The following is a 57,340-nucleotide window of genomic DNA, read 5'->3' on the forward strand; positions in this document are numbered from 1 at the left end:
GAACGGGATTTTGAAAGGAGAGTTATTGTTGCAAAGCCCGCAGGATTTGGCGCAAGCGCGGGAAATGGTGCGTGAGGCGGTGGATATTTACAACGTGGAGCGGCCGCATCATGCGTTGAAATACAGAACCCCCGATGCGGTACATAGGGGGTTCTGAGTAGAGAAATGCTAGTTGAAAATGTGTAAACCTATTTCAGGACTAGACAGCGAATGGCGGGTTTACTCCACCAGGCTCATGCCGGGGATCTGGCGCCAGTAGCCGTTGCAATCGCGATCCTGCTGCAGAACGAGGGGCTGATTGCCCTGCCGGTTGGCTTTGAAGCGGGCCAGCATCTCCAGCGTCTCCATCCCTTGCGGCGAAAGCCTGACCACATCTACCAGACCTTCCATACCAGCCAGCTCGTTACCCAGGTTGTAGCAGTAACCGGACTGGGTCTGGATCCCGTTGAGATTGAACACCCGCTGCCCCTCGCGGCTGTTGGCCAGTCGTCCGGTGGGGTAGTTGATGCAGGCGAGCTCGCAGTTGTCTTTCGGTTTGTCGAGGGATCGGGCGGTAAAGCAGCGCGCCGAGTAGGCGAGCGGCAGATGGCCGTAGGCAAACACCTCCACCTCAAATTGGTCGCGCAAGGAGCCCAGATCCTGATTGAGCTGGATCAGCCAGTCACGGGAGAGCTCCACCGGCATGACCCAGCGTTTCATCCCCTGTTTGAGCAGCATGCGCAGCACATCGGCGTTATAGGCGTTGATGGCGGGACCACAGACGAAGGGGATCCCTGCCTCCCAGGCGAGTTGCACCGTACCGAGATCGTTGGCTTCGACCATAAGATCGCCATTGTCGACCAGCCGCTTCACCTCCTTGAGCTCGGAGGGGGCGGAGATAAGGGCGAGGGTCGAGAGCACCACCTGCTTGCCGGAGCTGGCCACCTGACGGGCCAGCGCAATCCAGTCATCGACTTTGAGTTCGCGCCGCTTGCTGCAAACGGTCTCCCCCAGATAGATGATGTCGGCCTGACTGTCGGCAGCGGCATGGTAAAAGGATTCGGTATCGGCTTTGGGCCAGTAGAAGAGCAGAGGCCCGAGAGAAAATTGCATGGGTGGACTCCTTATTGCCACTGACGATGGTAGGCGCCGAGGGTAGTCTGGCTACCTTCGGAGACGCGGGCGAGCTGGGCATCCCACTCAGCTTTAACCTGATAGGCCTCGGGATTGGCCTGATAGGCATCGATGGCTGCACGCCAGACCCGGGTCACTTGCTCCACATAAGCGGGGCTGCGCTGGCGCCCTTCAATCTTGACCGACTGGATCCCGGTCTTGAACAGCTCGGGCAGGAGACCCAGGGTATTGAGACTGGTGGGCTCTTCCAGCGCGTGGTAGGTCTGGCCATCCACGTCGAAACGCCCCTTGCACAGGGTCGGGTAACCGGCATTTTCGCCCGGGCCATAGCGGTCGATCAGCACCTCGTTGAGCCGCGACTCGAGACCGTTCGGGGTCTCTTCCCAACGGACGAACTTGGCCGGTGAGCAGGCGCCGACGGTGTTGGGACTCTCGCCAGTCATGTAGGAGGAGAGATAGCAGCGCCCCTCGGCCATGATGCAGAGGCTGCCAAAGGCGAATACCTCAAGGCCAACATCGGTCTCGCGGGCAAGCTGCTTGACCTGATGCATGGAGAGCACCCGGGGCAGCACCACCCGTGTGACATTGAATTGCTGCTGATAGAAGCGAATGGCGGCGGCATTGGTGGCGCTGGCCTGCACCGAGACATGGAGTTCCATCTCGGGGTAGTGGCGGCTGGCATATTCCAGCACGGCGAGATCGGCGATGATTAACGCATCGGCGCCGAGGGCCACCCCGCGATCAACCGCCTGTTTCCATCGAGTATCGGCACCGGGATGGGCAAAGGTATTGATGGCAATATGCAGCTTGCGACCATGTTGATGCACATAATCTACCGCCTTCTCCAGTTTGCTGTCGGTAAAGTTGAGACCGGCAAAGTGGCGGGCATTGGTGTCATCCTTGAAACCGATATAAACGGCATCGGCCCCGTTATCCACGGCGGTTTTCAGTGCCGGCAAACTGCCTGCCGGACAGAGTAATTCCATTGGTACGCTCCGAGAGTGCATATGAAGGGCAAACGAGCCCTGATTGTATGCAGCCATGCACTCCCGCTTTTTGACCTGAGGCAGCTTTGTGTGGCTTTACCCTTCTTGAGGTAACCCTGCACAAGTTTGATTTCCAACAGGATCTTGCCACTCTCCCTGTGTTTGAATGCGCAAAAAAGGGAGTCTATCGTGTTTCAACAACTGCAACGTCGCCTGGTCGAACAGGCTCCGCGCTTCTTGCGCCATCCCCTCAAGCTTGTTCCCTTCAATCTGCAAAAGCAGCTGATGGAGAGTTTGCTGGCCCGGGTTTTCAAAGAGGCTATCGAAGATGGTGATTTCGAGTTTCTGGCAGACAAGTGGCTGAAAGTCGAAGTCTCTGATCTGGAGTTGTGCTGGTTTATCAGTGAGCAGAATGGCCAGCTGGTGGTGGCTCGCGAGTGTGACAAGGCCGATGTCTGCTTCAGCGGTACCGCCAACGACCTGATCCTGATTGCCGGTCGCAAAGAGGATCCGGATTCGCTCTTTTTCCAGCGCAAGCTGAAGATAGAAGGGGATACCGAACTGGGCCTTGAGGTGAAAAACCTGATGGACAGTCTGGATCTCGATGGCTTGCCAAGCCTGATGAAGTATCCCCTGATGGATCTGGCGACGTTTATCGAACGGGCCCGCACCGAGTCAGCGCAGGCTCCGGTGCAGACGGCGCCGGGCGGGATCCCGTCTTAAGTGGACAATCACCCCATGGGCATGGCGACGATAATGGTGCCGTGCCCAGAGGCAGCGACAGGCCCACAGACAGGGCACCAAGGCGATGAGTGCCGCAGGGGCGGGCAGCTGTGACATGGCCAGCCCCGCAGCCAGCCAGATAAAGGGTTGCGCTTCATACAGCCACTCCGGCTGTAGCCAGCGTTTGCTCGGAAAGATAATCAGATCGGTACGTCGGTAGCTGGAGCGCATCATCCAGGTCACCGCTCCGGCGATAAACAGCAAGGTGCCTGCAAACCAGAGCAGGGGCTGTTCACTCAACGTAATAATGGCAATGGCTGCCAGCAGGTAGAGGCTGGGCAATCTCTCATAGATAAAGGGAGGAAGCATGGCGTGGTGTCTCCTGTGCCGTTTATCGGATATCCATCAAGTTTAGCCCCCCCCTCTCACTTCCCTCATGCTGGTTTGTTATACAAACGGGTAGTTTTGTTCTGAAATGGCTCGGCTTTTACGGTGCCAACATCGTGTTCTCTTATGTTACAATTGCGCGCCATTTTTGACTGAAGATTGACTGGGCATGTTGGATCAGATTCGTATCGTTTTGGTAAACACCTCTCATACCGGCAACATGGGGTCTGCGGCACGCGCCATGAAGACCATGGGGTTGACCCAGCTGGTATTGGTTGATCCGCAAGCCTTGCCGGATGACAATGCCTTCGCCCTGGCGGCTGGTGCCAGCGATGTGCTTGCCAATGCCCGTATCGTCCCGACACTGGACGACGCGATCGCCGATTGTGGTCTGGTGATTGGCACCAGCGCCCGCTCGCGAACCCTGAGCTGGCCCATGCTCGATCCCCGTGAGGCCGGCGAAAAGTCGATAGTCGAGGGGATGCAGCACCCGGTCGCGCTGGTGTTTGGCCGTGAACGCACTGGTCTCACCAACGACGAATTGCAAAAGTGCCACTACCACGTGGCCATTCCGGCCAATCCTGATTACAGCTCTCTCAATCTGGCCATGGCGGTGCAGACTCTCTGCTACGAAGTGCGGATGCGCTGGCTGCAGGGGCAGGCCGCCGAGCCTGAAGACGAGATGGTCTATCCGAGTGCCGCCCAGCTGGAAGGGTTTTATCAGCACCTGGAACAAACCCTGATGAAGACCGGTTTTATTGCCGATGACCATCCGGGTCATGTGATGAGCAAGCTGCGTCGCCTGTTCAATCGGGCTCGGCCGGAAGCAGCTGAGCTCAACATTCTGCGCGGTATTCTGACCTCGGTGCAGAAAGCGCGCGTACCGGATTAATCCGACTGATTTACTCAACCATATACTTGACTGATTTGGTCGGGTATGTGACCATGTGCCCCATTAAATTGCTTCGCAAGACGGTAAGGCATATGAGACTGACTTCAAAAGGACGTTACGCTGTAACCGCCATGCTCGACGTGGCGCTGCATGCAGAGCAGGGGCCCGTCCCCCTTGCCGATATTTCCGAGCGCCAGGGCATCTCGTTGTCCTATCTCGAGCAGCTCTTTGCCCGCCTGCGCAAACATGGTCTGGTGAGCAGCGTGCGTGGCCCGGGGGGTGGTTATCGCCTCGGGTTGGCCCCAGGCGAGATTTCGGTTGGTCAGGTGATCACCGCGGTCGATGAGTCGGTCGATGCCACCAAGTGTCTTGGCAAGGGCGGTTGCCACGGCGGTACCCAGTGCTTGACTCACTCCCTGTGGCGCGACCTGAGTGAGCGGATCTCCAGCTTCCTCGGGGATATCACCCTGGCCGAGCTGGTACGCCAGGCCGATGTGCGCCGCATTGCCGGCAAGCAAGATGAACAAATGAAGACCGTGTTGTCCCTGGTTGATCGGGCAGAACACGGCGATGTGAGCTTGAAAGTCCAACTATAAACGTGCTTTCCACAGCGGGACTCTGTATGACCCGGACTGTGACGGAGAAAAACATGAAACTGCCTATTTACCTTGATTATTCGGCAACCTGTCCGGTGGACCCGCGTGTCGCAGAAAAAATGATGCAGTGTCTCACCATGGATGGCCTGTTCGGCAATCCGGCTTCCCGTTCTCACCGCTTTGGCTGGCAAGCCGAAGAGGCGGTGGATCTGGCCCGTAATCAAGTGGCAGATCTGATCGGTGCCGATCCCCGCGAGATCGTCTTCACTTCCGGTGCGACCGAATCCAATAACCTGGCCATCAAGGGTGTTGCCCACTTCTATGCCAGCAAGGGCAAGCACATCATCACCTCCAAGACCGAACACAAGGCGGTGCTCGATACCTGTCGCCAGCTGGAGCGTGAAGGGTTCGAGGTGACCTATCTTGAGCCGATGCCCAACGGCCTGTTCACTATCGAGATGATCGAGAATGCCATGCGTGATGACACCATCCTGGTCAGCATCATGCATGTGAACAACGAAATCGGCGTGGTTCAGAACATTGCCGCCATCGGCGATTTGTGCCGTTCCCGCAAGATCCTGCTGCACGTGGATGCCGTTCAGAGTGTGGGCAAGATCCCGGTAGATGTGGAAGCACTGAAAGTGGATCTGCTCTCTGTCTCTGCGCACAAGGTGTATGGTCCGAAAGGGATCGGTGCACTGTTTGTTCGCCGCAAACCCCGCGTTCGTCTGGAAGCCCAGATGCACGGTGGCGGCCACGAGCGCGGCATGCGTTCCGGTACTCTGCCGACCCACCAGATCGTCGGGATGGGCGAAGCTTTCCGCATCGCCAAAGAAGATATGGTGAGTGAAGGCGAGCGTATCTTGGCTCTGCGCCAGCGTTTGTGGAATGGCATCAAGGATATTGAAGCCGTCTACGTCAATGGCGATCTGGAGCAACGTGTTCCGGGCAACCTCAACGTCAGCTTTGCCTATGTGGAAGGGGAATCCCTCATCATGGCGCTGAAAGATTTGGCGGTCTCTTCCGGTTCGGCCTGTACCTCCGCCAGCCTGGAACCTTCCTATGTGCTGCGCGCACTGGGTCTGAACGACGAGCTGGCGCACAGCTCCATCCGTTTCAGTATGGGTCGCTTCACCACCGAGGAAGAGATTGACTACGCGGTCAAGCTTATTCGTGACTCCATCGGTCGTCTGCGCGAGATGTCCCCCCTGTGGGAGATGTACAAAGACGGCGTCGATCTGAACACGGTCGAATGGGCTCATCACTGATCTATCTGGTCAGTGAGCAACAGAATTAGCAGGAGTGAGATATGGCTTACAGTGAAAAAGTAATCGACCACTACGAGAATCCTCGCAACGTCGGTGGTTTCGACAAGAATGATCCCAGCGTTGCAACCGGCATGGTCGGTGCGCCCGCCTGTGGCGACGTGATGAAGCTGCAACTGAAGATCAGTGACGAAGGCATCATCGAAGATGCCAAGTTCAAGACCTACGGCTGCGGTTCCGCCATCGCCTCCAGCTCCCTGGTGACCGAATGGGTCAAGGGCAAGACCCTGGACGAAGCGGCTGGCATCAAGAACACAGATATCGCTGAAGAGTTGGCCCTGCCACCGGTGAAGATCCACTGCTCCATTCTGGCTGAGGACGCCATCAAGGCCGCCATCGCCGATTACAAGCAGAAGAAAGGTCTCTAAGCGCCGGAGAGCAGTATGGCTATTACCATGACAGATGCCGCCGCGGCACGGGTTTCCTCTTTTCTGGCTAACCGGGGCAAGGGCATTGGCCTGCGCCTCGGCGTCAAAACCACCGGCTGCTCCGGTCTGGCCTACGTGCTTGAGTTCGTTGATGAACTGACCGATGAGGATCAGGTGTTCGAGCAGCAGGGCGTCAAGATTATTGTCGATGCCAAGAGCCTGATCCATCTGGATGGCACTGAGCTGGATTTCGTCAAGGAGGGCCTCAACGAGGGCTTCCAGTTCAACAATCCCAACGCCAAAGGCGAGTGTGGTTGCGGCGAAAGCTTCAGTGTCTGAGATGTTTGACGTGAATGATCTTTCGTCTGTTGTTGAACAGGTCAGATATGTTTAGTTCAACAATACCTTCTCATGCGCCAAAGGCGAGTGTGGTTGCGGCGAAAGCTTCAGTGTCTGAGATGTTTGACGTCAATGATCCTTCGTCTGTGGTTGAGCGGGTTGTCGATGACCCGTTCAACCACATCTCGTTTGCCAGGGGCGAGTGAGGTTGTGACGAACGTTTCCAAGAGGTTTGCATGAATCATTTCGAGCTGTTTGGGCTGGTTGAAGGCTTCGAGCTCGATACCCGTCAGTTGGCTGATACCTACCGCCAGCTGCAAACCCAATTCCATCCTGATCGTTTTGCCACCGCCCCCGAACGGGAGCAGCTGGCTGCGGTGCAACGTGCCGCCCAGATCAACGAAGCATTCACCACCCTCAAGGCGCCGCTGCGCCGTGCCGAATATCTGCTCTCCCTGCGTGGCACCGATATCCGTGGTGAACAGCAGACTCTGCAAGATACCGCGTTTCTGATGCAGCAGCTGGAGTGGCGCGAGCGTCTGGCCGATCTGAAAGATGACGCCGACCCTGAGCGCGCCATCAAGGATTTTCGCAGCGAGATCAGGCATGATCACCAGATGTTGATGCAGCAGCTGACCGAGTCCCTTGCCGCCGGCAAAGATCTCGTTGCCGCTGATTGCGTTCGCAAACTCAAGTTTGTCGACAAGCTCCTTGAAGAGCTGGAACGATTCGAAGACTCGCTTCTCGAGTCTTGATCCTTTAACGCTGGAAGTTTCATTACCCATGGCATTACTGCAAATCGCCGAACCCGGCCAGAGCGCTGTTCCTCATCAGCACAAACGTGCCGTCGGCATCGATCTCGGCACCACCAACTCTCTCGTCGCTGCGGTTCGCAGTGGTCACGCCGATACCCTTTGCGATGAGCAAGGGCGCGACCTGCTCCCGTCAGTGGTGCACTATCAAAGCGACGCCATTCGAGTCGGGATTGATGCCAAGCGCGAAGCGGCGCTCGATCCTCACAACACCATCGTCTCGGTCAAACGGATGATGGGCAAGGCGCTGGCCGATATCGATACCCGCCAGCAGCCTTACCAGTTTGTTGCCGCCGACAATGGCATGCCGCAACTGCAAACCCGTCAGGGGCTGGTCAATCCGGTACAGGTCTCGGCCGAAATTCTCAAAAAGCTGGCCGAGCGTGGCGCCCAGACACTCGGGGGCGATCTCGATGGCGTGGTCATTACCGTGCCCGCCTATTTCGATGATGCCCAGCGTCAGGGCACCAAGGATGCGGCCCGTCTGGCCGGTCTGCACGTGCTGCGCCTGCTCAACGAGCCGACCGCGGCCGCGATCGCCTATGGCCTTGACTCCGGTCAGGAAGGGGTGATCGCGGTATACGATCTGGGGGGCGGCACCTTCGATATCTCCATCCTGCGTCTGCACCGCGGTGTGTTTGAAGTGATGGCGACCGGCGGCGATTCCGCCCTCGGCGGTGATGATTTTGATCACCTGCTGGCGGACTGGATCAAGGAGCAAGCGGGCTTCTCCGGCGAGCTGGATGCCCATCTGCAGCGCGAGCTGCTGGATGTGGCCGCTGCCGTCAAGCATGGTCTGACCGATGCCGAGCAGGTGGCGTGCACCTTTGCTGGCTGGCAGGGTTCAGTGAGCCGTAGCCAGTTTGATGAACTCATCACCCCGCTGGTGAAACGGACCTTGCTGGCCTGTCGCCGCGCCTTGCGCGATGCGGGCCTTGAGCAGGTGGAAGTGCTGGAAGTGGTGATGGTCGGTGGCTCCACCCGGGTGCCGCTGGTGCGTGAACTGGTGGGCGAGTTCTTCCAGCGGACGCCGTTGACCAGCATCGATCCGGATAAAGTGGTTGCCATCGGCGCCGCCATCCAGGCCGATATTCTGGTGGGCAACAAGCCTGATGCCGAGATGCTGCTGCTGGACGTTATCCCGCTATCGCTGGGTCTGGAGACCATGGGTGGCCTCGCCGAGAAAGTGATCCCGCGCAACACTACCATTCCGGTTGCCCGCGCCCAGGAGTTCACCACCTTCAAGGATGGTCAGACCGCCATGGCCATTCACGTGGTACAGGGGGAACGCGAGTTGGTGGCCGATTGCCGCTCCCTGGCCCGCTTTACCCTGACCGGTATTCCGCCGATGGCTGCCGGCGTCGCCCATATTCGCGTCACCTTCCAGGTGGATGCGGATGGTCTGCTCTCGGTCAGCGCCATGGAGAAATCCTCCGGCGTGCAGGCCGAGATCCAGGTCAAGCCCTCTTACGGGCTGGCGGAGCAGGATATCCTCAACATGCTGAGTGCCTCCATCGAGAATGCCCAGCAGGATATGGATGCCCGCATGCTGGCCGAGCAGCAGGTTGAAGCTGACCGTGTGGTCGAGAGTTTGAATGCCGCGCTGGCTGCCGATGGCGATGCCCTGCTCAATGCTGCCGAGCGTGCCGAGATTGATGCCGCCATCGCCCATCTGCTGACCATGCGCAACAGCGGCGCAACCCATCAAATCAAAGAAGCCATTGAGGCAGCCGATGCTGTCAGTGGTGAGTTTGCAGCCCGCCGGATGGACGCCTCCATCCGCAAGGTGCTGACCGGACAAAACGTCAACAAGGTGTAATATGCCAAAACTGATCATTCTTCCTCATCCCGTACTCTGTCCGGATGGCGCCGCCCTCGAGGGGCAAAGCGGCGAGACCATTCTGGATGTGGCGCTGCGCAACGGTATCGAAATCGAGCATGCCTGCGAGAAATCCTGTGCCTGCACTACCTGCCACTGCGTGGTGCGCGAGGGCTTTGACTCGCTCGAGCCAAGCGACGAGCTGGAAGACGACATGCTGGACAAGGCGTGGGGGCTGGAGCCGGAATCGCGCCTCAGCTGCCAGGCAAAACTGGCGGACGAGGATCTGGTGGTGGAACTGCCCAAGTACACCCTGAACCTTGCCTCTGAACGCCATTAATTACACATGAGTGAATTGCACGTGCAGCATCCTGTGGTGCTTCAGTGATATGGTGGAAGGCCGTGACCCTCGGGGGCACGGCCTTTTTTGTATTCGTTATTCTCTCTTTGCCAATAAGCTCTTTCCCATAAAGAGTGCTTATACATAGTGCCAGTAAAAAGGAAGCAAACACGATGGCTGACATGATGAAGGTAGCGTTATCCACCCAGGCTGCGGCCGCTTATTGGGGCGAGGGCGCCCAGCTCAGTTTTAATGGCGACGAGGCTCTGATCCATCTTGGTACCGCCGGTCAGCAGAAGGATGTTCTGCGCACCGTTCAGCGCGCCGCCCGTCGCCTCGAATCGAGCGGGATCAAGCGGGTGACGCTGGTCGGTGAAGGCTGGGATCTGGAGCGTCGCTACGCGTTCGCCCAGGGGTTCTACGCCGCCAAGGGATCGCGTGAACTGGATTTTGGCCAGCAGAGCGACGCGGAAGCCCGTGAACTGGATGCGCTGCTCAAGGCGGCTCGCTGGGTACGTGACATCACCAATGGCTGTCCGGAAGAGATCTACCCCATGAGTCTGGCGGAATCGGCCCTGTTGCTCATTCGTGGTCTGGCCGGGGATCAGGTTACAGCTCGCATCACCGCCGGTGAAGCGCTGCGCGAGTCCGGCCATATCGGGATCTGGTCGGTTGGCCGTGGCAGCGAGCGCGAGCCTGTGCTGCTGGAGCTCGACTATAACCCGACCGGGGATCGCAATGCACCCGTGGTGGCGGCGCTGGTGGGCAAGGGGATCACTTTTGATTCCGGTGGCTACTCCATGAAGTCCTCTGACAACATGCTGCCGATGAAGTCCGATATGGGCGGCGCGGCCATGGTGACCGGCGCGCTGGCGCTGGCTATCAGCCGCGGTCTGAACCAGCGGGTGAAGCTCATTCTCTGCTGCGCCGAGAACCTGGTCTCCGGCCACGCCTTCAAACTGGGCGACATCCTCACCTACAAGAATGGGGTTTCAGTCGAGATCCAGAACACCGATGCGGAAGGTCGTCTGGTGCTGGCCGATGGCCTGATGGCGGCCTCCGACAGCGGTGCGGCTTATATCCTTGACGCAGCCACCCTGACCGGCGCCGCCAAGATGGCGCTGGGGCGCGATTATAATGCGGTGTTTGCCCTCGATGAGACCGAACAGCAGCGTGCGCTGGCCGCCGCCAAGGTGGAAAACGAGCAGGCGTGGGCGCTGCCGCTGGAGCCCTGGCATGCCAGCCAGCTCACCTCGGCCTTTGCCGATCTGGGCAACGTCGCCTCGGCAGAAGGCACGGCCGGTGCCACCACGGCTGCTGCGTTCCTTTCCCGCTTCGTGCGTGATGAGGGCAAGGGTTGGGTACACCTGGATCTGGCAGCCTCTTATCAGAAATCGGGCAATGATCTCTGGGCGACCGGCGCCAAGGGGCACGGTCTGCGTACCATCGCCCGCTGGCTGCAGGAGGTGACCGCATGAATGTCTGGTTAAGTCGTGAATTTGCACCGGCCGAGTGGGGGGAGGGGGCGCTGCTCTCTCACCGTGCCGACGGCATGGTGATCCATCTGGTGACGGCCAATCCGCTGCTCGATATCCAGCAGGCGGCCCGTCGCCTCTGCCAGCAGGGGATCCAGAAAGTGACCCTGGCTGGTCACTGGGAGCGTGAACAGCAGTGGGCTTTTGCCCAAGGGCTACAAACCCCCAAGGCGGAGGTGCAACTGCAGTGGGCCATGTCCTCGGAAGAGGATAGAGAGGAGCTGGAAGCGCGTTGGCTCTGCGGCCGCTGGGTGCGCGAGATGACCAATGCCACCCCGGAGCAGTTGGGCCCGCTGGAGCTGGCGGTGGAAGCAGCCTCCTTTATTACCGAGCTGGCGCCGGACAAGGTGAGTCATCGCATTTTGAAAGGCGAAGCGCTGCAACAGGCGGGCTGGGTCGGCCTCTATCAGGTGGGCCGCGGCAGTGCGCGCGAACCGGTATTGCTGGAGCTCGACTTCAACCCGGGGCGTGACCCCAAGGCGCCGGTGGCGGCAGCGCTGGTGGGCAAGGGGATCACCTTTGACTCCGGCGGCTACTCCATGAAGAGCTCCGAGGGGATGCTCACCATGAAGTGCGACATGGGTGGTGCGGCGATTGTCACCGGTGCGCTGGCGCTGGCTATGCTGCGCGGGCTCGACAAGCGGGTGAAGCTGATCCTCTGTTGCGCCGAGAACCTGGTCTCCGGCCACGCCTACAAGCTGGGCGACATCCTCACCTACAAGAACGGCACCACGGTCGAGATTGTGAATACCGATGCCGAGGGGCGGCTGGTGCTGGCCGACGGCCTGCAACTGGCGAGCGAGTCCGGCGCACCGCTGATCATCGATGCCGCGACCCTGACCGGCGCAGCCGTGATGGCGCTGGGTGGGCGCTACAATGCTCTGTTCGGCCTCGATAAAGGGCTGGTAAGCCGGGCCATGACCTATGCCGATGCCGAGCATGAGCCTGCCTGGCCGCTGCCGCTGGAGCCCTGGCACCGCCAGCAGTGCCCCTCCCATTACGCCGACACGGCCAACAGCCGTCCGGTGAAGGGGGGCGGACCGGGTGGCGCCTCCAACGCGGCGGGTTTTCTCTCCCGTTTCGTTGCCAACGAAGGGATGGGGTGGCTGCATATCGATCTGGCAGCTTGCTTCAGTGACAACGGCGATGCCCTCTGGGCGCCGGGGGCCAATACCCTGGGGATGCGCACCATAGCGCGGGCCTTGCTGGCGGAAACCAAATAGGCGAGACAAGGCACCTTCGGGTGCCTTTTTCATGCTGTTCGAATTGTGAACAAAAGATGGGGTTTTGGCGGCTTAAGGTAACTATCGTGCGCAAGCGCACATATTTTCCGGCTCTGCTCGGTCAAGATGAGTGTGGATGTTGATTGCAAGGGAGTGATGTTTAATAAAAAGTTGCTTGTTTGTGTGTTTTTCCGGTTTTTGTTTACGTATAATCGCCAGCGAACATGGATTCTAACAATAAAACTCTGTAGTTAAGGAAAGATATCAATGGCCATCGAACGTACCTTTTCTATCGTTAAACCGGATGCTGTCAGCAAGAACCTGATCGGTGCCATCTATAGCCGTTTCGAAAGCGCAGGCTTGAAAGTGGTGGCATCCAAAATGCTGCACATGAGCAGTGAACAGGCTGCCGGTTTCTATGCCGAGCATCAGGGCAAGCCTTTTTATGACAATCTGGTCAGCTTCATGACCTCTGGCCCTGTCATGGTGCAGGTGCTGGAAGGGGAAGACGCCATCCGTCGCAATCGCGAGATCATGGGTGCGACCAACCCGAAAGAGGCGCTGGCTGGTACCTTGCGTGCCTGTTATGCCGAGAGCATCGATCGCAACGCAGTACATGGCTCCGATGCACCTGCATCCGCTGCCCGCGAAATTGCCTACTTCTTCTCTGACAACGAGATCTGCCCGCGCGGCTAATTTTTGTGGATGATGACCCAAGGGAGCCTCGGCTCCCTTTGTTGTTTTCGCCGTTTACGCAATATCCCTCTATTCTCCAGGTGGAAAGCCAGACCCATTATTTGTACAATGCCGCCCCCTGACGTCGTCAGCCAATAATTGATGAAGTGTTTGAACTGAGGCCATTGATGAGCGAAACAAAAATCAACCTGCTGGATCTTGATCGGGATGCCATGCGTGCCTTTTTCGTCGAACTGGGCGAGAAGCCATTCCGGGCAGATCAGGTCATGAAGTGGATCTATCACTTTGGGTGTGATGATTTCGATCAGATGACCAACGTCAACAAGGTGCTCAAAGAGCGCCTCAAGGCGATCGCCGAGATCAAGGCGCCCGAGATCAGCCGCGAGCAGCGCTCTGCCGATGGCACCATCAAGTGGGCCCTGCAGGTGGGTGATCAGGAGGTAGAGACCGTCTACATCCCGGAAGATGACCGCGCGACCCTCTGCGTCTCCTCTCAAGTTGGCTGTGCGCTGGAGTGCAAGTTCTGCTCCACGGCTCAACAAGGCTTCAACCGCAATCTGAAAGTCTCCGAGATCATCGGTCAGGTGTGGCGTGCGGCCCGTGTGGTCGGTGGCAAGCGTCCCATCACCAACGTGGTGATGATGGGGATGGGCGAGCCGCTGCTCAACCTCGCCAACGTGGTGCCTGCCATGCGTCTGATGATGGATGACTACGGCTTTGGCATCTCCAAGCGCCGGGTGACCATCTCCACCTCTGGCGTGGTACCTGCGCTGGACAAGCTGGGTGACCAGATCGACGTGGCGCTGGCTATCTCCCTGCACGCCCCGAACGACAAGTTGCGTTCAGAGATCATGCCGATCAACGACAAGTACAACATCGAGGAGTTCCTCGCCGGTGTCCGTCGTTACCTGGCCAAATCCAATGCCAACGGTGGTCGGGTGACCGTCGAGTATGTGCTGCTCGATCATATCAATGACGATATGCAGCATGCTCACGAGCTGGCCAAGGTGCTCAAGGACACTCCGAGCAAGATCAACCTGATCCCGTTCAACCCCTTCCCGGGCAACCCTTACGGCAAGCCGAGCAACAGCCGTATCGATCGCTTCTCCAAGGTGCTGATGGAGTACGGTTTCACCGTGATTGTCCGCAAGACCCGTGGTGATGACATCGATGCCGCCTGTGGTCAGCTGGTGGGTGACGTGATTGACCGTACCAAGCGAACTATCAAAAATCGGATGCAACAGGATGGGATTTCCGTCAAAATGGTTTAAATGCTAAGCCATTGTATAGACAGGGAATGGATACACGTACATTGATCGTAGTGGCAGCGCTCTGCGCGCTGCCAGGCTGTGTGACCGAGACCACTTACGCTGGCCAGAACTCGACCCAGCGTGAAGTGGGTCCTGACCTCAAGGCGGCTGCCCAAACCCGCCTCGACCTGGGTATCCAGTACCTGCGTCAGGGCAATGCCGAGCAGGCCAAGTTCAATCTTGACCGCGCCCTCCAGTATGACCCCTCCAACCCCCAGATCCAGATCGGCTTTGCCTACTTTTACCAGAAGGTAGGGGATTTCAAGGCGGCCGAGACCCATTACAAGAACGCCCTTGCCATGGATCCGTCCAATGCTGACGCAATGAACAACTATGGTGCCTTCCTCTGTGATCGCGGCAGGTATGCCGAGGCAGATCAGGCGTTCAACCAGGCTGTTATTCAGCCAGGCTACGTAAAAATTGCCGATACCTATGAAAATGCGGCACTTTGTGCGCTGCAAAATCGCAGAAATGATAAAGCAGGCGAGTACTATCGCCTGGCCTTGGGGTATAATCCCCGCAATCCAGGGTTATTGCTGGACTTGGCCGAGCTTTCCATGAAAGATGGCAAGCTGCCTGATGTGCAGTCCTACCTCGCCCGTTTTGCCGATGTGTCAGACGAGAACGAGGAGAGTCTCTGGTTGAGACTTCGGCTGGCACAGGTGATGGACAAGCCGGCATTACTTCACCAATTCGGGACTGAGCTGGTAAGGCAATATCCCACTTCGCAACAAGCCAAGCGTTATTTAGCCAATGACTATTGAACAGCAACACGATTTCCAAGACGACTCCCAGGCAGTAGGCCCAGGCCAATTGCTGCGCAACGCCCGTGAACAGCTTGGCTGGACACGAGAACAGGTTGCGTCCCGCATTCACCTTCGTCTGACCCTGATCGCCGCTATCGAATCGGATACCTACGACAAGCACACGTCCCACACCTTTATTCGGGGCTATTTGCGTACCTATGCCAAGCTGGTCGGGATCCCCGACGAGACCATTCTGGCTGCTTACGACAAGCTGGGTCTGACCCCTCCCGACAATATCGACATGCAGAGCTTCTCCCGTCGCTCCCGCCAGCAAGCCAACGACAGTCGGCTCAAGGTGGTGACCTGGCTGGTGATCCTGGTGTTGATTGCGCTCTCGGTCGCCTGGTGGTGGCAGAGTACTTCACGCCGCTCCGCCGGTGATGAAGCGCTGGCAGCCACCGAGATGAGTGCAACCAGTTCGACTCCGGCTGAACCGGCTATCACGCCGCCCGATGCGCTCAACACCGCTCCGGCCGAAGGTGCTGCCATCGCACCGGCCGCCACGGACGTGATTGCCCCTGCGGTGGTCTCCGATGCGACTGCTACCCTGGCGCCTGCTTCTGCGGCTGTTGCCCCGAGCGATGTCAGCGCGGCTGTCGGCACTGCGATCGATGCAGCAGTATCCGGCGCCAATGGCACTGAATCTGAAGAGGCTGTCGTTGATCCGGCGACTGCGCCGCAACTGAAGATGAGCTTCACCGCCGATTGCTGGCTGGATGTGAAAGATGCCAACGGCAAGACCCTGTTCAGTGGTCTGAAGAAGGCCAACGACGAGCTGGTGCTGGAAGGCGCCGAGCCCCTGAAGTTCATCATTGGCGCGCCCATGGCCGTCAAGCTTGACTACAAGGGTCAGTCGTTTGATATGAGCCGTTACAACAACGGTCGTACAGCCCGCTTCTCACTGCCGCAGGAGTAATCTGTTTCCCATGTCTTCTCACGAATCTCCCATCATTCGTCGTAAATCCAGACAGATCATGGTTGGTAATGTACCGGTTGGGGGCGATGCCCCCATTACCGTGCAGACCATGACCAACACCAAGACCACAGATGTCGCCGCCACCATCGAGCAGATCCAGCGGATCGAGCGGGTCGGTGCCGATATCGTCCGTGTCTCCGTGCCCACCATGGAAGCGGCGGAAGCCTTCCGGCTGATCAAACAGCAGACCCGCATTCCCATCGTTGCCGATATCCACTTCGACTATCGCATCGCCTTGAAAGTGGCCGAGTACGGTGCCGATTGCCTGCGTATCAACCCGGGCAACATCGGCAACGAGCAGCGGGTGCGCTCGGTGGTCGATTGTGCACGCGACCTCAATATCCCGATCCGTATCGGGGTCAATGGCGGGTCGCTGGAGAAAGATATCCAGGAGAAGTACGGCGAGCCGACCCCAGAGGCGCTGGTGGAGTCAGCCATGCGCCACGTGGACTATCTCGATCGTCTCGATTTCCAGGATTTCAAGGTGAGCGTCAAGGCCTCCGATGTGTTCCTGGCGGTCGGTGCCTATCGCCTGCTGGCCAAGCAGATTGAACAGCCGCTGCACCTTGGCATCACCGAAGCGGGCGGTTTCCGTGCCGGCGCGGTGAAGTCTGCCATCGGTCTGGGTATGCTACTCACCGACGGCATCGGCGATACCCTGCGTATCTCGCTGGCGGCGGATCCGGTGGAGGAGGTAAAGGTCGGTTTCGATATCCTCAAATCCCTGCGTATTCGCTCCCGTGGCATCAACTTTATCGCTTGCCCATCCTGCTCACGGCAGGAGTTCGATGTGATCGCCACTGTCAACGCGCTGGAAGAGCGGCTCGAAGACATCATCACCCCGATGGATGTTTCCATCATCGGCTGTGTGGTGAATGGCCCGGGCGAAGCGCTGGTCTCTGACCTTGGTCTGGCGGGTGCCGCCAACAAGAGTGCCTTCTATGAAGGGGGCCAGCGGGTCGATCGGCTCGACAACAAGGATCTCATTCCAACTCTGGAGCGCCGCATTCGCGCCCGTGCCGCCATGCTGGATCCCGCCAACCGGATCCCGATGGACAAGGAGTGAGCGAAACAGGGCCACATTGGGTGGCCCTGTTTCCAGGTGACTGATTTTAAATCCCGCATCCGGATTCCCTGATTTTACCTTGGGGGGGAAAATCCCTATAATGCGGCCAAATTTTACCTCTTTTTCTCGAGTATCAACGTGGCAAAACAGATCCAAGCTATTCGCGGTATGAATGATTGCCTGCCGGAGCAGAGCCCGGTATGGCAGAAGGTTGAACAGATCCTGCGCCAGGTCGTTGCCAGCTATGGCTACAGCGAAGTGCGCATGCCGATTGTCGAGCAGACTCATCTGTTCAAGCGCGCCATCGGTGAAGTGACCGACGTGGTCGAAAAAGAGATGTACACCTTTGAAGACCGTAACGGCGACAGCCTGAGCCTGCGTCCGGAAGGGACAGCCAGCTGCGTCCGTGCCGGTATCGAACACGGTCTGCTCTACAACCAGGAACGCCGGATGTGGTACATGGGCCCCATGTTCCGTCACGAGCGTCCCCAGAAGGGCCGTTATCGCCAGTTCCACCAGTTCGGTGTCGAGCTGTTTGGCATCAACGGGCCGGACATTGACGCCGAGCTGATCATGCTGACCCACCGTCTGTGGCGTCTGTTTGGCATCAGCGAGCATGTCACCCTGCAGCTCAACACCTTGGGTCAGAGCGCCGAGCGTGCCGCTTACCGCGATGCGCTGGTGGCCTATCTGGAGCAGTACAAGGAGCAGCTGGACGAAGAGAGCCAGCGCCGCATGTACAGTAACCCGCTGCGGGTGCTCGACTCCAAGGATGAAAAGGTGCAGGCCATTCTGGCGGGTGCCCCGCGTCTGTTCGACCATCTGGGCGAAGAGAGCCTGGCCCACTTCGAGGGGCTCAAGCGCCTGCTCGAGTCTGCCGGTATCAAATACGAAGTGAACGAGCGTCTGGTGCGTGGTCTTGACTACTACAACCTGACCGTGTTCGAGTGGGTCACCAGCAGTCTGGGTGCCCAGGGCACCGTCTGTGCCGGTGGCCGCTATGATGGTCTGGTAGAGCAGCTGGGCGGTCAACCGACCCCGGCCGTGGGCTTTGCCATGGGCATGGAGCGTCTGGTGCTGATGTTGGAAACTCTCGAGCTCAACGCCGATATCCGCCCGGCGGTGGATGTCTATCTGGCGATGGTGGGCGAGGGGACCGAACAGGCTGGGTTCCAGCTGGCCGAGCGTCTGCGCGATGCCCTGCCGGACCTGCGCCTGATGAGCCACTGCGGTGGTGGCAACTTCAAGAAACAACTCAAACGTGCCGACAAGAGCGGCGCGGCAATCGCCCTGATCCTTGGTGAGACCGAGGTGCAAAACGGGGAGATCACTATCAAATATCTGCGTGGTCAGGCCGAGCAACAGACCGTCAAGGTTGACGCCGCCATTGCCCTGCTGGCAGCCAAAGGAGAGTAAGCTGTGGAAGTCTATACCACCGAAGAACAACAGGTTGAGGTTATCAAGGAGTGGTGGAAAGAGAACGGAACCTCGGTGATTGCCGGGACCGTGATCGGTCTGGTCGGTCTGTTCGGCTGGCGCTATTACAACCAGCACCAGCAAGAGACCATGGAGGCCTCCTCCCACTCTTACAACCAGGTGATTGAGCAGCTGGCCAAGGGCGATGCCGCCGGTTTCGAGCAGGCACAGCAGTTTGTTACCGCCAACAAGGGTGACTCCTACGGTGAACTGGCCGCGTTGCAACTGGCTGCCGCTGCCGTCAAGGCGGGCAAGCTGGATCTGGCTGCCGAGCAGCTGAATCTGGTGGCGACCACGGGTGACGAGAGCATTCGTCCCATCGCGGCGCTGCGTCTGGCCCGTGTGCTGAATGATCAGGGCAAGGCAGATGAAGCGCTGGCCAAGCTGGCAACTATCCAGAATGAGGCCTTCAAGGCGCAGGTAGCCGAAGTCCGTGGTGATGTGCTGCAAAAGCAGGGCAAGACCGAAGAGGCTCGTGATGCCTATCAGGCGGCGGCGGATGCCGGCGGCCTGCAGGGTAGCGCCGAGCTCAAGCTGAAAATGGACGATCTGGCCCTGCCGGCCGTTGCGACTGGTGAGGCACCGGATGCGTAATCTATTCAAAATGGTGGCGCTGGGGGCTGCGGTCTCCTTCGCTCTGCAGGGGTGCTCCCTGTTCAGTTCCGAAGAGGATCTCAACCCGATGGCGCCGCTGCCCAAGGTTGAATCTGCCTTCACTGCCGACACCGCATGGTCATCCACTGTGGGTGATGGCATCGGTGACTTCTACTCCCAGCTCAAGCCGGTGGTGGAAGAGGATCGTATCTATGCGGCGGCCCGCGACGGCGATGTCAGCGCCTTTGACCGTGCCAGTGGTGATCGCCTCTGGACTGTCGATCTGGCCGACCTGCCGGTCAACGCCGACAAGCGCAGCGCTCGTCTCTCCGGTGGTCTGGTCTCCCGTTACGGCAAGCTGTTCCTCGGCTCCGAGAACGGGGTGGTCTACGCCCTGAACGAAGAGAACGGTGAAGTGCTGTGGCAGACCAATGTGCCCGGCGAAGTGGTGGCAAGCCCCGCGGTGGAAGATGGCCGCGTGGTGGTGTTGACCACCTCCGGTCGCCTGATCGCCCTCGACACTGATGAAGGCAAGATGCAGTGGTCGCTCTCCGAAGAGCAGCCGCCGCTGACCCTGCGCAGTGCCGGTGCACCGGTGATCACCAACGGCGCCGTGATTTACGGTCGTGCCGATGGCAAGGTGGGTATCGCCCTGCTGAGCAACGGCCAGCCTGTGCGCCAGTCCAAGGTGGCTGATCCGCGCGGTGCCACCGAGCTGGACCGTATGGTTGACGTCGATGCCAGCCCGCTGATTGCCGGTGATGAGCTCTACGCCATCGCCTACAACGGTCAGCTGATGGCGCGCAAACTGATGACCGGCGATGAAGTGTGGAAGCGCAAGTATTCCGGCTATCGCGATCTGGCGATGACCGGTAATGCCATCGTGCTGACCGACAGCCGCAGCCATCTGTTTGCCATCGACCGTCGCAACGGTCTGGAGCTGTGGTCCAACACCCAGCTGGAAAATCGTACCGTCACTGCACCTGTCATCTTCGGTGACTATGTGGTGGTGGGTGATGTGGAAGGATACCTGTATTGGCTTGATCGTACCGACGGTACCATCAAGGCGATGCAGCAGCTCGATAGCAGTGGTCTCTATGCCGCCCCGCTGGTGGATGGCGAGACCCTGTATGTGCAGAGCCGTGACGGCAAGTTGTACGCCCTCAAGCGTCCTTGATCGTCCGATAATGTGAATATCCGGCTCCTGGTCTTCGGACCCGGAGCCTTTGTCGTCTTGAGAATGAGGCTTTTATGACTCCTGTAGTAGCCCTGGTGGGCCGCCCCAACGTGGGGAAATCCACCCTGTTTAACCGCTTGACCCGTACTCGGGATGCCCTGGTTGCCGATTTTCCCGGTCTGACCCGGGACCGTAAATACGGTCAGGCGAAGTTGGGCGAGCTGGAATTTATCGTGGTCGATACCGGTGGTATCGATGGCACCGAAGAGGGGATCGAGCTGAAGATGGCCGAGCAATCTCTGCTGGCCATCGAAGAAGCGGACGTCGTGCTGTTCATGGTGGATGCCCGTGCCGGCCTGACCGCGGCGGATCAAGCCATTGCCGAGCACCTGCGCAAGGCCCACAAGAAGGTATTTCTGGTGGCCAACAAGACCGACGGTATCGACGGTGATTCCGCGGTCTCCGAGTTCTACGGTCTGGCGCTGGGCGAGGTCTATCAGATCGCGGCCGCCCACGGTCGTGGCGTGCTGAGCCTGCTGGAACTGGCCCTGGCTCCCCATCTGGAGACCCTGGTCGACTCCGCTACCGATGAAGATGCGCAGGATGAGGAAGAGGAGGACTTCGACGAAGAAGCCCTGCTGCGCATGGTGGCTGCCGGTGAACTCGATACCAAAGAGGACACCAAGGAGACCCCGTTCGCCGACCTGCCCATCAAGTTCGCCATCGTTGGTCGTCCCAACGTCGGTAAATCTACCCTGACCAACCGCATGCTGGGTGAAGATCGGGTCATCGTCTATGACATGCCCGGCACCACCCGTGACTCCGTTTACATTCCGATGGAGCGTGACGAGCAGAAGTATGTGGTTATCGACACCGCCGGTGTGCGTCGTCGTGGCAAGGTGCACGAGACGGTGGAGAAGTTCTCCGTTATCAAGACCCTGAAAGCTATCGAAGATGCCAACGTTTGCCTGCTGGTGATCGACGCCCAGGAGACCATCACCGATCAGGACTTGAGCATCCTTGGCTATGTGCTCCACGCCGGTCGCTCCGTGGTGCTGGTGGTGAACAAGTGGGATGGTCTGGATCAGAAGGTGAAAGAGGATGTGAAGAACGAGCTGGATCGTCGCTTGGGCTTCATCGACTTCGCTCGCGTCCACTTCATCTCCGCCCTGCACGGCAGCGGTGTCGGCCATCTGTTTGAATCCATTCAGGAGGCTTACCAGTCCGCCACCCGTCGTACCAGCACCGCCATGCTGACCCGCATCATGCAGATGGCGCAGGAAGATCACCAGCCGCCGATGGTCAATGGTCGCCGCGTCAAGCTCAAGTATGCCCACGCCGGTGGCTACAACCCGCCGCGTATCGTGATCCACGGCAACCAGCTGAACGACTTGCCGGACTCCTACAAGCGGTATCTGATCAACTACTTCCGCAAGTCCCTCAAGATCATGGGCTCGCCAATCCGGGTCGAGTTCCAGGAGTCGGTCAACCCGTTTGAAGGGAAGAAGAACACCATGACCCTGAGTCAGGAACGTCAGCGCAAACGCCTGCTGAAGATGAAGAAGAAATAAGTCCTTGCGGCTGCCCTCACCGGCAGCCGCTTTGTTATCCTCGCCACGTTAAGGTGAGGAATAAGGGGAGGGGGATCTGCCATGGAACAAGACCATGGCAGATCCACTTTTCGAGGAGTCGACTATGGAAGCCCTGCTTTGTCCATCATGCCAGGCTGAACTGGATACCCGCAGCAAGGAGCAAACCTGTGGCCAGTGTCAGGCCAATGTCCGCGTCACGGCCATCTGCCCCACCTGCCAGCAGGAGCTGGAGCGTCTCAAGGCGTGCGGCGCGGTGGATTACTTCTGCAACCACTGCAACTCGCTGATCTCCAAGCGGTCGGTACAGTTCAAGGCGGCGCTGGTGTAAGACAGTATTCAGGTGAGAAAGAAGATAAAAAAACCCGGCGAATGCCGGGTTTATGCTGTGTGCTCTGCAATAAGCAGGGTATAGGATCGATTTCTGCGCCACAGATTGCGCTTGATGTCATTAAGCTTGAGTTTGCGTCTGGGGCTCCAGCTGCACTTCGCTTTTCTGACCAGACTGATTTTTCTACGTTTTTGCATCTTGGTCTCCTCCCAACTTAGTTGGCCATCCCGGCCTTGGGTCATTGATGGAGCCCATCCGAAATTGCTGTTATTTAATCTCTCAACATAATGAAAACAATGCGATTTCGGATAGGCTCCGATGTGAATCGATGGTAACAGAGAAGTTTGCGTGAAAACAGCCGAATAATGGCTGGTTAGCGCATGGTGATCTGATTGACCACTTCGGCGATGGCGGTGGGGCGCTCGGCCAGCTCGGGCTCGCTGTCGTTGTCGAGACTCTCCCGCTGATGTGCCTTCTGCTGCTCGTTGTCGAGCCAGAGCAGACTCTGGTAATACTGGCGCACGTTGTTGACATAGTTGCGCGCCTCGCTGCCACGGGCATAGCCGTAACGTACCTTGCGGTGCCAGCGCGCTTGCTGCAGCAGCGGCAGCACCTCTTTCACGTCGCTCCAGGCGTCAGGATTCTTGCCAAGCTCTTTGGTCAGGCGGCGGGCGTCCATCATGTGGCCGTAACCTATGTTGTAGGCGGTGAGGGCAAACCACACCTTCTCGTCATCGGGCACAGAATCCGGCACCTTCTCCATCATCTGTTGCAGATAGAGGGAGCCACCCTTGATGCTCTCTTCCGGATGAAGACGGTCGTTGACTCCCATCGCCTTGGCGGTGGGCTCGGTCAGCATCATCATGCCGCGCACGCCGGTGTAGGAGCGGGCCTGCGGGTCCCAGTGGGACTCCTGATAGCTGATGGCGGCGAGCAGACGCCAGTCGATATTCTTGGCGTGAGTCTGGAACAGCGGCTGGTACTTGGGCAGCAGGCTCTTGGCGCGCTTGAGGAAGGTACGGGTATCGACAAAGTCGAAGTTCTGCACGTGGCCGAAGTACTTCTCGTCCAGCTTGGCGATGGCACCATCCATAAAGCGCTGACCGAAGAAGTCGATCACGCTGGCATAGAGGCTGTCATCGGGCAGCTTGCTCATGGCCCAGGCAACGGTTTGCTTCTGGGCCAGGGTCAGCCCCTCGGTGAGCTCCGGGTAGTAGCGCTGGGTACGGGCCAGCACGGTATCCTGCACCACAGTGTAGTCAATCTTGCCATCCACCACCTGTTTGAGCAGCTCCTCCACATCGGCGTTGTCGCTGGTGCTCCAGGCTAGTTTCGGATTTTCTTTGCTCATCTCTTTGAGCAGATCTTCACCGGTGGAGCCGGCGGCCACCACCAACTTGCCCTTGATATCGTTCAATGAGGCAGGCTTGGGTTTGCCGTTGCGGTAGACCAGTTTGGGAGAGACCTGATAGAAGCCCGGGCCGAAGCGAAACAGCTCGCGCCGTTCGGGGGTGACCATGATGGCGGCAGCCGCCAGATCGAGTTTGCCCTTTTTCAGCAGGGTGACCAGTTGGTCAGTGGTGTCGACCGGGATGATGGTGAGTTTCACCCCCAACCAGTCGGCATAATTTTGCGCCAGCTCGTAATCGAACCCCTGGGCGAGGTCGTCACGCTGGTAATAGGAGGTTGGACCATAGATGGTGCCAACCCGGATCTCGCCTCGCTGGCGGATCTGCTCCAGCTGGCTGGAGGGGCTATAGAAGTCGCAGCCAACCAGTGTCAGCGTCAACAACAGCCCGATAAACAGTCGAAAAATGCAGCGCAAGTAGGTGAGTACCTTTGTTGAAAAAATCGGCATTTGTCAAAAAAGAGGCACCTTTATACCAGAGAGTGTGCGCAGAGTCACACTGCACGAAGTGAGAAAAACGTTTGTCCGCTGTGAGCCAGATCCCTATAATACGCGCGTCTCAATTCCCCCCCACTTTAAAACTTGGTGAGAAAGGTCATATGGATATCTTGCGTGGTGCCCCAGCACTGTCTGATTTTCGTGTCCAAAAACTGCTGCAACGCTTCGCACAGATGAGAAATGAGAGTGGAGTAGAGAGCGGAGTAGAGATAGAGGATGTCTATGCCGAGTATGTGCACTTTGCCGAGCTGACAAGCCCCCTCTCTCCCCCCGAGCGAGCGACCTTGGGCCAGCTCTTGCGCTACGGCCCGACTATCCCCGAACACACCCCCAGCGGTCAGCTGTTTCTTGTTACCCCCCGCCCCGGCACTATCTCCCCCTGGTCTTCCAAAGCAACCGACATCGCCCACAACTGCGGCCTGAAACAGGTCAAGCGGCTGGAGCGTGGTATTGCCTATTACCTGACCATCAAGGGGCAGGGTGAGTTGAGTGCCGCCCAGCGCAGCGCCATTGCCGCCGTGCTCCATGATCGGATGATGGAAGTGGTATTTGCCGAGATGAGCGAAGCTGCCGCCCTGTTTGCTCACCACGAGCCGCGCCCCTTCACCCAGGTGGATGTGCTGGGCGGTGGTCGCGCAGCCTTGGCCGAAGCCAACGTGGCGCTCGGTCTGGCGCTGGCCGACGACGAAATCGACTATCTGGTGGAGAACTTCACCAAGTTGGGTCGCAACCCCAACGATATCGAGCTCTACATGTTCGCCCAGGCGAACTCCGAACACTGCCGTCACAAGATCTTCAATGCCGACTGGACCATCGATGGTGAGCAGCAGCCCAAGTCGCTGTTCAAGATGATCAAGAACACCTTCGAGCAGACGCCGGATCATGTCCTCTCTGCCTATAAAGACAACGCCGCCGTGATGGAAGGGAGCCAGGGTGGCCGCTTCTTCCCGAGCCCGGCCAACGGCGAATACCAGTATCACCAGGAACAGGTCGACATCCTGATGAAGGTGGAGACCCACAACCACCCGACCGCCATCTCCCCGTTCCCGGGGGCAGCCACCGGCTCCGGCGGCGAAATCCGCGACGAGGGGGCCACCGGTCGCGGTGCCAAGCCCAAGGCGGGGCTGGTCGGTTTCTCCGTCTCCAACCTGCGCATTCCCGGCTTCGAGCAGCCCTGGGAGCAGGATTTCGGCAAGCCGAGCCGTATCGTCAGTGCCTTCGACATCATGCAGGAGGGGCCGCTCGGCGGAGCCGCGTTTAACAACGAGTTCGGCCGTCCGGCCATTCTCGGCTACTTCCGTACCTTCGAAGAGGAGGTGCCGAGCCACAACGGCGTCGAGGTGCGTGGCTACCACAAACCCATCATGCTGGCAGGCGGCATCGGCAACATCCGCACCGAACATGTCCAGAAAGGGGAGATCCCGGTCGGTGCGGCGCTGATCGTGCTGGGCGGCCCGGCGATGAACATCGGTCTGGGCGGTGGTGCCGCATCCTCCATGGCCTCCGGCCAGTCAGCCGAAGATCTCGACTTTGCCTCGGTGCAGCGTGACAACCCCGAGATGGAGCGCCGTTGCCAGGAGGTGATCGATCGCTGCTGGCAGCTGGGTGACGACAACCCTATCGTCTTTATCCACGATGTGGGGGCGGGCGGTCTCTCCAACGCCATGCCGGAGCTGGTCAACGACGGTGAGCGCGGTGGTCGTTTCGATTTGCGCGCCATCCAGAGCGATGAGCCGGGCATGAGCCCGCTGGAGATCTGGTGCAACGAATCCCAGGAGCGTTACGTGCTGGCGGTAGCGCAGGACAAGCTGCCGCAGTTCAAGGCGCTGTGTGAGCGCGAGCGCGCCCCCTATGCCGTCATCGGCACCGCGACCGAAGAGAAGCATCTGACCCTCTTTGACAGCCACTTTGACAATCAGCCCATCGATCTGCCGCTGGATGTGCTGCTCGGCAAGGCCCCCAAGATGCACCGCGACGTGGTGACCCTGCCTGCACAAGGCAAAGCGCTCCAGCTCGATGGCATCACTTTGAGTGACGCGGCCGAGCGGGTACTGCGTCTGCCGACCGTGGCGGAGAAGTCCTTCCTTATCACCATCGGCGATCGCAGCGTGACCGGTCTGGTCAATCGCGACCAGATGGTTGGCCCCTGGCAGATCCCGGTGGCCGATTGCGCCGTCACCGCTGCCACCTACGACAGCTATCACGGCGAAGCCATGTCGATGGGCGAGCGTACTCCGGTGGCGCTGCTCTCCCACGCTGCCTCTGCCCGCATGGCGGTAGCGGAAGCGCTCACCAACCTGGCGCCAACCCACATCGGGTCGCTGAAGCGGGTCAAGCTTTCCGCCAACTGGATGGCCGCTGCCGGTCATCCGGGGGAAGATGCCGGGCTCTATGAGGCGGTCAAGGCGGTGGGTGAGGAGCTCTGCCCGGCCCTTGGCATCACCATTCCTGTGGGCAAGGACTCCATGTCCATGAAGACCCGCTGGCAGCAGGATGGCAAGGAGCACAGCGTCACCTCGCCGCTCTCTCTGCTCATCTCCGCCTTTGCCCGGGTCGAGGATGTGCGCAACACAGTCACGCCACAACTGCGTACCGATCTCGGTGAAACCGACCTTATCCTCATCGACCTTGGCAATGGCAAGCAGCGCCTCGGCGCCTCGGCGCTGGCGCAGGTCTATCGCCAGCTGGGTGACAAGGCGCCGGATCTCGACAATCCGGTCCAGCTCAAGGGCTTCTTCAACGCCATTCAGGCGCTGGTGGCCGATCGCAAGCTGATCGCCTACCACGACCGCTCCGACGGCGGCCTGTTCGTCACCCTGACCGAAATGGCGTTTGCCGGCCACTGCGGCCTCGACATCCAGCTCGATCGCATCGGCGGCGAGCTGCTGCCGGCGCTGTTCAACGAAGAGCTGGGCGCCGTCATTCAGGTGCGTCGTGAAGATAAAGAGGCGGTGATGACCCTGCTGGCCGGTCACGGTCTGGCGGCCTGCTCCCATGTGCTCGGTACCGTGCGCGAAGGGGACCTCATCACCCTGCAGCGGGGCGGTCAGGAGGTCTATCGCGCCAGCCGCACTGCCCTTCGCACCATCTGGGGCGAGACCAGTTGGCAGATGCAGCGCCTGCGCGACAACCCGGCGTGCGCCGACAGTGAGCACGCGGCCCGTCAGGACGCCACCGATCCGGGTCTGCATGCCAAGCTGACTTACAACCCGTCCGAGGATGTGGCTGCACCTTACATTGCCCGCGGGGTCTCACCCCGTCTGGCGGTGCTGCGCGAGCAGGGGGTCAACTCCCATGTGGAGATGGCGGCGGCGTTCGATCGTGCCGGTTTCGCGGCGGTCGATGTCCATATGAGCGATATTCTCTCCGGTCGCATCAAGCTGGAGGAGTTCCAGACCCTGGTGGCCTGTGGCGGCTTCTCCTACGGTGACGTGCTGGGGGCGGGGGAAGGCTGGGCCAAGTCCATCCTGTTCAATGACAACGCCCGCGAGCAGTTCCAGCGCTTCTTCGAGCGTGGCGATACCCTCTCTCTGGGTGTCTGCAACGGTTGCCAGATGATGTCCAACCTGCGGGATCTCATCCCGGGTGCCGATCTCTGGCCGCGCTTTGTGCGCAACCGCTCCGAGCGCTTCGAGGCCCGCTTCAGTCTGGTTGAGGTGCAGGAGTCCCCATCGGCCTTCTTCGCCGGCATGGCAGGCTCGGTGATGCCCATTGCCGTTTCCCACGGGGAAGGGCGTGTCGAGGTGCGCGATGCCGCTCACCTGAGCGCACTGCAGCAGAGCGGTCTGGTAGGGCTGCGCTTTGTCGACAACCGCGGCAGCGTGACCGAGCAGTACCCGGCCAACCCGAATGGCTCGCCGGATGGTATCACCGCCGTGACCACCACCGACGGCCGCGCCACCATCATGATGCCGCACCCGGAGCGGGTGTTCCGCACCGTGGCCAACTCCTGGCACCCCGACAACTGGGGCGAGGACGGCGCCTGGATGCGGATGTTCCGCAACGCCCGGGTTCGTCTGGGTTAATAGAGACAGCGCCAGCGCATAAAAACAGAAACCGGCCACTTGGCCGGTTTTTTATGAATAGTTCAGTTAGATGCTGACTTTACATATCAGAGCACCATGGCGGCAATCCAGCCGAAGATCACCAGCGGGATGTTGTAGTGAATAAAGGTGGGCACCACGCTGTCCCAGATATGGTCGTGCTGACCATCTGCGTTGAGGCCGGAGGTGGGCCCCAGAGTCGAGTCGGAGGCCGGTGAACCCGCATCCCCCAGCGCGCCTGCGGTACCGACCAGGGCGATGATCGCCATCGGTGAGAAGCCAAGCTGCAGGCAGAGCGGCACATAGATGGTGGCGATGATGGGCACGGTGGAGAAGGAAGAACCGATCCCCATGGTGATGAGCAGACCCACCAGCAGCATCAGGAAGGCGGCGATGCCTTTGTGCTGGCCTATGCCTGAGGCAACCACCTGAACCAGAGAGTCGACCCCGTGGGTTGCCTTCATCACGGCGGCAAAACCGGCGGCGGAGATCATGATGAAGCCGATCAGCGACATCATCCGCACCCCCTGAGTGAAGGCATCCTGGCTTTCGCGAAACTTGATGACGCCGCCGCAGGTGAAGATGACAAAACCGGCTAGCGCACCCAGTACGATGCTGTTGGTCATCAGTTGCAGCCCCAGCGCTACGCCAATGGCCAGCAGAGCTACCCAGATGTGGGTAAGGTTGAGCTCGACCGCTTCGGGCTCGGCATCCAGGATCTTGGCCAGATCGTACTGGCGCGGTTTGCGATAGCTGATGAATACCGCAGTCAGCAGGCCCAGTACCATACCGGCGACCGGAATGGCCATCGCCAGCGGGATCTGGCTGGTGGTGATGGGCACGCCGTTATCAATCAGGTTCTTGGCCAGAATGTTGTTCAGGAAGATGCCACCAAAGCCGACCGGCAGCACCATATAGGTAGCTGTCAGGCCAAAGGTGATGACACAGGCCACCTGACGACGGTCGATCTGCATCTGCGCCATCACATGCAGCAGCGGCGGGATCAGGATGGGAATAAAGGCGATGTGAACCGGGATCAGGTTCTGGGAGGAGATCGCCACGGCCAGCACGGAAGAGAGCAGCAGGGTTTTGACCCACATGATGCGGGTCGAGCTGGCATCCTTGCCCAACTGGTTGATCACCTTGCGGGCCAGCAGGTCGGTGATCCCGGAGCGGGAGATGGCAACCGCAAAGGCGCCCAGCATGGCGTAGGAGAGAGCAATCTCGGCGCCACCGCCCAGGCCACCGCTGAAGGTGGTGAGGGTATCGGTCAACGACAGCCCACCGACCAGGCCGCCAGCAATGGCCCCCAGCGCCAGCGAGACCACCACATTGATCCGCAGCAGACTGAGCACCAGCATCAGCCCGACTGCGATAACAACTGGATTCATTTGATTTCCTTATAGTTTGTTATTGCTGTCTGTCATGTGAAGGGGAGTTAGTTTGCGAAAAATGTGACAAATGTCGAGAAAAAAATCAGTCAAACCCCTCATATCGCAGCAGCATGTGGCACAAGGTTGCTCAACATGAGGGGTTTTGACCTGTTTATCTCCGTGCATCCCGTGCGCAGCGGTGGATAGTGACCTTGATAGCGATTTCCGGTGCGCCGTGCAATCAATCACTTCCCAAAATAGCGAAGGCTGCCTGTGGCAGCCTTCGTCCGTTTATTCTTGCCCCTCATCATCGGCAGGAGCATCGGTTGTGTCATCATCCGGATGCGCTGGCGGCCAACCCCCCATGCTCTTCCAGCGGTTAACGATATGACAGAACAGCTCTGTGGTGCGTTCGGTGTCATAGAGGGCAGAGTGCGCCTCTTTATTGTCAAACGGGATGCGGGCACTCTGGCACGCTTTGGCCAGCACGGTCTGACCCAGCGCCAATCCGGAGAGAGCCGCGGTGTCGAAGGTCGCAAACGGGTGGAACGGATTGCGCTTGAGGCCAGCGCGCTCGGCGGCAGCCATCACGAAGCCGTGATCGAAGGTAGCGTTGTGGGCCACTATGATGGCGCGGCCGCAATCCTGCTCCTTCATCCCCTTGCGGATCCCCTTGAAGATCTCGGTCAGTGCCTCTTTTTCCGAGACAGCGCCACGCAACGGGTTGTAGGGGTCGATGCCGGTGAACTCCAGCGCGGCCTTTTCCAGGTTGGCACCTTCGAAAGGCTCGACATGAAAGTGGAATACCTGATCGGGAACGAGCCAGCCCTGCTCATCCATTTTCAGGGTGTAAGCCGCGATTTCGAGCAGGGCATCGGTCTTGGCGTTGAACCCGGCTGTTTCAACATCGATGACGACGGGGTAAAAACCACGGAAACGGCCCTTGAGGGTATGAACTGCGTCGGTCATGGGATCTCGGTCGGGATAAAATGAGGCGGCATTATGGCAAAAAAGCGCTGGCTTGTCCCCCCATCCCACGCTGTCGGCCGCGGCAATATGTCGCTCGATTCAATATCTGTGCAGCCACCAGCGGGCGGCAATCAGCGCCGTGAGCGTGCCCAACAGGGCGCTGGCCAGCACATCCACCGGCCAATGCATTCCCATTACCATGCGCGACAGACCAACCCCTAGCGCCCACAACGGCAGCAGCCAGACGCCCGTGGGGGCTCGGGCCAGCCAGATAAGGCCAAAGAACTGGGCCAAGCTGATGGCGGCGATACTGTGGCCGGAGGGGAAGGCGTAGTTCACCTCGGCCTGCCAGTGGTGGCCGAGCCACTCAGGCAGGGCCAACAACTGGCTGGCGGCATGAACCTGTTCGCTGCGCACATCGATACTACTGGCGTAGAAGTGCTTGATGGCCGGGATCAGCGCCTGACTCTCAAGCCAGAGCAGATAGGGTCTGGGCTCTTCGGTCAGGTGTTTGATCAGGCTCTTGAGCACCCAGTCGCTGGCAAGTAGGGCCGCCAGCGCACACCCCAGCGCAATGAAGGGAGCCAGCTCCAGTTTGAGTTTGTAGCGGGTCAGCATCAGCAAGAGGGCGCCACTGACCCCGATCCCGGGAAGATCGACCATGCGGGTGAGGGCGTATGACCACCATAACCAGCCTGATTGCAGGGAGCCGGTCAGAAAAGGCTGCCAGGGCAGGGTGGCGAGCAGCAGCAGGGGCAGGATTAACAGGGCAGTGAAGCCAAGCACCTGACTGCGGGTGAGTGAAGCGGTTGACATTGGGAGCGACGAAGCGTGTGGCGGCATGGTGGGTATGGGCGATCGCGAAAAAGAGGGGCATTGTGCCATCGTGATATGCCCGGACAAAGCCGAGCAGCACGTTTGTTACCTCTGCTTACACATTTGTGGCGATATCCTCTGTTTGAGCGGGCGGATGGAGCGGCTGCCGCGCAATGTGGTCCCCTTTCGCGCCGGATTGCATCACAGGCTGAAATCTCGGGCGGCTTTGCGCTAGAATGGCGCCCCCGTGGCGGTTGTGACCAAAGAGAGCCCGATGAAGATAGTCGTTGATGAGAATATGCCCCATGCCGTGGAGCTGTTTGCCGAATTTGGCGAGGTGGTCGCCTTGCCCGGACGGCAGATGCAGGCCTGCGATCTGCTGGATGCCGATGTGCTGCTGGTGCGTTCGGTCACCCGCGTCAACGGCGATTTGCTGGCGACCAGCCCCAAACTCGGGTTTGTCGGCACCGCCACCATAGGCACAGACCATGTGGACAAGACCCTGCTGGCAAGCCGCAATATTCCCTTCTTCAGCGCCCCCGGTTGCAACAAGTATTCGGTGGGGGATTATGTGCTCTCCGCCCTGCTGGTGCTGGCGGAGCGTTATGAACTCGACCTCTCGGCCATGACGTTGGCGGTGATTGGCGCGGGCAATACCGGCGAGTGTGTGGCTGACAAGGCCCAAGCGCTCGGCATGCGGGTACTGCGCTGCGATCCACCCAAGGCGCGTAATACCCCCGATGCGGGCTTTGTCGATTACCAGACTGCCCTTGGTGCCGATATCGTCAGCTTCCATGTGCCCATTACCCGTGAAGGGCTGGATGCCACCTACCATCTGCTCGATGCCGAACAGATTGCCGCGCGCCCTGCCGGGCAGATCCTGATCAACGCATCCCGTGGCGAGGTGTGGGATAACCGGGCCCTGCTGGCGCGCCAGTTGGGCGATGCGCCTTTGCGACTGGTGATGGATGTGTGGGAGAACGAGCCCGAGCCACTGGCTGCGCTGGTGCCCCATACCGAGATTGCCACCCCCCATATCGCCGGTTACAGCCTGGAGGGGAAGGCCCGCGGCACCTGGATGCTCTATCAGGCGCTCTGCCAGCAGCTGGGACGCCAGCCTCGTCAGGATTTGAGTCGGCTGTTGCCCGCCCCCGATGTGCAGGCAGTGGTGCCGGGCCGCGCACCGGATCAGGCGCTGATCAAGCAGCTGGTGCATCTGGTCTATGACGTGCGCCGTGATGATGCCCGTTTCCGGGCCCGACTCGGCCTGCCCGGCAGCTTTGACGAGCAGCGCAAACACTATCCCGAACGCCGTGAACTATCCTCCCTGCAGGTGGAGGGGGCGTTTGCCGACCAGACGCTGGGCGAGCTGGGATTTGCGCTGTCACGCCCCTGAATCGGGGCCTAGGAGTTGGAAGATAACCGGAAGGGGTGAGTCGTACTGGCTACCTCGCCCCCATTTTTTTACTGAGCTGGCGCAGATGCTACTGCGCCGGCTCAGCCATATCAGGCAGCGTTATCTCGCCGTGCGGGAGCCTGCCGACCATGGTGCCACCCGGCGCCATTGCAGCATTATCAGAGGAGAACAGAATGAGCCAGCAGTTTAACGTAGCGGTATTGGGTGCCAGCGGCGCCGTGGGTCAGGCGATGATCGAGATCCTGGAAGAGCGCGAATTTCCGGTAGCGACCCTCTATCCGCTGGCTTCCAGCCGCAGCGCCGGTGATACCGTGCGCTTTGGCGGCAAGAACCTCGAGATCCTCGATGTGGAGGCGTTTGACTGGAGCCAGGTGCAGATCGCACTCTTCTCCGCCGGTGCCGAGGTCTCTGCCAAGTGGGCGCCGATTGCTGCCGAACACGGCTGCATCGTCATCGACAACACCTCCTGCTTCCGTTACGACGAAGATATCCCGCTGGTGATCCCGGAAGTGAACCCGGATGCGCTGGCCGATTTTCGCAATCGCAACATCATCGCCAACCCCAACTGCTCCACTATCCAGATGCTGGTGGCCCTGAAGCCGCTGCACGACGAAGTGGGGATCGCACGTATCAACGTGGCCACCTATCAATCCGTGTCAGGCTCCGGTAAAGAGGGGGTCAGCGAGCTGGCGGGTCAGACCGCTCATCTGCTCAACGGTCGTCCGGTGGAACCGACCCTCTATCCGCAACAGATCGCCTTTAACCTGATCCCGCAGATCGACAGCTTCACTGACAACGGCTACACCCGTGAAGAGATGAAGATGGTGTGGGAAACCCAGAAGATCCTTGGCGATGCCAGCATTGCCGTGAACCCCACCTGCGTGCGGGTGCCGGTCTTCTACGGCCATGCCGAGGCGGTACACGTCGAACTGCACCAGCCGCTCGATGCCGAACAGGTCAAGGATCTACTGCGCAATGCGCCGGGCGTGACCCTGTTTGATGACGAAGGGGATTATCCGACCCCGGTGCGTGACGCAACCGGCAAGGATGAGGTGCTGGTGGGTCGGGTGCGCCAGGATATTTCTCATCCAAGTGGTATCAATATGTGGATCGTGGCCGATAACGTTCGTAAGGGCGCGGCAACCAACAGTGTACAGATTGCCGAGCTGCTGGTTCGCGACTATCTGTAAGGCTGGTCAGATGCCACAGATGCGCAGCAGGGAGTGCTGCGCATCCGGCCTGTGATCAAACCGGGGTGTGACCCATGCCGCACTCCGTCACTTCAAGATTCTGTTGCGATATCAACTGATTAAGTTTTTTCCTACACTCAGGGTCAAGTTGGGTGCTAAATGTGTCGGACCGCTGGCTTGCCAGGCGAGCCTGATTTATATTGAACCGACTGTTTTGGGGTAACTATCCAGATTTTTCAATGTGATAGGGCCGTCATACGAAGGAACGAATATGGGACATTCCCGCATAACATTGGCAACGCTACTCGCATTGGGTCTGCTGGGCACCGTCCAGGCTGAAGACTCGGCGCGGGAGCCTTTTTTTGTCGAGCTAAAAGGCCCTGACGAACCCGCACCTCCCGCCGTCAATTCCCAGCCGCTGGCGCAGCCGGTCGCCAGACCCGTCGCACAACCTGTGCGTACAACCGCCCAGCCGGTGGTGCGTCAGGTCACTGCCAATGCCGGTAGCTATGGCCCTGTTCGTCCGACCGATACCCTATGGAGCCTGGCGAGCAAATATCGCCCCTCCAATCGGGTCAGCGTCTACCAGACCATGGTGGCGATTTACGAGAAAAACCCCCGCAGTTTTGCCGATGGCAATATCAACCACATTCTGGTGGGATCCCGCATTCTGCTGCCGACCGCGGCCGAGGCGAGCGTCATCACTGATGCTCAGGCCCGCTCCAAGTTCCGTAGCGACAACGCCAGCTGGAAGGGGTTAAGCCCCAAATATCTGGCTGACAAGCAGGGCCACACCGCCAAGCCGGCTGCCGCCAAACCCGCGAAGGTGGAAGCCGCCAAGACCGAGCCGGTGAAGGCTTCGCCTGCGCCGCTACCAGTGGCGAAAGCCGCCCCCATTCCCGCTCCGGTGGTGGCACCGCAACCGGCTGCTGAAACCAAAGAAGTGGCCAAGGTGAGCGAGCCTGCGCCGAAAGAGGCGGTAGCACCTGCTCCTAGCGCTGCAGAAGGCACCACCCCGGCGCCTCTGCCTTCCGATCTGGATAAACCGGTGGGCAAACCGGCCACCGAGATGGCGCTGGCACTGGAAGATGCCAATGCCCAGCTCGGCCAGGTGACCGAGATGAACCACAGGCTCAAGCTGCGTCTGCAATCCCTGACCGAGGAGGTGGAGACCCTCAAGGCCCAGTTGCAGGATCAGACGGCGCTGCAAAAAGAGATTGCCGAGCTCAAGGCCCAACCGGTCCCGCCGGTGGTAGCCGAGCCTGAACCTGAAAAAAACTGGTTGATGGATCTGCTCTCCTCGCCGCTCAACCTCGCCATGATCATCCTGCTGCCGGTGCTGCTGGTATTGGCGCTGGTGACCCTGTGGCTGCGTGCCCGTGCCCGCCGCGAACTGGAAGAGCAGGAGAAGAGCCTCTCCGAATCCACCGCCATGATGATGGATCAGGAGCAGAGCGAGTTTGATGATCTGCTGAGCGTCGATGTGACCGACAACGAGCCGGTGCGCCCTGTGCCGGATCTCAACACCCCGGATGGCTTTATGCCGATGGAGCCTGACGAGCCGGCCGCCAAGCCGGATGTCGATCTGGTGTTCAGCGACGAGGGCGAGATGGAGCTACAGGGCTTTGAGCCCGAGCGGATGGCGGCCCAGCCAGCCAGTCGTGACCCGGATCTGGTGCCGGATCTCGATCTCTCGCTGGATGAGCCCATTGCGCTGGCCAACGAGCCCTCCATGGATCTGGCCAGCGAGTTCAATCCCAAGCCCAAGGCCGCTGACGAGATCATGAGCGAAGAGGAGCTGCAGGCAGCCCTGTTTGCCGAGCTGGATGCGGATATCTCCGCCGACCTCGAGCCCGATTTGAGCTCCATCGACAAAGTCGGTGCCGCTGACGACGATCTGGCCAGCTTCGATCTCGGCGATTTCGACAATGCCCTCGACGAGCCTGCTGCTGGCAAAGATGATAACGCTATTGATCTCAGTGCCGCAGAGGACGCTGACGAGAGTGCGGATGCCATGCTGGCCGAGCTCGGTCTTGAGCCTGTCAAGGCGAAGGAAGCCGAGCTGGATCTGGAATGGGATCCCAACGAGCTGGCGCTCTCTGATTTTGAAGATGCGTTCGCCGAGGTGGAATCACATCCGGCAGATGTTCAACCCCGTGAGCAGGCACAGGAGAGCGGCTACGTCGAGATCGACAAGCTGCTGGCCGAAGCGGATGCCACCGCGCCGGAGCAGGAGCCGTATCAGGGCTTCTCGCTGGATGTGGGGCTCGATGGCTTCCCCGAGGTGCTGCCGGAATCCACCGGGTTTGATGTGGATGCCGACGACGGCGGTGTGGGTGCCAAGCTGGATCTGGCCCGTGCCTACCTCGAGATTGACGACAAGGATAGCGCCCGCGAGCTGCTGCAAGAGGCAGCGGAGCAGGGCAGCGATCACCAGCGTGCCGAAGCCGAGAAGTTACTCAAGCGGTTGGGCTAAAGCATCTCCCATCACGGGATCAGCAAAACGGGGGCAGCCAGCAGGCTGCCCTCTTCTTTTGGCGATTTGCGATGGGGGATCATGGCCGCGCAGGCTGACCATCCAGGCCAATTGCGCGCGTGGTGGGACTTTTCGGGCTGAGCGCGTATAATCCGCCCCGTTTCTTTCACTGCGTTTTCACAACAAGACAAGTTTATCCATGCGAATTGCCCTAGGTATTGAATATGACGGCAGCCGGTATTTCGGCTGGCAGCGTCAGCGTGAAGTGATCAGCGTGCAGGCTGAACTGGAGACGGCGCTGAGCCGGATTGCCAACCACCCTGTCTCCATCCAGTGTGCCGGGCGCACCGATGCCGGTGTCCATGCGACCGGTCAGGTGATCCACTTCGATACCGAGGCGAACCGTGCCGAAGGGGCCTGGACCCTGGGGCTCAATTCCAACCTGCCGCCGGATATCGCCGTGCGCTGGGTCAAACAGGTGGACGAGAGCTTCCACGCCCGCTTCAGCGCCACCGCCCGTCGCTACCGCTATGTCATCTACAACCACAACTACCGGCCGGCGATCCTCGGCAGTGGCGTCAGCCACTACCACGAGACCATCGATGCCGAGTTGATGCACCAGGCGGGCCAGAGCCTGCTGGGGGAGCACGACTTCAGCACCTTCCGTGCCGTCGCCTGCCAATCCAACACCCCGTGGCGCAATGTGACCCATCTGTGTGTCAGCCGCTCCGGCCCCTACATCGTGCTCGACATCAAGGCCAACGCCTTCCTGCACCATATGGTGCGCAACATCACAGGCTCCCTGCTGCTGGTGGGGCAGGGGCTCAAACCGGTGGAGTGGATTGCCGAGGTGCTGGCTGCCAAGGATCGCAATCTGGCCGGGCCGACCGCCAAGGCCGGTGGCCTCTATCTGGTCGATGTGGATTACCCGGCCGAGTTTGCTCTGCCGCAGTTGCCGCTCGGCCCGCTGTGGCTGCCGGACTCGGCACCGGGTACGACCAGTTTTTAGTAACTGCGCCCGAAAAATTGTGGTTTAATGACCCGTCATTTGTTGCCATCGAGCTATTAAGTCATTGAACAATCTAGGCTCGATGCGTTTTGTCAGGCACAAAAGCATTAAGGAATTCCATGAGCTGGCTTGAGAAGATTCTTCCCAAGAGCAAGATCACTGCGCCCCGTCGTCACAACATTCCGGAAGGGGTGTGGACCAAGTGCAGTGCTTGTGAACAGGTGCTCTACCGGGCAGAGTTGGAGCGCAACCTCGAAGTGTGCCCCAAGTGTGATCATCATATGCGTATCAGCGCCCGTGCCCGTCTCGAGAGCTTCCTCGATGAGCAGGGTCGTACCGAGATCGGTGCCGAGCTGGAGCCGCAGGATGTACTGAAATTCAAGGATTCCAAGCGCTACAAGGATCGTTTGTCTGCCGCTCAGAAAGAGACGGCGGAGAAAGATGCGCTGGTGGTGATGAAAGGGACCCTCAAAGGGGTACCGGTTGTCGCCTGTTCGTTCGAATTCTCCTTCATGGGTGGCTCCATGGCCTCCGTGGTCGGTGCCCGCTTTGTACGCGCCGTCGAGGAGTGCATCAAGGAAGGCCGTGGCCTGGTCTGCTTCTCCGCCTCTGGTGGTGCTCGCATGCAGGAAGCCCTCTTCTCCCTGATGCAGATGGCCAAGACCAGTGCTGCGCTGGACCGACTCACCAAGGCGGGCCTGCCCTATATCTCCGTGCTGACCGACCCCACCATGGGTGGCGTCTCTGCCAGTCTGGCGATGCTGGGTGACATCAATGTGGGCGAGCCCAAGGCGCTGATCGGCTTTGCAGGTCCGCGCGTTATCGAGCAGACCGTGCGCGAGAAACTGCCGGAAGGCTTCCAGCGCTCCGAGTTCCTGCTGGAAAAGGGTGCCATCGATATCATCATCGATCGCCGCGAAATGCGTAACCGTCTGGCCAGCCTGCTCGCCAAAATGCTGAATACTCACGTCATCGAAGAGTGAAGATGAGTTCAAACATGCAACAATCCCAAAGCCGGTCGCTTGTCGACTGGCTTTCTTATTTGGAGCAGATCCATCCGGTCAATATCGACATGGGGCTGGATCGGGTCGGTGCCGTTGCCCGGCGCATGGGTCTCACCCAGCTGCCGTTCAAGGTGATCACGGTGGCGGGTACCAACGGCAAGGGCTCCAGCTGTGCCATGGCGGCCAGCATTCTGATGGCCGCAGGCTATAAGGTCGGCGTCTACTCCTCGCCCCATCTGCTGCGCTTTACCGAGCGGGTGCGGGTCAACGGGCAAGAGCTGCCCGACAACGATCACTGCGCCGCCTTTGCCGAGGTGGAAGCTGCTCGCGGCGAGATAGCGCTCACCTTCTTCGAGTTCGCCACCCTGGCCGGCTTGTGGCTCTTCTGCCGCGCCGCCCCCGATGTGCTGCTGCTGGAAGTGGGGCTGGGCGGTCGGCTCGACGCCACCAATGTGGTGGAGTCCGATGTGGCGATGATCACCTCCATTGCCCTCGATCACTGCGACTGGCTGGGGGATACCCGCGAAGCAGTGGCGGTGGAGAAGGCGGGGGTCTATCGCGCCGGCAAACCCGCCATCAGTGGCGAGCCCAATCCGCCTGCGACTATCGCGAGTGAAGCCCAGCGTCTTGGCGCCAACCTGCGTCAGGTCGGTATCGATTTTCTTGGCGATGAGCACGAGAGCGGTTGGGATTATCACGGCCTCAACCAGTGGCGGGATCTGCCAAAACCGGCGCTGCCGCTGATGAACGCGGTGACCGTGCTGGCGGCGCTGGAATCCCTCGGCTTGCCGCTGCCGGAGTCCGCCATTCGTGACGGGCTGGCCAATGCCCGTCTGGCTGGCCGGATGCAGCAGCTGCAAAGTGCGCCGCTGGTGATCGTCGATGTGGCCCACAACCCCCATTCGGCGGCCTATCTGGCCGCGCAATTGCGCAAGATGCCCTGCACGGGTGTGCGCCGTGCCGTGGTCGGCATGCTCAAAGACAAGGACATGGCGGGCTCCCTTGCCGAACTCGATGGCTTGATTGGCGAGTGGTATCTGGCCAGCCTCACCGGCCCGCGAGCCGCCACCTCTGTGCAACTGGCTGCGGCGTTGGGAGAGGGCAAGGGGCCTGCCAGGGAGTTTGATGATGTCAGCGCCGCTTATCAGGCAGCGTTGGCCGCATCGAGTCCGGACGATATGGTCATTGTGTTTGGTTCGTTTTACACTGTCGCCGACATTCTGGCTGGTGTCGCCGTCTAGGCCACACCCCGGCTCCCCGGCCTTCGGGCGGGGAGCCAAATCGCATATTGAGTTACGTAAAGGTAGGATTCAACTTGGCCTCGAAGTTTCAAAACCGTCTGGTGGGCACCGTCATCCTGGTGGCCCTGGTTGTTATTTTCCTGCCGGACTTGCTGGATGGTCACAAGCTGGCACAAAAGGAGGAGGCCTTTGCCAAGATCCCGCTGCGCCCCGAGCTGGAGCCTGCCAAGCCTGCGCTGCAGGTCTCGGCTGCCAGCAGCCTGCCAGCCGATCATCTGGCCAGCCAGCAACAGGCCTCTGCGGCCCAGCAGTGGCAAGTGGAAGAGGTGGCTGACCCCATGACCCTCGCCGGTCAGGGCAACGGTGCGCAGCCGGCGACAACCCCTGCCGCACCGGCGCCGGTCCAGCCGCAACAGAATGCTCAACCCAAGCCACAGCCCAAGCCGGAAGTGGTGGCCAAAAAGCCGGTCGAACCGCCCAAGCCAGCCCCCAAGCCGACGCCAGCCAAACCGGTTGAAGTGGCCAAGGCGCCCGCGCCGGCCAAGCCGCAGGCGGGGCAGATCAAGTCTCTCGACGATCTGATTGAAAGCAAGATGACCCAGCCGACCACACCCGCGCCTGCTGCGGCACCGGCACAGGGTAGCTGGATCCTCCAGCTTGGCGCCTTCAAGAACGTCGACAGCGTCAACGCGCTGGTGAGCAAGCTGCGGGCGGCGGGCTACTCTGCCCACACCTCGCCGCGCACACCGGTGCAGGGTCAGCTCAACCGGGTCTTTATCGGACCGGATGTCTCCAAGGCCAAACTGCAGGGGATGCAGGGGCGGATCTCCCAGATGACCGGCCTCAGTGGCTCGGTGGTCTCTTACAATCCGTGACGGCTTGCCGTTGGCAATGGCCCTCTGAAACAAACACCGCGCCCCGTGCGCGGTGTTTTTTTATCTGGCCGTCGTGATTTTTAAGGACGGCGTCGTACAGGTCACCCCCCGGTTGGGATTTTCGGGCAGTTGGGGTAGTCTGAGCCCTTCTGCTACTCACAGGAGTTCAAGATGATCCTCTCGACGACCCCCACGCTGGAAGGCAAAACCATTCGTGAATACCGCGGCATCGTGGTTGGCGAAGCCATTCTCGGCGCCAACATTTTCAAGGATCTCTTTGCCGGGATCCGCGACATCATCGGCGGCCGCTCCGGCGCCTATGAAAAAGAGCTGGCCCGTGCCCGCGATATCGCCTTCGATGAGCTCAAAGAGCGTGCCGCCGCCCTTGGTGCCAACGCAGTGGTCGGCATCGATATCGACTACGAAGTGGTGGGGCAAAACGGCAGCATGCTGATGGTCAGCATCAGTGGCACCGCCGTGGTGGTCTGATCGGGCATCCACTTCTGCATGGGCAATGAGCCGATAACTGGATTATCGGCTTTTTTATTGCCTGTCTGATACGTGGCGGCTGGCGGGGTTGTTACTCAACCTATTGATTTTAAATATTTATATTTATTAATAACTCCACTGACCGGTTTTATTTTTTTTCACTGGGTAGCCCGAGAGGGTCAAGCTAGAGTGCCGCCATCAGGAACGACACCGCTCACGGACGAGGTTCTCTTCTCTTGAAGGCGTATCAAAATGAATCAAAAACCTGCTCTGCTGACCCTTGTCGTGTTGGCCATGACCGCCCATGCCGGCAGTGCCCTCGCGGCGCTGCCCAACTTCAGCGCCACTTGCCCCACCGATATCCGGGTCAAGTCGCAAGGGGGCAACGTCTTTATCAATGGCAAGAAGGCGACCCTGAAAACACTGGCGCCCGCCGCCTATTCGGCCACAAGCGGCAAGGTGGTCATCGGGATCACCTTCGATCTGCCCGCCAGCGAACCCACCCTGGATTACGTCATCAAGCATGATCGCCGAGCCCACGGCTTTTGCACCGTGCACGCCTGGTCGGCGGGCAAGGCCGCCGCACTGCCGATGGCCAAGGGGGACTCGCCCTATCAGGGCAAGTGGATCGCCAAAAACCGCGAGACAGGTGCCACGGTGGCCAATATTCAGGTGGATGGCAAGGAGCAGGTGTGGGTCAACGGAGTCAAGGTGAAGGCCAAGCGGGCCGATGGCGCGCTGCAGTTTCGTCAGGGCACCATCCTCTACACCTTGCAGGGGGATCCGCGTATTCGCGATGAGAGCGACTGGAATGACAGCGATGTTCAGAATACCGGCCCCATCCGGCTCGAGTAACAGACACGCCGTGCCACGGCTTGGTCATTGATGCAAAAAACAGAGAGCGGCATGGCCGCTCTCTGTTTTGTTGTCTCTATTGGGTGATAGCCGTGCGGGGTTAGATGCCGTGGATGGCGTTGGCTTCCCCATACCAGTCCAGCTTGTCGGCCAGAGTGACCACCGAGCCGATGATGATGAGACTCGGGCTCTTCACCTGACGGGCCAGTTCGGCCAACTGCCGCAGCTCGCCGCGCACCACCCGCTGACTGAGCTGGGTGCCTTGCTCCACCAGCGCCACCGGGGTGTGGCCGGGCATGCCGTGGGTTTGCAGCGCATCCTGAATGCGGGCGGCGTGGGCCAGCCCCATGTAGAACACCAGAGTCTGGCGGGGGGCCGCCAGCGCCGACCACTCCTGGGCGATATTGCCCTCCTTGTCGTGACCGGTGATGAACTGTACTCGCTGGGCATGATCGCGGTGGGTGAGGGGAATGCCGCTGTAGGCGGCGCAGCCCGACGCAGCCGTGATGCCCGGTACCACCGAGAAGGGGATGCCTGCCTCGGCCAGGGTCTCCAGCTCCTCGCCGCCCCGGCCAAAGATAAAGGGATCGCCCCCCTTGAGCCGCACCACCTGTTTGCCCAGCTGTGCTTGCTCCAGCAACAGCTGGTTGATCGCCTGCTGGGGCACACAGTGGCGGCCCGCCTCCTTGCCAACAAAGATCCGCTCGGCATCCCGGCGAACAAGCGCCAACACCTCCTGCGAGACCAGCCGGTCATAGACCACCACATCCGCCTGTTGCAGCTGTTGCAAGCCGTTCAGGGTAAGCAGTCCCGCATCGCCGGGGCCTGCGCCCACCAGGGTTACGCTTCCCTTGCTCTGCTGTTGCTCATCGAGCAGCTCGGCGACGCTCTGTTCGGCAGCTTGCTGCTGGCCGCGGGCCAGTTGGCGGGCGAGGCGATCGTGGCTAAAGAGCCGCTCCCAGAAGCGACGGCGGGCCAGCTTGTCCGGAATGAGTTTGACCCGCTCGCGCAACTTGCCCGCCAGCGCCGCGAGCTGGCCGAGGTGTTGCGGTAGCATGGCTTCGAGTTTTTCCCGCAGCTGGCGGCTTAGAACCGGCGCCGCGCCTGCGCTGGAGATGGCCACCATCAGCGGCGAGCGGTCGATGATGGCTGGCATGATGGCGCTGCAGTGGGCCGGAGAGTCCACCACATTGCAGAAGATCTGGCGCAGATTCGCTTCGTTGAAGACCTGCTGGTTGACCTCGGGCTGGTTGGTGGCGGCGATCACCAACCACTTGCCATCGAGCAGTTCGGGATGAAAATCGGCGGCGCAGACGGTCAGGCGACCCTGCTCGGCCCAGCTCATCAGCTGGGGTTCCAGATGCGGGGCATTGATGGTGATCTTCGCCTTGGCATCGAGCAGCAGGCGCGCCTTGCGCACCGCCACCTCACCGCCGCCGACGATCAGGACCGGCTTGTTTTGCAGCTGACAGAAGAGAGGGAGAAAGTCCATAACAGGCTCCGGATGCTGGCCCGCTCGCAATGCCGCGCCGGGCGAGATAGCAGGGTGCGCCGTGACGCACCCCGGATGGTCGGGGGAAAGATCCCCCGACGGGAATAAAAAAGGGGAAGGGTGATCTACGCCCGGGCCAACGACAGATCCCCACCGGTGTCAGCCACTTGATCACGCTTCCCCAAACGAGGTTTTTCCTATTGCACCGCTTTGACGTGCATGTTGGCGACGTACTGATCTTCGGCCCAGAAGATGCGGTCAGCGACCATGGCTTCCGGGTTGAGGGTGACGCCGCGCAGAACCCGCTCCTTGAACTTGTGATAACCGGCCCGGTCGATAAGGTGACCCATGTGCAGGTAGATGGGTTTGCCATCCAGCATCTCGGCCTCGAACTCGAAAAGGTTCTTGATCACCGCATGCAGCACCTCTTCGGTGACCCAGTTGAGGAACAGCTTGCCGGTACGGGGGGTCTTCTTGCTGGTGCGTCCCCCCAGCTTGACCATGTAGAGCTGCTTGGGATCCCGCTGCCAGGCCAGGGTCGGGCAGGCCAGCACACACTCGCCACAGCCGATACACTTGCTCTCCTCTTTGACCGCCTTGCCATGCTTGATGGCGAGGCAATCCACCGCGTGGTGGCTGCATGCCTTGACGCAGGCGCCACAGCCGATGCAGCGCTCGGCATTGAAGTGGATCTTGGCGATGCCGAGGATGCCGAAGTCGGCCATGTTGGCCTTGGCGCAGTCGTTGGGGCAGCCGGCGATCACCATCTTGAGGTGATAGGGGTTGGGGTAGAGGTGTTTCTCCATCCGCTGGGCCAGCCCTGTGCAGTCGATATTGCCCTTCTGGCAGATGGTGTTGCCCTGACAGGCGACGATGTTGCGCCCGCCGATGGTCTGGTAACCGGCTGTGGTGTCCTCTACCTCGATGCCGCAGGTCTCCACCTCGATCTCCTTGATAAAGGGTTCGAGGGCGGCGTTGACCTTGTCCATGTCCTGATACTTGATGCCGGGCATCGCCAGCTTCTGGCGGGTGGTGAGGTGGATAAGGCCGTTGCCGTACTGTTCGGCGATCTGCTGGGCCACCGCCAGCAGGTGGGCGGGCATGATCCCGCCGGGAATGCGTACGCTGATCATCGCTTCGCCGCGCACCTTGGAGAGGCGGTATTCGTTCTTGGCGCGGGCCTTGATGATGTCGATATCGAGACTCATGGTGTTCTCCCTCAGTCGATCAGATGCTGGGCCTGGTCAAAACGAAAGACCGGTCCATCCACGCAGATATAGGTGTCGCCCATCCGGCAGTGGCCACACTTGCCCACGGCGCAGGCCATGCGGCGTTCGTAGTCGACCCAGATGCGATCCTTGGGGATGCCCCGTTCGAGGAAGGCGAGCACCACGAAGCGGATCATGATGGGGGGGCCGACCACGATCACCTGGATATCCTCCTTGTCAGCGAGATCCAGCTGATCGATGTAGTCGGTGACCCGGCCGATGCGAAACTGCTCGCTCTCCTTGCCCTCGTCCAGGGTGACGATGAGGTTCTGCTGCTCGGCCCAGAGCGGCATCTCGTGGCGATAGAGCACCGCCTGCTCGTTCTTGAAGCCGAGGATCATATCGAGGGACTTCACCTCTTCCGGGTGTTTGCTGAAGCGGCGCAGCAGCCCCTTGACCGGCGCGACGCCGGTACCGCCCGCCACCACGATGAGGTGCTGGTTGCGGTAGGTCTCCAGCGGATAGCCGTTGCCGTGGACGCCGCGCATCCACACCTTGTCGCCCACATCGAGGGCAAACAGCGCATCGGTTACCTTGCCGACTTTGCGGATCAGCAGATCCACATAACCATCGCCATAGTCGGAGACCGAGATGGGCGCTTCGCCCACGGTGGGCAGGGAGATCTCCACAAACTGGCCGTAGTGGACATCAAAGTCGCGGGAGACCCGAAAGTTCCACTCCAGCTCGGTGTGACGCTCGATGGCCAGAATGGTGTAGGCCTTGGGCAGCAGGCGGTTTTCGACCACGTCCTGCTGCGGTTTTGCTGTTGCGGTTTGCTGGCACCGGCACATATCAGTTCGCCCCCTGCGCGTTGTCGGCTGCGATGGTCTGTTCGACCACATCGGTCATCTTGTTGATGATGTTGCTAAAAGAGATGTAGTGAGGGCAGCGATCGTCGCAGCGGCCGCAGCCGACGCACATGTGCTCCTCTCCCTGACGGGCCTTGTAGTCGTTGACCTTGTGCAGGGCGCGATAACGCAGGCGCTCGCCATGCTTGGCGCGAAAACCGTGGCCACCAGCCATGTCGCTGAAGCCATCCACCATGCAGCTGGCCCACTGGCGACGGCGCTCGCCCTGCTTGGGGTTCTCCGCATAGGTGAGGTCGTGCACGCTGTAGCAGCTGCAGGTCGGGCAGGAGGTGGTACAGCGGCCGCAACCGATGCAGCGGCTGTCGTACTCGGCCCAGACCGGATGGGCGGTGAGGATCTGGCGGATCCGCTGGGGGTCGTCACAGACGCTGTCCGGGGTGCGTACCTTGACCGGGTTGCTCTGGACAAATTCCGGGGTGAAGTCGTCGGATTCACCCAGTTCGGTAAAGTAACCGAGCAGCTCGGGATCCTTTACCTCAATACGGGCACCCTCATCGCTCAGACGAATGGCGGCGGCGTAGTCCTGGGTCTCGTTGCTGCCCATGGAGACGCAGAAGCAGTTCTCGAAGCTCTCGCGGCACTCCAGCAGTACCAGCTTGAGCTTGCTGCGCAGCCGGGCGTAGTAGACGTCGCTGTTCTGGCCGTTTTTCAGGTAGACCTGATCCAGCCTGCGCAGGGCGTGGATATCGCAGCTGCGCAAGAACAGCAGGGTGGGCTTGGCCTCCACCTTGGATTCGCGCAGCTCCAGATTGTCGAAGTGGAACAGGGTCTGGGTGATGGGGAGCACCACCTCTTTCGGGGAGAAGTGGGACTTCTCCTGCCACACCAGATCGGCCGGATGACGGATGCTGTGATAGGTGACGTTGTCGGTGTCGGAGAAGCGGCCGCCCCGATATTCGGCCGCGGGCGCCATGATCCGGTAATCGGGCAGCAGCCGCTCGAACAGCTGCGCCAGCGCGGGATGGGTGAGAAGAAACGACATAAATAAACACCTTGTATGAGGGTGAGATGCCCTGGCATAGGGATGAGGCGCAAGCAGCTAAGAGTGTCTGGCATCGGTTCTGGCCGCGCTTGCCTCGCCGCGGTCTGTTTTTATGACTCATGTTGCTCAACTGACCCGATTGTTATTGTGTTGGCGGCGCGAGCGTCGCGACAGGTCGGGTCATGCCTGTAAAATCCTTATCAATTGAGCAGGGCGGCCTGATAGCCTGCGCACTTGCCCATCACGTATCCCATCTCCAGCTTGTTGATATCGCGGGTGAAACGGGAAACGGGGAAGTAGTCGGCCGGGGCGATCACCTCGATCTGGCAGTCCTCCGGCGGATTGGCGATAAAATCGAGCGCCTCGTTGTAGCTGCGATCCCGCTGCTCCAGCGCCTGTGCCAGCGCGGGGCGGGTCTTGAGCAGGGTACGGATCATCCAGGGGAAGGGCATCGGCTTGAGCCGGTAGCCAAGGGGCTCGGAGAGGATCACCGTCAGGTGACGGGCACCGCGGCGGTAGGCCTCGATCACCGGGATGGAGTCGGCCACCCCGCCATCTGTCATCGGTACCCCGTGCACTTCCGGGTATTCGTGGGAGGCGAGGGGAATGGCGCAGCTGGCGGGCAGCACCTCGTTCATGTTTTCCGGCTTGACCCGGATGTACTCCGCCTTGCCGGTCAGGGTATTGGTCACCACCGCATAGAAGGGGATGCCGGTCTCCCGGTAGGCGTGAATGTCGAGGGGATACTTGCGACAGCTGGTGTTCCACAGCCAGTGGATATCCACCAGATTGCCCCCCTTGGCAAAGCGCAGGGGATCCATAAACTGCTGGCTGCACGCCAGTTTGGTCAGGATCTCGTGGCTGCGGCCATGCTGGCTGGCGAGATAAGCCAGCAAGTTGGTGGCCCCCGCCGAGACACCGATGGCGAAGTCAAAGGGGCGATAGTCATGCTCGATAAACGCATCCAGCACGCCGCTGGCAAATATGCCGCGCATGGCGCCGCCTTCTACAACCAATGCGCTGGGGGATGCGTTTTTGTTCATGACAGGCACCTCATTGATAAGTCAGAGAGAAAAAGTGGGAAAGAGAACGTTCGGGCTGTCAGGCCGACCGTTCTGACAACCAACCGGGGTTGGCCATCGCAATGAGGTCATTCTAGGAAGGGGATGGTGTTTAGAATATCTGTTAATAATGAATTAAGTGTTTTGTATTTCTAAACGACAGTGATAAACCCGTTGTGATCAAAGGGATTGTGTAGGAGTCTCAACGACTCTGTGATGGCTGGATATTGGCAAGGATGAGTGTGTCATGATGTTATTGGTTCCCCCGCTGCTCCAACGTGGCGATACCATCGCTTTTTTCTCCCCCTCCAGCGCGGCGACCGCCTGGGCGCCCAACCGTTTTGCCCGCGCAAAAGCCTTTCTTGAAGGGCAGGGCTTTAGGCTCAAGGCGGGCAGCCTCACCGGCCAGCAGGATCACTGGCGCTCCGGCTCCATCGTCGCGCGGGCCGAGGAGCTCAATGCCCTTATTCGCGACCCAGAAGTACGCTGCATCATGTCGGTGATTGGTGGCAGCAACTCCAACTCCCTGCTCCCTTACCTCGATGTTGATGCGCTGAGGCGCGATCCCAAGATCATCGTTGGCTACTCCGATGTGACGGCGCTGCTGCTCGGCATCCATGCCAAAACTGGCCTGGTTACCTTTTATGGCCCGGCGCTGGTGGCCTCCTTTGGCGAGTTGCCGCCGCTGGTGGATGAGACGCTGACCAGTTTTTTACAGATTGCGTTGGCCGATGAAGCTGGCGTCCCCTGCACGCTGCCTACCCCGGCAAAGTGGAGCGATGAACGGCTCGATTGGGAGAACCAGACCAGGGCCAAGTGCTGCCAGCCCAATCGGCTGATCTCGGTCGGCTCAGGCCGGGTTGAGGGACGGCTGATTGGCGGCAACCTCAACACCATGGCGGGGATCTGGGGCTCCCCCTATATGCCCGTCATCGAGCACGGCGACATTTTGCTGCTGGAGGACAGCCTGAAATCTGCCGAGACGGTGGAGCGATCTTTTGCCCATCTCAAGCTGTGCGGGGTGTTTGATCGGATCGGCGCGCTTATCCTCGGCAAGCACGAGTTGTTCAACGATCAGGGTAGCGGCAAGCGCCCACTCGATATCCTGCTGGAGGTGGTGGGGGAGCCGAGCTTCCCCATTCTGGCGGAGTTTGACTGCGCCCATACCCACCCCATGCTGACGCTGCCGCTGGGCATCGAGGTGGATCTCGATCTCGACCGCCAGCAGCTCACGCTACTGGAGCCATGGTGGCGAGCAGAATGAGTGCGAAATGAATGTCCAACAACAAGGCCGCGGATGCGGCCTTGTCTGTTTTTGTGGGGAGGGATCAGGGCAGGGCATCGGGCCGGAAGCTGGCGCGGATCTGCGGCACCAGGCTTGATGGGTCGAAGCCTTTCTCCTCGCCTAGCACCGGATGGAGCAGGGGCTTCTCTTCGATGGGGGTGATATCCCCCGCCAGCAGCTGGCGAGTGGCCTGACCCATCTGGTAGAGCTGGCGCACTGGCGCAAACTGGGTCGCCAGATTGAGGGGATCATCGGCGCGGGTGAAGGCCATCATGGGGATCTGGTAGGTGGCATCGCGCGCCGGCTTGTCACCGTGAATCCCCTTGCCGGCGGACATCAAAAACGGCTGGTGATCGCCAAAGGCCACCACCAGATAGCGCTTGCCTGACTGGTCTAGGGTCTTGAGCAGCCGCTCCAGCGAGGCCATGGCATCCACCACCCCGGTGTAGTAGGTGTTGAGCTGCTGGGTGTCGCTCTCGCTCTGGTTCGGACAGGCGCCGCTGCGCTCCTGCCCCTGATAGCGGGGGCCATCGAAGGGGCCGTGCCCCTGCATGGTGACCGCATAGGCAAACAGCGGTTTGTCATCCTGTTCGCTGCGCTTGAGTATGTGGTCGATCAGCGCATCATCGGAGATATAGAGCCCCTTGTGCTCAAGGGTGGTAAAACGGGTGTCGAACCAGCGCTCCTCATAGCCAAGCGCCGGGATCGCCTTGGCGCGGCCCCAGAATTTTTCCACATAGGGGTGGGCGAACAGGGTCTGGTAGCCGCTCTGTCTGGCGCTCTGGGCCAGTCCCGGCACCTGCTGCGAGAGGTAGTAGTAGGGCACCACCCCCTGCTTGAGCAAGCCCACCGGCAGGCCGGTGTTCATCTCGAACTCCGCCAGCACCGTCATGCCGCCGGTGGTGGGGGAGTGGATGGTTTTTTGCCACTGCTGCACGCTGGCGGGCAGGGAGAGGGTGGGAGCCGGGGCGCAGATCCGCCCCTTCCAGTCGAGCCAGAGCGACTCATATTGCAGCACGATCACCAGATCCCAGCGCGGCGTGATGCCCTGGGGCGGATAGCTCAGCTGCGGGGCCAGCTCGTTGATCTGCAAGGGGTAGCGAAACACGCTGCCGCTTTGCAGCATCTCGTCCACCAGATTGAACAGATAGAGGCCGGGACCTGAGCGGATGATGTCCCTGTGGTAGTTGACCGCGCGATCCACGTAGCGAATGTTGGCTCCCAGCAGCTTGTTGCCGGTCTGGGTGGCAAACACGCACAGGGCAAAGAAGGCGACGGTGGCAGCGGCTGTGCGCAGCACCCAGCGTGACAGGGCAAAGCGCCAGCAGAGAAACAGTGCCAGCAAGACGGTGAAGATGGGCAGGATGGGGTGCTGGTCGAGCAGGATCCGCAGCAGCGCCAGCAGGTTGCCAAAATCGTCCCCGCCGAGCGGCACGCCGTAGATGGCGATCTTCATAAAGTTGGCCAGCAGACCTATGCCTGACAGCGCGGTAAAGACCAGCCCCATATAGAGGTTGAAGCCCGCCAGCGCGCAGAGGCTCCAGCCCAGCACCATGCTGCCCCAGGCGAGATAGTAGTGCTCCGGCCGAAAGCCTGACCAGAGCAGAAACTCCCCCAGCTTGAACACCACGAAGCCGTGCAACAGCACGAAGGTAAGGTTGCCGAGCAGCAGGCTGCCGATGATCCGCCAGCGCAGGCTGCGGCGCAGCTTTGGCAGCACCGTCTTGAGCACGGCGGCGCTCAGGGCCAGCACCAGGGTCAGGCTCACCACCAGATAGGTGAGGTTGAAGCCCTGCTCCGGCAGGGTTTGCAGGATCTGGCTGAAATCGCCGCTCTCGGGGCGATCCTTGAGCAGCAGACCGATGCGCAACTGATAGCGGCTATCAAGGGCATCGTCCGGGGCGCGCAGGGTGCTGTTGAGATCCAGAGTACAGCGGTTATTGCGGCACACCTGACGCTTATCCACCGCTTGACTGAGCTGGTCAATCCGCTCCCCCTTGTCGTTGAGCAGCTCCACTCGCACCTTGTCCCCCGCTTGCAGCGGCCCTCGCAACTGCCACTGGCTGCGCACCACCAGATAGAGGCCGCGGCTGTCGCTTTTATAGAGCAGGGCGTGGCGGGTGAGGGTGGCCAGCGGGTTGTCGGCGGGGCCCAGCACCAGCGGCTGGGCACGGCCCAGCCAGCTGCCGGGATTGATCAGCGGCAACAACAGGGTCAGCAGCAGCAATCCGCCCAGCAGGGCAAGCAGCAGAGAGGGCAGACTCAGGACGCGGGGGCGGCCTGAGGAGGGGAGATTCATATAAGCTCATCCTTTGAGCGAGTGAGGGAGAGATCGTTCATCCGCATAGAGTTTGACCCGATGGTGCGGGCCTTGTTTCAGCTTGTCAATTTAATGACCACTTAATGAATATTTGGTTACAGCTCAACCTTGCAAATTGTGATCCCGGTCGAGGGATTGTTCGGAATATGTGATGAAAGCGTCATCATGGGGTTTTGCCACTGGCTTGGGAGGGGTCTGCTGTTTAGTCTCTCGATAGCGACTGGAGGTACATGTATGAATCCCAAAGTGATGGCACGTCAGGCCAGATTGCTGCGCATGCTGGAGAGCAAGGAGGAGATCCGGATCGGACGCGAGCGCGACTGCCCGCTGCCGCTGGCCCAACTGGTCAAGCTGAAGGATAGCCATCCGGCTGTGGTCAAGGTCTATCGCCACGGTCTCACCGCCGAGGTGTTTCACCTCAAGGTGGAGGGGCATCACTGGTGCCTCAAGCGGCGCCGTCAGGATTCGCTGGTGGCCAACCTCGATGGCAAGACTGCCTTTCTGACCGAGCTGGAGCGGCGGCGTGAAATCGAGGCGCTGCGGGAGCTGCATCCTACCGTCCTCTCCCACGTGGTCTGCACCAGCTTTGGCTCGGCGCGGGCCGGGGTACTGGTCTCCCCCTGGTTGCGTGGCGTGCCGGTCCATCAGCTCAACGAACGCAATCTGGCCCAAATGCTGGAGGTGCAGGGGGAGCTGGCCCGCTGGGGCTGGTTTGACTGGGACCCGAGCCCGGGCAACCTGCTTGATGACGGCGAGCAGATCTGCGTGTTCGACTTTGGCTATATGTGGACCTTCGATCCCCGCTTTGAATACAACTCCAATGGTCTGGTCGACCCGCAGTTTCATGTGCCGGAGCGACTGGAGACCCGCACCCTCTCCGGACTCTGGCTCGATGAGGCCGATCCTCTGCCGCAATTTCGCTACTGGCGCGAGCTCTGCCTCAAGTGGGTGAAACGGGAGATCCACCACCTGATCCGCGAAGGAGCCAGCGCGCCCGTGCTGGCACGCCTGCACGCCCAGCAAGGGGAGTGGAGCGCCGCGCTGGCGAGCGACGAGGCGCTGGTCGCCAACTGGTGGCGGGACATGTATCGCAGCCACCGGCTCGATGTGGCCGATGATCTGAGCGGCCAGAGTTGCGGCCCGCTCACCCTGCGTCGCCTCGACTGGTTGATGCAGGCGGTGACGGATCACTATCCGCTGCTGGTGGACAATCTCTCGCCTCAGGAGACGGAGCTGGGCCAGACCGGGCTGCTGGCCCGCTTGCAGCAGCTACGTCGGGAGGCAGTTGCCTGCCAGTTGCCTGCCACCAGCCTTGCCTGAGCCGATACCTTTGCGGAATACAAATAAACAGGGCGCCTTGCGGGCGCCCTGTTGCATGGTCTGGTTTACCTCGCGGTGAGGGTCAGTCCAGCAGCTCCTGATGGAGGCGGTTGACGATATTGCCCGCCTCGCTCTCCTTGACCAGGAAGCAGAGGTTGTGGGCGCTGGCGCCGTAGCAGATCATCCGGATGTTGTGCTCGCGCAGGGCGTCAAAGACCTGACTGCCCACCCCGTTCACTTCGCTCATCCGGTTGCCGATGAGCGCCACCAGTGCCAGACCGGTTTCCACCTCCACCTTGCAAAGCTGGCCCAGCTCGGCCAGTACCTTGTCGCTCAGGATCGGTTCGCCGTTGCTCTGGCTGCCGGTGTGATCCAGCGTCAATGACACGCTCACTTCCGAGGTAGTGATGAGGTCGACCGAGATGCGGTGACGGGCCAGAATGCCGAACACTTCGGCCAAAAAGCCGTAGGCGTGGAACATGTTGAGGCTGTGCAGGGTCACCAGCACCTGCTGGCGGCGCAGGGCGACGGCCCGAAACAGCGGGTTTGAATCTGTGCTGGCGCGGATCCAGGTACCACCGGCGGCGGGGTCTTTGGCGGAGCCGACAAACACCGGAATATTCTGGCGCACCGCCGGTTGCAGGGTGGCGGGGTGCAGCACTTTGGCGCCGAAGGTGGCCATCTCGGCCGCCTCGACAAAGCTGATTTCGGGAATGGGGCGGGCGCGGGTGACGAGGCGCGGATCCGTGGTGTAGATGCCGGGCACATCGGTCCAGATCTCGATACTGGCGGCATCGAGCGCTTCGGCGAGCAGGGCCGCGCTGTAGTCAGAGCCGCCGCGACCGAGCGTGGTGGTGCGGCCATCGCCATCGGCGCCGATAAAGCCCTGGGTGATGATGAGGCTGTCGCCAAGCTGCGGGCCCAGCGTCTGCTGGCAAAGGGTTCGGGTGGTGGCCAGATCGACGGTGGCCTTGCCAAAGCGGCTGTCGGTGCGCATCAGCTGGCGCACATCCTGCCAGTGGGCCTTGACGCCGCGCTGGCGCAACAGCTCGGTAAAGAGGCGGGTAGACATCAGCTCGCCGCAGGCGATGAGGCGATCGGCCAGCTCCGCATCGGTATGCTGGTGGGCTTGCTGGGCCATGAGGCGAATTTCGTCCAACTGGCCATGAATGAGGGCGCTCACATCAACGGGGTTGCCGAGATCGGCCAGAATGGCCTGCTGGATCCCGGTCAGTTTGGCCAGCTGTTCGTCGCGGCCCGCTTCGTCCAGCTCCCCTTGTGCCAGAGTGACCAGCAGGTTGGTGACACCGGCGCTGGCGCTCAGCACCACCACCCGGGTGGCGGGATTGGCCAGCACGATGTCGGCGCAGTGATTCATGGCCGGGAAGTTGGCGACACTGGTTCCGCCAAACTTGGCGACATTGATCGGGCTCATTGCTTACTCCTGTCTTATTTTAAGATTCCGGTTCCATCGGGCAAAAAAGAGAGGAGGAGGCTGAAAATGGCAGGAATGAACGAAGCTATCCCGGCCAGAAGCACTCCACCTGCAGAGCCCATCCCGTACCGCCCCTGACAGGGCGCGGTGGGGGATGATCACTACCGATGACAACCCGGGGGATTCAGCCCCCGCAGCCGACGTTGAGGTTACCAGTCTCCTCACTCGTCTCGGCGCTGCTCCCCCTGACCCAAGTTCACCGGACGCTGGCGTCCTCCCTTGGGCTGCCTGGGCAGCGCTCCTCTTCTGGCTCCACCAGGGCGGTGGAGTGCATTTAGAAATACCCTGCGTTGGATTGCACTGTCAATCGAGTTTGTGAAAAAGTTCAAAGTGTCAGCGAACTCAACGCAGGATCAATGACTTAGGAAATGCTCTTTGACAAAACCTTGGAACGGCGCTGCCAGTTGTAGAGACGCTGGCGCGCCACCGGCAGATCTTCCACTTCCAGAGGATCAAAGCCCCGCTCTCGGAACCAGTGGATGGAGCGGGTGGTAAGTACGAACAGGCGGCGGATCCCGAGCCGCTTGGCCCGCTCGGCTACCTTGGCCACCAGCTGATCCCCCCGGTTGGAGTTGCGATAGTCGGGGTGGATGGCGACGCAGGCCATCTCCGCCATCGCCTCTTCCATAAAGCAGTAGAGGGCCGCGCAGCCGATGATGAGGCCATCGCGCTCGATGATGGTGAACTTGTCGATCTCCATCTCCAGTTGTTCGCGGGAGCGACGTACCAGAATCCCTTCCTCCTCCAGCGGGCGAATAAGATCCAGAATGCCACCGATGTCCTCGATGGTGGCGGCGCGGGCCTGCTCGGCGCTTTCCCGCACGATCTGGGTGCCGAGGCCGTCGCGGCTGAACAGCTCCTGCAACATGGCGCCATCATCCTGATAGCTCACCAGATGGGAGCGGGGCACGCCGCCCCGGCAGGAGGCAATGGCTGCGCGCAAGTAGCGGGCGGTGCCGGACATCTCTTCGCCCGCCTGCTCCAGCTCTACCAGCAGCTCTTCGGCCTGTTCGGGGAAGAGCTCGGAGATAGCTTCGCCGCGTCTGTCCATTACCCCCTGGGTGCTGCTAAAGCAGATAAGCTTGTCCGCCTTGAGGTCGACCGCCACCCGGCGAGCCACCTCTTCTGAGCTGAGGTTAAAGCTCTCGCCGGTGACCGAGCAGCCGATGGGGGAGATCAGCACCAGACTCTTCTGATCGAGCTGGCGGGTGATCCCCTCCACGTCGATACGGCGCACCCGGCCGCTGTGGCAAAAGTCGATGCCATCATCCACCCCCAGCGGCTGGGCGGTGACGAAGTTGCCGCTCACCACGCTGATCCGCGCCCCCTGCATTGGTGTGTTCGCGAGCCCCATGGAGAGCTGGGCGGTGATGTCGTATTGCAGGCCGCCACACACCTGCTTGATGATGGTGAAACTCTCGTCATCGGTGACCCGGATCCGCTTGTGATACTGGGCCTCGATACCGGCGCGGGCCAGCGCTTCATCGTTTTGCGGACGTGAACCAAACACCAGCACCAGGCGTATGCCCAGTGTCTGCAGCAGGGCGATATCGCTGACGATATTGGCGAAGTTGGGGTGGCAGATGGCTTCTCCCCCCATCATCAGCACAAAGGTGGCACCCCGATGCACATTGACATAGGGGGTGGATTGCCGGAAGGCATTGACCAGACTGGGTTCGCGTTCACGCACTTGATATTTCTTCCATAAAAAACAGCGACTGGCTCAATATATGAAAATTAATTCACAAATCAAGACTAAATATTGATTTTGGCCGTTTCTGGTCTACGAGGGGCGGTTTGGCCGTGCGGATTGGGAAAGGATGGTTCGAAGCGCAGATGGCCGTTGGGGCGAGCGGGGAGGGGCCCGCCGGTTGATCCGGCGCGATAAACTGCTATCTTCGATGCTCCTTTTCGTCAGCTGTGTGATTTCACAGGGTTTTATACAAGGACAGAATTCATGGAACAGATTATTTCACCGGCAGATGCCCTGCCGGGACGACGCGAAGCGATGGTGATTGGTCAGCAGCATGCGGTGAATGGCAACCCGACCCAGGGCCCCTGGCCCGAGAACATGGAGATCGCCTGGTTTGGCATGGGCTGTTTCTGGGGCGTGGAACGCCTGTTCTGGCAGCAGCCGGGCGTCTACTCCACCGCGGCCGGCTATCAGGGCGGCGTGACCCAGAATCCCACCTACAAAGAGGTGTGCAGCGGGCTGACTGGTCATGCCGAGACGGTGCAGGTGGTGTTTGATCCGGCGGTGATCAGCTACGGCGACCTGCTCAGACTGTTCTGGGAGCAGCACGATCCGGCGCAGGGGATGCGTCAGGGCGGGGACATTGGCACCCAGTATCGCTCGGTGATCTTCTATGGTGACGAGAGCCAGCAGATCATTGCCCAGCAGAGCATGGCGGCCTATCAGCAGGCGATGGCGGCGAGCGGTGACAGCCGTGCCATCACTACCCGCATTCTGCCGCTGGCCCCCTTCTACTACGCCGAGGATTACCATCAGCAATATCTGGAGAAAAATCCGGATGGTTACTGCGGATTGGGTGGCATTGGAGTCTGTTTGCCGCCCAGCCTGAACCGCTGAACAGGTTTGTAGTCGATTTCTTAATTAAAGTGAAAATAAATGGTCGGAGGAGGGAACTTATTGCGACCAGTCGGGACTAACTAGGTAGCGTCCAGGGATCGGATGCAAAGTCCAGACACATTTCTTGCCTTGATAACCGCCTGATGAATGAACGCACTGGCGGGTTGAAAATGATAGCAAGCAGGGCTGCCCACCAAGGCGGCCCTTTTCCTTATCTGCTGCTTTGAAATCTTGCGTTGGGCGGGAGGGCCGGACGGCAGATCAGCCGATGGCGCTATCGAACAGGTTCTTGATGAGATCGATAAACTCGATGAGGAAGGTTTTCTGTTCCGGGGTCGGAGCGCGCAGCCAGACGGCAGAGAGCACCTCTTCCAGGTCGGCGACCACGGCGTCGGCCTCCTGCATGATGGCGAAACGCACCTTGGGATCGAGCTGGGGGTTTTGCTCGCAAATGGCCATCAGGTTGCTGGCAACACGGCCACTGACCAGATCTTCGATGGTCTCTTCACCATCGTT

Annotated in this window: 51 protein-coding genes and 1 riboswitch (1 of these 52 cut by a window edge); of the genes, 35 read left to right on the plus strand and 16 right to left on the minus strand. The window is 60.2% G+C overall.

Annotated features, from left to right (window positions below):
• The coding region (locus AB5Y84_RS11820; protein ID WP_368177031.1) for an integrase core domain-containing protein at positions 1-157 on the plus strand (157 nt) is incomplete at its 5' end.
• Between the two features lie 62 nt (positions 158-219).
• Here AB5Y84_RS11820 and AB5Y84_RS11825 read toward each other — a convergent pair.
• On the minus strand, positions 220-1,092 hold the full coding sequence (locus AB5Y84_RS11825) for a U32 family peptidase (RefSeq protein ID WP_257725732.1): 873 nt from the start codon (positions 1,090-1,092) through the stop codon (positions 220-222).
• An 11-nt stretch (positions 1,093-1,103) separates the two neighbouring features.
• A complete protein-coding gene (locus AB5Y84_RS11830; protein WP_042080116.1) occupies positions 1,104-2,099 on the minus strand; it encodes a peptidase U32 family protein in 996 nt (331 codons plus the stop codon).
• 189 nt (positions 2,100-2,288) lie between these two features.
• Here AB5Y84_RS11830 and AB5Y84_RS11835 point away from each other — a divergent pair, with 189 nt between their 5' ends.
• Positions 2,289-2,822: an SCP2 domain-containing protein gene (locus AB5Y84_RS11835; RefSeq protein ID WP_005344837.1), complete on the plus strand. Its 534-nt coding sequence runs from the start codon at positions 2,289-2,291 to the stop codon at positions 2,820-2,822.
• Here AB5Y84_RS11835 and AB5Y84_RS11840 read toward each other — a convergent pair.
• Positions 2,775-3,191, minus strand: a complete 417-nt coding sequence (locus AB5Y84_RS11840; protein ID WP_005333821.1) for a hypothetical protein — start codon at positions 3,189-3,191, stop codon at positions 2,775-2,777. The genes AB5Y84_RS11835 and AB5Y84_RS11840 overlap by 48 nt on opposite strands.
• 187 nt (positions 3,192-3,378) lie before the next feature.
• On the opposite strand from AB5Y84_RS11840, the gene trmJ reads away from it, so the two are divergent.
• The 20 genes from trmJ to AB5Y84_RS11940 all read left to right on the plus strand — a co-directional run bounded on the left by trmJ (position 3,379) and on the right by AB5Y84_RS11940 (position 22,479).
• Positions 3,379-4,101 carry a tRNA (cytosine(32)/uridine(32)-2'-O)-methyltransferase TrmJ gene (gene trmJ, locus AB5Y84_RS11845; RefSeq protein ID WP_088869225.1) on the plus strand — a complete coding sequence of 241 codons (723 nt, stop codon included), beginning with the start codon at positions 3,379-3,381 and terminating at the stop codon, positions 4,099-4,101.
• 92 nt (positions 4,102-4,193) lie between these two features.
• A complete protein-coding gene (gene iscR / locus AB5Y84_RS11850; RefSeq protein WP_026035025.1) occupies positions 4,194-4,697 on the plus strand; it encodes a Fe-S cluster assembly transcriptional regulator IscR in 504 nt (167 codons plus the stop codon).
• Positions 4,698-4,750: 53 nt separating this feature from the next.
• On the plus strand, positions 4,751-5,965 hold the full coding sequence (locus AB5Y84_RS11855; protein WP_257725731.1) for an IscS subfamily cysteine desulfurase: 1,215 nt from the start codon (positions 4,751-4,753) through the stop codon (positions 5,963-5,965).
• 41 nt (positions 5,966-6,006) lie between these two features.
• Positions 6,007-6,390, plus strand: coding sequence for a Fe-S cluster assembly scaffold IscU (iscU, locus tag AB5Y84_RS11860; RefSeq protein ID WP_005333813.1), 384 nt, complete (start codon positions 6,007-6,009; stop codon positions 6,388-6,390).
• 15 nt (positions 6,391-6,405) lie between these two features.
• The gene (gene iscA, locus AB5Y84_RS11865; protein ID WP_005333812.1) at positions 6,406-6,729 is read left to right on the plus strand and encodes an iron-sulfur cluster assembly protein IscA; all 324 of its coding nucleotides are present in this window, start codon (positions 6,406-6,408) and stop codon (positions 6,727-6,729) included.
• 236 nt (positions 6,730-6,965) lie between these two features.
• On the plus strand, positions 6,966-7,484 hold the full coding sequence (gene hscB / locus AB5Y84_RS11870; RefSeq protein WP_042013204.1) for a co-chaperone HscB: 519 nt from the start codon (positions 6,966-6,968) through the stop codon (positions 7,482-7,484).
• 28 nt (positions 7,485-7,512) lie between these two features.
• The gene (hscA, locus tag AB5Y84_RS11875; RefSeq protein WP_257725730.1) at positions 7,513-9,360 is read left to right on the plus strand and encodes a Fe-S protein assembly chaperone HscA; all 1,848 of its coding nucleotides are present in this window, start codon (positions 7,513-7,515) and stop codon (positions 9,358-9,360) included.
• 1 nt (position 9,361) lies between these two features.
• Positions 9,362-9,700 carry an ISC system 2Fe-2S type ferredoxin gene (gene fdx, locus AB5Y84_RS11880; protein ID WP_005333808.1) on the plus strand — a complete coding sequence of 113 codons (339 nt, stop codon included), beginning with the start codon at positions 9,362-9,364 and terminating at the stop codon, positions 9,698-9,700.
• A gap of 173 nt (positions 9,701-9,873) precedes the next feature.
• Positions 9,874-11,178 (plus strand): aminopeptidase PepB, encoded by a 1,305-nt coding sequence (gene pepB, locus AB5Y84_RS11885; RefSeq protein WP_257725729.1) that lies wholly within the window; start codon positions 9,874-9,876, stop codon positions 11,176-11,178.
• Positions 11,175-12,458: an aminopeptidase PepB gene (gene pepB / locus AB5Y84_RS11890; protein ID WP_257725728.1), complete on the plus strand. Its 1,284-nt coding sequence runs from the start codon at positions 11,175-11,177 to the stop codon at positions 12,456-12,458. Before pepB (AB5Y84_RS11885) ends, pepB (AB5Y84_RS11890) begins: the two co-directional genes overlap by 4 nt.
• Positions 12,459-12,725: 267 nt before the next feature.
• Positions 12,726-13,154 carry a nucleoside-diphosphate kinase gene (gene ndk / locus AB5Y84_RS11895; protein ID WP_005333805.1) on the plus strand — a complete coding sequence of 143 codons (429 nt, stop codon included), beginning with the start codon at positions 12,726-12,728 and terminating at the stop codon, positions 13,152-13,154.
• 167 nt (positions 13,155-13,321) lie between these two features.
• Positions 13,322-14,425, plus strand: a complete 1,104-nt coding sequence (locus AB5Y84_RS11900; RefSeq protein WP_005344856.1) for a bifunctional tRNA (adenosine(37)-C2)-methyltransferase TrmG/ribosomal RNA large subunit methyltransferase RlmN — start codon at positions 13,322-13,324, stop codon at positions 14,423-14,425.
• A gap of 11 nt (positions 14,426-14,436) precedes the next feature.
• On the plus strand, positions 14,437-15,228 hold the full coding sequence (tapF, locus tag AB5Y84_RS11905; RefSeq protein WP_368177004.1) for a PilW family type IVa pilus biogenesis/stability lipoprotein TapF: 792 nt from the start codon (positions 14,437-14,439) through the stop codon (positions 15,226-15,228).
• A complete protein-coding gene (gene rodZ, locus AB5Y84_RS11910; RefSeq protein WP_368177005.1) occupies positions 15,218-16,186 on the plus strand; it encodes a cytoskeleton protein RodZ in 969 nt (322 codons plus the stop codon). The genes tapF and rodZ overlap by 11 nt, the downstream gene beginning before the upstream one ends.
• Before the next feature lie 10 nt (positions 16,187-16,196).
• Entirely contained in the window at positions 16,197-17,312 is a 1,116-nt protein-coding gene (ispG, locus tag AB5Y84_RS11915) for a flavodoxin-dependent (E)-4-hydroxy-3-methylbut-2-enyl-diphosphate synthase (protein WP_005333801.1), read from the plus strand.
• A gap of 138 nt (positions 17,313-17,450) precedes the next feature.
• Positions 17,451-18,728 carry a histidine--tRNA ligase gene (gene hisS, locus AB5Y84_RS11920; RefSeq protein ID WP_005351051.1) on the plus strand — a complete coding sequence of 426 codons (1,278 nt, stop codon included), beginning with the start codon at positions 17,451-17,453 and terminating at the stop codon, positions 18,726-18,728.
• 3 nt (positions 18,729-18,731) lie between these two features.
• Complete coding sequence (locus AB5Y84_RS11925) at positions 18,732-19,382, plus strand: tetratricopeptide repeat protein (protein WP_257725726.1); 651 nt, start codon at positions 18,732-18,734, stop codon at positions 19,380-19,382.
• Positions 19,375-20,559, plus strand: coding sequence for an outer membrane protein assembly factor BamB (bamB, locus tag AB5Y84_RS11930; protein ID WP_005333796.1), 1,185 nt, complete (start codon positions 19,375-19,377; stop codon positions 20,557-20,559). The genes AB5Y84_RS11925 and bamB overlap by 8 nt, the downstream gene beginning before the upstream one ends.
• A 74-nt stretch (positions 20,560-20,633) precedes the next feature.
• Entirely contained in the window at positions 20,634-22,130 is a 1,497-nt protein-coding gene (gene der, locus AB5Y84_RS11935) for a ribosome biogenesis GTPase Der (RefSeq protein WP_005333794.1), read from the plus strand.
• 124 nt (positions 22,131-22,254) lie between these two features.
• Positions 22,255-22,479, plus strand: a complete 225-nt coding sequence (locus AB5Y84_RS11940) for a zinc ribbon domain-containing protein (RefSeq protein WP_159157088.1) — start codon at positions 22,255-22,257, stop codon at positions 22,477-22,479.
• A 373-nt stretch (positions 22,480-22,852) separates the two neighbouring features.
• Here the strand turns inward: AB5Y84_RS11940 and mltF are convergent, their stop codons facing one another.
• Positions 22,853-24,337 (minus strand): membrane-bound lytic murein transglycosylase MltF, encoded by a 1,485-nt coding sequence (mltF, locus tag AB5Y84_RS11945; protein ID WP_005344877.1) that lies wholly within the window; start codon positions 24,335-24,337, stop codon positions 22,853-22,855.
• A gap of 149 nt (positions 24,338-24,486) precedes the next feature.
• Here mltF and purL point away from each other — a divergent pair, with 149 nt between their 5' ends.
• Positions 24,487-28,410, plus strand: coding sequence for a phosphoribosylformylglycinamidine synthase (gene purL / locus AB5Y84_RS11950; RefSeq protein ID WP_368177006.1), 3,924 nt, complete (start codon positions 24,487-24,489; stop codon positions 28,408-28,410).
• An 86-nt stretch (positions 28,411-28,496) separates the two neighbouring features.
• On the opposite strand, the gene AB5Y84_RS11955 is transcribed toward purL, so the two are convergent.
• From AB5Y84_RS11955 to AB5Y84_RS11965, 3 genes are all read right to left on the minus strand, one after another.
• Positions 28,497-29,819, minus strand: a complete 1,323-nt coding sequence (locus AB5Y84_RS11955) for a Na+/H+ antiporter family protein (protein ID WP_201905603.1) — start codon at positions 29,817-29,819, stop codon at positions 28,497-28,499.
• A 273-nt stretch (positions 29,820-30,092) separates the two neighbouring features.
• Entirely contained in the window at positions 30,093-30,770 is a 678-nt protein-coding gene (gene rnt, locus AB5Y84_RS11960; RefSeq protein ID WP_005333780.1) for a ribonuclease T, read from the minus strand.
• Positions 30,771-30,869: 99 nt separating this feature from the next.
• Entirely contained in the window at positions 30,870-31,613 is a 744-nt protein-coding gene (locus AB5Y84_RS11965) for a phosphatase PAP2 family protein (RefSeq protein WP_368177007.1), read from the minus strand.
• 247 nt (positions 31,614-31,860) lie between these two features.
• On the opposite strand from AB5Y84_RS11965, the gene AB5Y84_RS11970 reads away from it, so the two are divergent.
• The 9 genes from AB5Y84_RS11970 (at position 31,861) to AB5Y84_RS12010 (ending at position 42,142) form a co-directional block, all read left to right on the plus strand.
• Positions 31,861-32,982 (plus strand): 4-phosphoerythronate dehydrogenase, encoded by a 1,122-nt coding sequence (locus tag AB5Y84_RS11970; protein ID WP_257725723.1) that lies wholly within the window; start codon positions 31,861-31,863, stop codon positions 32,980-32,982.
• Between the two features lie 194 nt (positions 32,983-33,176).
• Positions 33,177-34,193 (plus strand): aspartate-semialdehyde dehydrogenase, encoded by a 1,017-nt coding sequence (locus AB5Y84_RS11975; RefSeq protein WP_167573081.1) that lies wholly within the window; start codon positions 33,177-33,179, stop codon positions 34,191-34,193.
• Between the two features lie 271 nt (positions 34,194-34,464).
• Positions 34,465-36,669: a FimV/HubP family polar landmark protein gene (locus AB5Y84_RS11980; protein WP_368177008.1), complete on the plus strand. Its 2,205-nt coding sequence runs from the start codon at positions 34,465-34,467 to the stop codon at positions 36,667-36,669.
• Between the two features lie 199 nt (positions 36,670-36,868).
• A complete protein-coding gene (truA, locus tag AB5Y84_RS11985; RefSeq protein WP_040066446.1) occupies positions 36,869-37,678 on the plus strand; it encodes a tRNA pseudouridine(38-40) synthase TruA in 810 nt (269 codons plus the stop codon).
• A gap of 119 nt (positions 37,679-37,797) precedes the next feature.
• Complete coding sequence (accD, locus tag AB5Y84_RS11990) at positions 37,798-38,661, plus strand: acetyl-CoA carboxylase, carboxyltransferase subunit beta (protein ID WP_005333765.1); 864 nt, start codon at positions 37,798-37,800, stop codon at positions 38,659-38,661.
• A gap of 2 nt (positions 38,662-38,663) precedes the next feature.
• The gene (gene folC / locus AB5Y84_RS11995; protein ID WP_179214407.1) at positions 38,664-39,923 is read left to right on the plus strand and encodes a bifunctional tetrahydrofolate synthase/dihydrofolate synthase; all 1,260 of its coding nucleotides are present in this window, start codon (positions 38,664-38,666) and stop codon (positions 39,921-39,923) included.
• A gap of 74 nt (positions 39,924-39,997) precedes the next feature.
• Positions 39,998-40,798, plus strand: coding sequence for a cell division protein DedD (gene dedD / locus AB5Y84_RS12000; protein ID WP_005352757.1), 801 nt, complete (start codon positions 39,998-40,000; stop codon positions 40,796-40,798).
• A gap of 171 nt (positions 40,799-40,969) precedes the next feature.
• A complete protein-coding gene (locus AB5Y84_RS12005) occupies positions 40,970-41,287 on the plus strand; it encodes a heavy metal-binding domain-containing protein (protein WP_005344950.1) in 318 nt (105 codons plus the stop codon).
• 252 nt (positions 41,288-41,539) lie between these two features.
• On the plus strand, positions 41,540-42,142 hold the full coding sequence (locus AB5Y84_RS12010) for a hypothetical protein (protein WP_257725720.1): 603 nt from the start codon (positions 41,540-41,542) through the stop codon (positions 42,140-42,142).
• Positions 42,143-42,242: 100 nt separating this feature from the next.
• On the opposite strand, the gene cysG is transcribed toward AB5Y84_RS12010, so the two are convergent.
• From cysG to AB5Y84_RS12035, 5 genes are all read right to left on the minus strand, one after another.
• Positions 42,243-43,634 carry a siroheme synthase CysG gene (gene cysG, locus AB5Y84_RS12015; protein ID WP_257725719.1) on the minus strand — a complete coding sequence of 464 codons (1,392 nt, stop codon included), beginning with the start codon at positions 43,632-43,634 and terminating at the stop codon, positions 42,243-42,245.
• Positions 43,635-43,831: 197 nt separating this feature from the next.
• The gene (gene asrC, locus AB5Y84_RS12020) at positions 43,832-44,842 is read right to left on the minus strand and encodes a sulfite reductase subunit C (RefSeq protein ID WP_040066440.1); all 1,011 of its coding nucleotides are present in this window, start codon (positions 44,840-44,842) and stop codon (positions 43,832-43,834) included.
• Between the two features lie 11 nt (positions 44,843-44,853).
• On the minus strand, positions 44,854-45,693 hold the full coding sequence (gene asrB / locus AB5Y84_RS12025) for an anaerobic sulfite reductase subunit AsrB (RefSeq protein WP_349930032.1): 840 nt from the start codon (positions 45,691-45,693) through the stop codon (positions 44,854-44,856).
• 1 nt (position 45,694) lies between these two features.
• Complete coding sequence (gene asrA, locus AB5Y84_RS12030; RefSeq protein WP_257725717.1) at positions 45,695-46,753, minus strand: anaerobic sulfite reductase subunit AsrA; 1,059 nt, start codon at positions 46,751-46,753, stop codon at positions 45,695-45,697.
• A gap of 200 nt (positions 46,754-46,953) precedes the next feature.
• Positions 46,954-47,796, minus strand: a complete 843-nt coding sequence (locus AB5Y84_RS12035; RefSeq protein ID WP_005333746.1) for a patatin family protein — start codon at positions 47,794-47,796, stop codon at positions 46,954-46,956.
• Positions 47,797-48,061: 265 nt separating this feature from the next.
• On the opposite strand from AB5Y84_RS12035, the gene AB5Y84_RS12040 reads away from it, so the two are divergent.
• Entirely contained in the window at positions 48,062-49,078 is a 1,017-nt protein-coding gene (locus tag AB5Y84_RS12040) for a S66 peptidase family protein (protein WP_368177009.1), read from the plus strand.
• A 64-nt stretch (positions 49,079-49,142) separates the two neighbouring features.
• Here the strand turns inward: AB5Y84_RS12040 and AB5Y84_RS12045 are convergent, their stop codons facing one another.
• Positions 49,143-51,398: an LTA synthase family protein gene (locus AB5Y84_RS12045; RefSeq protein ID WP_368177010.1), complete on the minus strand. Its 2,256-nt coding sequence runs from the start codon at positions 51,396-51,398 to the stop codon at positions 49,143-49,145.
• A 255-nt stretch (positions 51,399-51,653) separates the two neighbouring features.
• Between AB5Y84_RS12045 and AB5Y84_RS12050 the strand changes: the two genes are divergently transcribed.
• The gene (locus AB5Y84_RS12050; RefSeq protein WP_368177011.1) at positions 51,654-52,739 is read left to right on the plus strand and encodes a hypothetical protein; all 1,086 of its coding nucleotides are present in this window, start codon (positions 51,654-51,656) and stop codon (positions 52,737-52,739) included.
• Between the two features lie 82 nt (positions 52,740-52,821).
• On the opposite strand, the gene lysC is transcribed toward AB5Y84_RS12050, so the two are convergent.
• Both lysC and argA read right to left on the minus strand, forming a co-directional pair.
• Positions 52,822-54,174 carry a lysine-sensitive aspartokinase 3 gene (gene lysC / locus AB5Y84_RS12055; RefSeq protein WP_368177012.1) on the minus strand — a complete coding sequence of 451 codons (1,353 nt, stop codon included), beginning with the start codon at positions 54,172-54,174 and terminating at the stop codon, positions 52,822-52,824.
• Between the two features lie 90 nt (positions 54,175-54,264).
• Positions 54,265-54,488, minus strand: a riboswitch (Lysine riboswitch).
• A gap of 107 nt (positions 54,489-54,595) precedes the next feature.
• Positions 54,596-55,924: an amino-acid N-acetyltransferase gene (gene argA, locus AB5Y84_RS12060; protein ID WP_368177013.1), complete on the minus strand. Its 1,329-nt coding sequence runs from the start codon at positions 55,922-55,924 to the stop codon at positions 54,596-54,598.
• 267 nt (positions 55,925-56,191) lie between these two features.
• On the opposite strand from argA, the gene msrA reads away from it, so the two are divergent.
• Positions 56,192-56,824: a peptide-methionine (S)-S-oxide reductase MsrA gene (gene msrA / locus AB5Y84_RS12065; protein ID WP_005352745.1), complete on the plus strand. Its 633-nt coding sequence runs from the start codon at positions 56,192-56,194 to the stop codon at positions 56,822-56,824.
• 261 nt (positions 56,825-57,085) lie between these two features.
• On the opposite strand, the gene AB5Y84_RS12070 is transcribed toward msrA, so the two are convergent.
• On the minus strand, positions 57,086-57,340 hold the 3' portion of the coding sequence (locus AB5Y84_RS12070) for a DUF3802 family protein (RefSeq protein ID WP_005333735.1). It continues 81 nt past the right edge of the window; only the last 255 of its 336 coding nucleotides appear in the window; the start codon falls outside the window, past its right edge; it ends in the stop codon at positions 57,086-57,088.

It is taken from the genome of Aeromonas sp. s11, from assembly GCF_040907945.1.
In the GTDB taxonomy this organism is placed as follows: Bacteria; Pseudomonadota; Gammaproteobacteria; order Enterobacterales; family Aeromonadaceae; genus Aeromonas; species Aeromonas veronii.

Coding starts and splice junctions, on each gene's coding strand:
- AB5Y84_RS11825 (WP_257725732.1), bottom strand. CDS start 1,092: ATGCAATTTTCTCTCGGGCCTCTGCTCTTCTACTGGCCCAAAGCCGAT.
- AB5Y84_RS11830 (WP_042080116.1), bottom strand. CDS start 2,099: ATGGAATTACTCTGTCCGGCAGGCAGTTTGCCGGCACTGAAAACCGCC.
- AB5Y84_RS11840 (WP_005333821.1), bottom strand. CDS start 3,191: ATGCTTCCTCCCTTTATCTATGAGAGATTGCCCAGCCTCTACCTGCTG.
- trmJ (WP_088869225.1), top strand. CDS start 3,379: ATGTTGGATCAGATTCGTATCGTTTTGGTAAACACCTCTCATACCGGC.
- iscR (WP_026035025.1), top strand. CDS start 4,194: ATGAGACTGACTTCAAAAGGACGTTACGCTGTAACCGCCATGCTCGAC.
- AB5Y84_RS11855 (WP_257725731.1), top strand. CDS start 4,751: ATGAAACTGCCTATTTACCTTGATTATTCGGCAACCTGTCCGGTGGAC.
- iscU (WP_005333813.1), top strand. CDS start 6,007: ATGGCTTACAGTGAAAAAGTAATCGACCACTACGAGAATCCTCGCAAC.
- iscA (WP_005333812.1), top strand. CDS start 6,406: ATGGCTATTACCATGACAGATGCCGCCGCGGCACGGGTTTCCTCTTTT.
- hscB (WP_042013204.1), top strand. CDS start 6,966: ATGAATCATTTCGAGCTGTTTGGGCTGGTTGAAGGCTTCGAGCTCGAT.
- hscA (WP_257725730.1), top strand. CDS start 7,513: ATGGCATTACTGCAAATCGCCGAACCCGGCCAGAGCGCTGTTCCTCAT.
- fdx (WP_005333808.1), top strand. CDS start 9,362: ATGCCAAAACTGATCATTCTTCCTCATCCCGTACTCTGTCCGGATGGC.
- pepB (WP_257725729.1), top strand. CDS start 9,874: ATGGCTGACATGATGAAGGTAGCGTTATCCACCCAGGCTGCGGCCGCT.
- pepB (WP_257725728.1), top strand. CDS start 11,175: ATGAATGTCTGGTTAAGTCGTGAATTTGCACCGGCCGAGTGGGGGGAG.
- ndk (WP_005333805.1), top strand. CDS start 12,726: ATGGCCATCGAACGTACCTTTTCTATCGTTAAACCGGATGCTGTCAGC.
- AB5Y84_RS11900 (WP_005344856.1), top strand. CDS start 13,322: ATGAGCGAAACAAAAATCAACCTGCTGGATCTTGATCGGGATGCCATG.
- rodZ (WP_368177005.1), top strand. CDS start 15,218: ATGACTATTGAACAGCAACACGATTTCCAAGACGACTCCCAGGCAGTA.
- ispG (WP_005333801.1), top strand. CDS start 16,197: ATGTCTTCTCACGAATCTCCCATCATTCGTCGTAAATCCAGACAGATC.
- bamB (WP_005333796.1), top strand. CDS start 19,375: ATGCGTAATCTATTCAAAATGGTGGCGCTGGGGGCTGCGGTCTCCTTC.
- der (WP_005333794.1), top strand. CDS start 20,634: ATGACTCCTGTAGTAGCCCTGGTGGGCCGCCCCAACGTGGGGAAATCC.
- AB5Y84_RS11940 (WP_159157088.1), top strand. CDS start 22,255: ATGGAAGCCCTGCTTTGTCCATCATGCCAGGCTGAACTGGATACCCGC.
- mltF (WP_005344877.1), bottom strand. CDS start 24,337: ATGCCGATTTTTTCAACAAAGGTACTCACCTACTTGCGCTGCATTTTT.
- purL (WP_368177006.1), top strand. CDS start 24,487: ATGGATATCTTGCGTGGTGCCCCAGCACTGTCTGATTTTCGTGTCCAA.
- AB5Y84_RS11955 (WP_201905603.1), bottom strand. CDS start 29,819: ATGAATCCAGTTGTTATCGCAGTCGGGCTGATGCTGGTGCTCAGTCTG.
- rnt (WP_005333780.1), bottom strand. CDS start 30,770: ATGACCGACGCAGTTCATACCCTCAAGGGCCGTTTCCGTGGTTTTTAC.
- AB5Y84_RS11965 (WP_368177007.1), bottom strand. CDS start 31,613: ATGCCGCCACACGCTTCGTCGCTCCCAATGTCAACCGCTTCACTCACC.
- AB5Y84_RS11970 (WP_257725723.1), top strand. CDS start 31,861: ATGAAGATAGTCGTTGATGAGAATATGCCCCATGCCGTGGAGCTGTTT.
- AB5Y84_RS11975 (WP_167573081.1), top strand. CDS start 33,177: ATGAGCCAGCAGTTTAACGTAGCGGTATTGGGTGCCAGCGGCGCCGTG.
- AB5Y84_RS11980 (WP_368177008.1), top strand. CDS start 34,465: ATGGGACATTCCCGCATAACATTGGCAACGCTACTCGCATTGGGTCTG.
- truA (WP_040066446.1), top strand. CDS start 36,869: ATGCGAATTGCCCTAGGTATTGAATATGACGGCAGCCGGTATTTCGGC.
- accD (WP_005333765.1), top strand. CDS start 37,798: ATGAGCTGGCTTGAGAAGATTCTTCCCAAGAGCAAGATCACTGCGCCC.
- folC (WP_179214407.1), top strand. CDS start 38,664: ATGAGTTCAAACATGCAACAATCCCAAAGCCGGTCGCTTGTCGACTGG.
- AB5Y84_RS12005 (WP_005344950.1), top strand. CDS start 40,970: ATGATCCTCTCGACGACCCCCACGCTGGAAGGCAAAACCATTCGTGAA.
- AB5Y84_RS12010 (WP_257725720.1), top strand. CDS start 41,540: ATGAATCAAAAACCTGCTCTGCTGACCCTTGTCGTGTTGGCCATGACC.
- cysG (WP_257725719.1), bottom strand. CDS start 43,634: ATGGACTTTCTCCCTCTCTTCTGTCAGCTGCAAAACAAGCCGGTCCTG.
- asrC (WP_040066440.1), bottom strand. CDS start 44,842: ATGAGTCTCGATATCGACATCATCAAGGCCCGCGCCAAGAACGAATAC.
- asrB (WP_349930032.1), bottom strand. CDS start 45,693: ATGTGCCGGTGCCAGCAAACCGCAACAGCAAAACCGCAGCAGGACGTG.
- asrA (WP_257725717.1), bottom strand. CDS start 46,753: ATGTCGTTTCTTCTCACCCATCCCGCGCTGGCGCAGCTGTTCGAGCGG.
- AB5Y84_RS12035 (WP_005333746.1), bottom strand. CDS start 47,796: ATGAACAAAAACGCATCCCCCAGCGCATTGGTTGTAGAAGGCGGCGCC.
- AB5Y84_RS12040 (WP_368177009.1), top strand. CDS start 48,062: ATGATGTTATTGGTTCCCCCGCTGCTCCAACGTGGCGATACCATCGCT.
- AB5Y84_RS12045 (WP_368177010.1), bottom strand. CDS start 51,398: ATGAATCTCCCCTCCTCAGGCCGCCCCCGCGTCCTGAGTCTGCCCTCT.
- AB5Y84_RS12050 (WP_368177011.1), top strand. CDS start 51,654: ATGAATCCCAAAGTGATGGCACGTCAGGCCAGATTGCTGCGCATGCTG.
- lysC (WP_368177012.1), bottom strand. CDS start 54,174: ATGAGCCCGATCAATGTCGCCAAGTTTGGCGGAACCAGTGTCGCCAAC.
- msrA (WP_005352745.1), top strand. CDS start 56,192: ATGGAACAGATTATTTCACCGGCAGATGCCCTGCCGGGACGACGCGAA.